The sequence below is a fragment of the Maribacter sp. 4U21 genome, assembly GCF_002742365.1.
In the GTDB taxonomy this organism is placed as follows: Bacteria; Bacteroidota; Bacteroidia; order Flavobacteriales; family Flavobacteriaceae; genus Maribacter.
In genome coordinates this window covers 1-44,497 of sequence record NZ_MDGN01000078.1, presented here as the reverse complement: position 1 = coordinate 44,497, position 44,497 = coordinate 1, and the positions used below count along the sequence as shown (strand labels likewise).

Below are 44,497 nucleotides of genomic sequence, written 5' to 3'. Positions count from 1 at the left end.
GTGCCTCCAGGAATCGAACCAGGGACACATGGATTTTCAGTCCATTGCTCTACCAACTGAGCTAAGGCACCATTATTATCAATATTTCAATTTTCTATTTAACTTCTTGGCTTTTGGTAAAACCAAGCACATGGATTTTTTGTCTCCCGATACTTCGGGACTCAACAACTGAGCTAAGGCACCATGTCGCTATAAGCGGCTGCAAATATAATTTCAATTTTACGATATACAAACAAAATCACGAAAAAAGCCTTGTGTTTTTTTGTTTTAAGCTCTTCCCATACTTCAAATTAAAAATTAACCTAGTGACGAAAAAGTTAATATACTGTTTGCATGACGAATAAGAGTTGATGCGAGCACAAATGTAACACCATTGTTTTTTCATAAAATCTTCTTAATAAAATCTAAATGCCCGAGGTGCTTATCTATTTAATTCGCTATTTTAGGGCGAGTCATTTAAAAAAGACACGGTATCCACTCTTTTTTGAATGCTGACTAGAACTAACGAACACGCCCTAGTCGCTTTAAGCTATGTTTTAAAAGGACAAGGGGACAATAACTTAATAACACTAGATGAAAAGAAGAGACTTTGTACAATTATCGGGAATGGGCGCAGCCTCACTCTTGGTGCCAGCTAGTTTGATGGGAAATAACATTCAGGCAGAAGCACTGCTGGAGCCAGGCATGGATGTTATAGTTAAGAAACGCATGGCAGATGTAGCACTCAATACCGCAAAATCGATGGGGGCCACCTATGCGGATGCTAGAATAGGTAGATACTTGAACCAATATGTCTTTACAAGAGAGGACAAGGTACAAAATGTGGTTAATACAGAATCCTTTGGAATCGGTATACGGGTCATCGCTAATGGGACTTGGGGTTTTGCCTCCACCAACAGTGTTACTGAGGATGGTATCAAAAAAGCGACACAACAGGCTGTAGCTATCGCGAAGGCAAATTCTAAGATTCAGACAGAGCCCGTTAAATTGGCTCCCGTGCAAGCGCATGGTGAGGTATCCTGGAAAACGCCTATTCAAAAAGATTTTAAAGAGGTTCCGGTTTCCGAGAAAGTAGATTTACTTTTAAATGCAAACGCGGCCGCTATGGATAATGGCGCCAATTTCGTAAACTCTGCATTGTTCATGGTGAACGAGCAAAAGTATTTTGCCTCAACGGACGGTTCTTATATAGACCAGGATGTACACCGTATATGGCCTACTTTCGGCGTTACTGCGGTCGATAGGGAAGCGGGTAAGTTCAAGACTAGACAGGCCATGAGTGCCCCGATGGGTATGGGTTATGAATATTTGGACGGTCTGGCTTCCGAAAAACTGGAAGGTCCGGCAGGTATCACTCTATATAGAAAGAGTTATGATATTGTGGAGGATGCGGTACAGGCCGCTAAACAGGCAACACAAATGCTCACGGCAAAATCAGTGGATCCCGGGAAATATGATTTGGTCTTAGAGCCTAACCATTTAGGGTTAACGATCCATGAATCTGTTGGGCATCCTTTGGAACTGGACAGGGTGCTCGGTTACGAAGCAAACTACGCGGGTACAAGTTTTGCAACGTTGGACAAGTGGAAATCCGGTGACTTTAACTACGGTAGCGATATTGTAAACCTTGTTGCCGATAAAACCATGGAGGGTAGTCTTGGTGCTGTCGGTTATGATGATGAAGGAGTAAAATGCAAACAGTGGGATTTGGTCAGGAACGGAACATTGGTAAATTACCAGGCCATTCGTGATCAAGTGAACATTATTGGCCAGAATGAATCCCATGGATGTTGTTATGCCCAAAGTTGGAACGATGTGCAATTCCAAAGAATGCCCAATGTATCATTAGAGCCGGGTAAAGAAAAATATTCCATTTCCGAAATGATAAAGGATGTTGAAAAAGGAATCTATATCGCGGGAAGAGGCTCTTACTCTATCGACCAACAACGGTATAACTTCCAGTTTGGAGGTACTGTTTTCTATGAAATTAAAGATGGTAAAATAGTGGGTATGCTAAATGACGTGGCATATCAGTCCAACACGCAAGAGTTCTGGAACTCCTGCGCAAAGATTTGTGATGAAAGCGATTACAGGATGTTCGGTTCCTTCTTTGACGGTAAAGGACAGCCATCACAGATAAGTGCGGTATCCCATGGTAGTTCTACCACTAGGTTTAACGATATCAACGTAATCAATACAGGTCGTAGCATCTAAGCAATTCACCCAACAAAAAATACTAAAATGGCAATATATACAGAAGAAGAAGCTAGAAAAATAATGGAGAAAGCATTGCGTTTTTCCACGGCTGATACTTGCGAAATAAACTTGAGCGGAAGTGAAAGTGGTAACATACGTTACGCCCGAAATTCCGTCTCCACCTCCGGGCACCGATCTAACCAAACCTTGGTGGTGCAATCCAGTTATGGTAAAAAGTCCGGGACGGCAACCATAGACGAATTTGATGATGTCTCCTTAGAAAAAGTAGTGAAACGGGCAGAGGAGTTAGCGAAATTATCTCCGGAGAATCCGGAATTCATGGAGCCTTTGGAGCAGCAAACCTATGATGAGGCAATAAATTATGTGGAGGCAACGGCAAATATTTCACCAGAATACAGAGCTACCGTTGCGAATGACAGTATACAACCGGCCATAGCCAACGATGTAACCGCAGCGGGATTTTTGGACGATTCTTACGGGTTTAGTGCCATGCTCAATTCTAAAGGTTTATTTGCCTATAACAAATATTCCAACGTAGATTTTACGGTGACCATGCGTAGTAATGATGGTACAGGGTCTGGATGGGTTTCTAGGGACTATAACGATATTGCCAAGTTCGATGCTTCGGAAGCCTCGAAAACAGCAATTGATAAGGCCGTACTTTCCAAAGAGGCCAAGGCCATAGAACCGGGAAAATATACTGTGATTTTGGAACCGGCGGCAGCGGAAAATCTAATCACTAATCTGGGTTATTCCATAGATGCCAGAACTGCCGACGAAGGTCGTAGTTTTATGTCTAAAGAAGGAGGCGGAACCAAGATAGGGGAGAAAATTGTGGACGAACGCGTGAATCTTTGGTCAGACCCCCTACATCCAGAAGTACCCACCGGTACTTGGAACGGTTCGGGACAAGCTTTAAAGAAAACTTCTTGGATAGAAAACGGAGTCGTAAAGAATTTGGCCTATAGTAGGTATTGGGCCCAGCAAAAAGGGGTAGACCCTATACCTTACCCGGATAATCTCATTATGGGCGGAGGAGACGCCTCTCTTGAGGATTTGATAAAAAGCACAAAAAAGGGAATTTTGGTAACGCGTTTATGGTACATCAGAACCGTAGACCCGCAAACCCTACTCTATACGGGATTAACAAGAGATGGGACTTTCTATATTGAAAACGGAGAAATCAAGTATCCTGTTAAGAACTTTAGATTTAATGAGAGTCCAATAATCATGTTGAACAACTTGGAGACACTTGGCAAACAGGTGCGCATCAACGGTAATCTTATACCATACATGAAAATAAGGGACTTCACTTTTACGAGTTTATCGGACGCGGTTTAACGTGAGATACGTAAATAAACTGGTTGTAGCTGATGTCTGTTGCAACCGGTTTTTTCGTTATAACAAAATTAGAATGGTACCCTCTTGAGCACAAATTTTTTCTTTACTAGGCTACAGTATGAATCCGGGGATTGGGATGTAGATCAACGAATGCCCTCCAATCTTTTGAATTCTTTGGTGGAGTACACCACTTTAAAGGTCAATACGGTAGAGAATATCGTGCCCTTGGCGAGCGATGCCATTTTTAAGTGTCCCTTCTGCTACCTGTCCGGTCACAAACTAGTGCAGTTCACAAAAAAGGAAAGAGAGAACTTTGAGAATTATGTGAACAACGGGGGCTTTGTTTTTGTTGATGATTGCAACCATGACATCGATGGACTTTTTGCCAAATCCTTTGAACGTCAGATGGAAGAAATATTTGGGAATAGCAGGTTAAAGAAATTACCCAATGACCATGAACTATATTCCATTTTTTTTGAATTTGAGGATGGCCCGCCAACCACGTCCCAAGAGCTGAACGGTTGGGGAGATGACCTTGTCCATGAGTATTTAAAGGCAATTGAGGTAAATGGTAGGGTCGGCGTACTCTACAGCAATAAGGATTATGGATGCGAATGGGATTATGATTTTAGAAACAAACGTTGGTATAAAATAGACAATACACGATTTGGAGTGAATATCGTGATGTATGCATTAACTTCTTAAAGTATTCGTATGGATAACAAACTGCTGAAAGCAGAACAAGAAATAAAGGAACTGACCGATAAACTTTCCTTGCTAAAAAAAGAGATTGCCAAGGTCATTGTGGGGCAGGAAGAGACGATTGAGCATTTGCTGATCACTTTTTTAGCAGGTGGCCACGCCTTATTGGAAGGAGTGCCAGGTCTTGCAAAAACTCTATTGATACGGACCCTTTCACAAGCCATAGATTTAAAATTCAATAGAATTCAGTTTACGCCAGACCTTATGCCTTCGGATATCATTGGTACGGAGATTTTAGAAGAGGACCATAGTTCCGGGAAGAAATTCTTCAAATTTAATAAGGGGCCAATTTTTGCGAATATCATCCTAGCGGATGAAATTAATAGAACTCCTCCAAAAACCCAGGCGGCATTGCTTGAGGCCATGCAGGAATTTGAAGTGACCTACTCTGGGGAAACCTATCCCATGGCTAGGCCATTTTTTATTTTAGCCACCCAGAACCCCATTGAACAATCGGGTACTTTTGCCTTACCGGAAGCCCAACAGGACCGTTTTTTGTTCTATATTAAAATAGGATACCCTACTGCCAAAGAAGAAGCTGCCATCTTAAAGAACACCACGGGTTCAAAGAAAGCGGTTATAGAAAAAGTGCTGGGAGGGGAAGATATCATAAAGCTGCAGCAATTGGTACGTGACGTTCCTATCAGTGACGATTTAATCGATTTTGTCAATAAAATTGTGAGGGCTACTAGACCAGAAACGACGACAGACGCCTTTGTCAAGGAATGGGTAAGTTGGGGTGCAGGACCCCGTGCCGGGCAGGCTATGATTTTAACGGCCAAAGCACGGGCATTACAGGATGGAAGACTAGCGGTAACGGAAGAGGATTTAAAGAAGGTCGCCTTTCCTGTGTTGCGCCATAGGGTTATTGTGAACTTTAGGGCAGAAGCAGAGGGGATAACTTCTGATAAGGTTACTGAAAAACTATTGGAACATTCGCGTTCATAATCGAAAAAGGTGAAACAGGATTATAGACAATTACTTCAACCAAAAATCATCAACAGTGTATCTGGCTTGTCACTTATAGCAAGGGTCATTGTAGAGGGATATTTATCGGGTGCGCATCAAAGCAAGCGGGTTGGTCCTGGGCTGGAATTCAGTCAATACCGGGGTTATCAGCCCGGGGACGATATGCGTTTGTTGGACTGGAAAATGTTGGCAAGGTCGGGTCGGTTTTATATCAAGGAATCCGAGATAGATACTCAGGTAGCTGTTAAATTCATTGTAGACGCAAGCGCATCCATGTTGCATGAGGAAGAAGGGCTGTCCAAAATGGACTACGTGAGGGTTTTGGTAGCTTCATTAGCACATCTTTCCTATAAACAAGGAGATGCCACAGGTCTTTTTTCACTGAACAATAGCCGTTTGCGAGCATTGCATCCCACATCCCACAAGCAACATTACAATCGCTTACTGCACGAGCTTATAAAGATTGAAGGGAGTGGCAATTGGCCATTGGACAGGAATTCCGTTACGGAGATTCATCACGGCGGTCAGAAGGAATTATTGTTCGTAATTACGGACATGTACGAGCAAAATGGGGAGTTGACCAAATGGATTCAATCGCTAAAGACTTCAAGAAACGAGGTGGTAGTACTTCAGGTTTTAGGAAAAAACGAATTGGAATTTAATTATACGGGAGCACTGGTATTTGAAGATTTGGAAACAGGAAAACGTGTAAAGGTGAATGCGAAAAACAGCAAAGCGCAATATCTAAAAGAGATGGAGGCCGCTTTGGTAAAGACTAAAAATTTCTTCTTAAGTAATACCATTGGTCATGAGGTTTTTCGTTTGGACAGTCCCATGGAGGAGGCTTTACAACTATTTCTTAAAAAACGAATGCGTTTAAATTAATTATGAGTTTTCTACACCCAACATATTTATGGGGACTGCTTGGTCTTTTAGTGCCTTTGATAGTTCATCTTTTGAACAAGGGAGAGGTGAAGACCATTAAAGTAGGAAGTATTCAATTTTTAGAGGCTCAAGAAACTACACAGACCAAAAAGCTGAAGCTCAACGAATACCTATTACTGCTGTTGCGAACGCTATTGCTGGGTTTACTGGTATTGGCCATTTCAGGGCCCACTATGCAGTCTCCAATGCCTAGAGAGGCATTAACCTATTTTATTGAGCCTTCCCTGCTACAGAATAATAGGATGAAATCCCTTTTGGAAAGCAAACCCCAGGCATCATTTCGATTGTTTTCTACCGATTTTCCTTCCCTGGATACCGATGAAATACCGAATACCCGACCTAACTATTGGCAGCTTGTACAATCTTTGAACGACTTTCCATCGGACAGTATAGTGATATTCTCGGAGTCCCGAATTTCTGGGATACGAGGAATACGGCCCAAGATGTCCCCCACAATCAATTGGGTGGTGATGAACCAAGAATCGACCTTAGATACGATTATTGGAGCCTATAAAACAGAAGAGGATGTGGACTTGGTTCGTTTGTTGGGTGATAATAGCTATACGGAAATTCAAAAAATTTCCCTATCAGCAAATAAAAATAGGTCTGCTCAATTATTGGGCGATAGCCTTAAACTGGAGGAGAATGGTAAGAGCAGTACGGTAGAACTATGGAGAAAAGACACCTTGGGCATAGGGTTGTTTTATGATTCCGATTTTTCGCGTGATGCGCAATATATGATGGCAGCCTTGGAGGCTGTTTCAACCTATGCGAAACACCCCATGACTATTAAAGCCTTTAAAGACGAAGCCGAATCCTCCGTATCTGACTTTGATTTTTTGATTTGGCTGAAAAGTGATTTCCCTCCAAAAACAGATAATAACTATATCATGTTTAAGCAGGATAGTCTTTCAGGTCAGTTAATTTCAAAGGGTAATAAAGCCAGGAGTTACTTTTTAACGGATAGACTGTCTATTGCCAATACCCTTGAGGGTAAATTGACAGAAAGCTTACTGGAAATTATTTCTCCAAGTCCTGAGTTAACAGAAAAGATTGCCTCCTTGGATAAGCGGGTTTTGGCCAGCGAGGAATTGGTGCCATTGGCTTCGGAACGTTTAATGAGCGACATTGAGGTAAAAAAAAGCGCTCTAGAACCATGGTTTTGGTTGCTGGCCATAATGGTTTTAGTAGTAGAACGGGTACTTTCTAAATCAAGGAGGCAATGATGGAAGCACAGGACATACTAAAAAAAATACTGCTGAAATGGCGGGTATATCGCTTCATGGAAATAGCCTTTCTTGCTTTAAGTTTTGCGATGATTGCCTATTTATTATCGGTTTCTTTGGTAATAGCACTTTCGGCCTTTGTAGTGGCAGGACTTATTGGAGCATTATACTGCCAACCATGGAATTATAGTTTAACCGATATCTGTAGTCATTTGGATGCTAGTTTGAGGGTGTTAGAAAATAGCGCCTCATTACTGTTACAACCTGAAGAAGAATTGACCCTTCTGGCCAAAATTCAACAATCCAAAATAGCCCAAACCCTAAAATCCAATAAAAAATCCATTTATATTAAAAATAGGGTTGGACTAGGTGCATTAATTACCTTGTGTTGTTCTGGATTAGTAATGTTCTGCTATTTTAATGGGGCATTGGAAAACCCCAAAACTCAAATACCGCAGACCACGCAAAAAGATGACATAGTGATTACAGCTTTGGATACCGCAACCGTAGCGATTGTTCCGCCCAAAATCAATAAGCAAGTTATCATCATAGATTACCCTGAATACACCAACAAAAAACGGCTGGTTACTTCGGATATGAATATTAAGGCTTTGGAAGGGTCGACCGTAAAATGGCGTATAGATTACAATCAAAAAATAAAGGCGTCCTGGTTGCAATTTGGCACCGATAACGTTTCCATGTCAAAAAAAAATATGTCCTACGTTGCCCTTAGGAATGCTGAAAATTCTAGTTTTTATAATCTTAAGTTTTTAGACACTTTGAAAAATAGGTACATATCGGATTTGTACGCTCTTGAAGTGTATAAGGATGAAGCGCCATCAATTAACATCAGAGGGTTACAACCGTTTACATCTTTTGATTTTGCCGAACCGCAGCTATTGGAGTTTACGGCTCATGTAAAAGATGATTTTGGTCTTACTGAGGTAGCGATTATAGCAACGGTGAGTAAGGGTACTGGGGAGTCCGTTAAGTTTAGGGAAGAGCGGCTGTCATTTGACAACTTCTTTAAAAAAGCTTCAACCTCTTCTTTACTGAAGAAAAAACTGGATTTGAGAACACTGAAAATGGAGCCGGGAGATGAGCTTTATTTCTATGTTGAAGCTACGGATATCAAAAGCCCAAAACCAAATAGCACAAGAACTGAAACTTTTTTTTCCGTAATAAGGGATACGGTTAAGGATGGTTTTGAGGTGGAAGGAACCATGGGTGCGGACTTGATGCCAGATTATTTTAGAAGTCAACGTCAATTGATTATCGATACGGAAAAACTAATAGCTGATGAAAGCAAGCTAGAAAAAAAGGAATATAATTTTAAGAGTAATGAGTTGGGTTTTGACCAAAAAGCCCTTCGGTTAAAGTATGGTAAATTTATGGGTGATGAAACCGAAGAACCTGTAGCTCCCACGACCAATACTATGGCGGATACAGATTTCGAAGACCCTCTGGCCTCCTATTCCCACAAGCACGATTCGGATAATGAACACAATTTAGTGGCGGAAGAAGAACACGATCATGAGCATGATCACGAAGAAAGTCAAGATCAGGAAGAAGATCCCCTGGAGGCTTATGTTCATAATCATGAAGACCCGGAAGCATCTACCTTGTTCGCACAGTCGTTGAAAAGTAAATTGAAACAGGCCATGGCTGAAATGTGGGATGCTGAGTTGTACCTACGCTTGTTTGAGCCAGAGAAATCGCTACCCTACCAATACAAAGCACTAAAACTGATTCAAGAAATAAAGAACAGCGCCCGTATCTATGTGCATCGCATCGGTTTTGACCCTCCGCCGATCAAGGAAAGTAAGCGCTTGTCCGGCGAATTAGGTGAAGTTAAGAGTTCTAGCAAACAGGCGGACTTGGAAAAGGAATTTCCCTATATTTTTATGAATAGGGCCATTGAAAGACTGGAGCTTTTACGGACCACAAAAGTTTCGCTTCAGCCAACGGATAGGGAAATTTTTCAAAAGGCCGGCGAGGAGTTGGCTCTTTTGGCGATAAAAGAGCCAAGTAAGTATTTAAACACATTACAAGGGTTAAAGTTGCTTTCCGAAGCCCAGAACAGCAATGAAGAAGATTTAAAGGCAATTCAAAAAGGCTTGGTGCAAGCCTTGCCCAATTTGTCAGCGGAGCCTGTTAAAGGTGATAGTTACAGCAGTAGGCTGAATGAATTAATGTTAGATGCTCTGGAGAACAATGAATAGCGCTATTCAATTTATAAACGAAAAATGGCTGTGGCTCTCCCTTCTAGTGATGTTTGTTCTAGTACTACTCTTTATTTGGAAAGAATGGAAAGGACGCTTTAATCGTATTTTTTTCATCAATAGTATCGTGGCTTTGATAGGGCTGGTGGCGCTACTGTTCATGTTTCTTAACCCAACATGGGCAGAGGAAGTTCAAGGGAAAGCGGTATTGCTTACGGAAGAATTTCGTCAAACTCGATTAGATAGTCTAAAAAATCAGGAACAGTTCATAAAAGAAATCAACTACGTTGCAGGGAAAAATCTAAAGGAGGCACTAGCTTCGGTGAACGAATTATTTATTTTGGGGCACGGTGTGGCCGCATTCGATTATTGGCAACTTGAGGAAATTTCCGTAAACTATCTAGAGGGCCAGTTTCCCAGCGGCATTATAAAATTAAACTATCCCAAGGAAAGTAGCGTTGGAACGGAATTGATTGTGAAGGGGATGTATAACGAGCCAAATTCAGGCACTAAGTTGCTGTTACAGGGTGCCGCAGGAGAAAGCCTTGATTCCACTGTTTTAAAAAGCGACAGCAGACAGGGATTCACCTTAAAAGCGAAGTTGAAGACCGAAGGAAAATTTGTGTATCAGCTTGTAGAAACGGATAGTGTTGGTAGCTTGATTAATACGGATTCATTGCCAGTTGTAGTAGCGGGTAAAGAGGTGTTAAAAGTACTTATCGTAAATGAGTTTCCATCTTTTGAGACAAAATACCTAAAAAACTATCTATCCGAAGAGGGTCACGAATTGGTGGTAAGAAGTAAGATTACTAGTGGCAAGTACAAGTTTGAGTATTTCAACACAAAACGCGAACCAATCTATGGGTTTACCGAAAAGTCATTGGCTTCCTTTGATGTTTTAATCCTGGATACGGAGACTTTTTTGGGATTAACCCGAAGTGCTGAAAGAATTGTGGCTAATAGCATGTCACAGGAAGGTTTAGGGGTTTTTGTGCAGCCAAACAATGGCTTGTTCAAGGCAAGGAATACTTTGGTAGATTTTAGTGCCACGCTAGATGGAAAGGAAAAGCTTTCGCTGCCCGGATGGTCTAAAGTTCCAATCGAAAAACATCCATACCGGTTCCATATTGCAAGTTTAAGAGAATCGCTCATTGGAAATTATGCAAAACGTATCGTAATGGGAAAAGGTGTTATAGGAACAAGCTTAATAAAAAATTCCTATGAATTGGTCTTGAGGGGAAAAAGCGATATGTATCAAGAAATTTGGTCATCTATCTTAAACGGAATTTCCAAAAAAACGGAACCAGCGGCAATTTTCGATGTCTCGGATGAGATGGTTTTTGTAAATAGACCTTTTGAATTCGGCGTGAGAACTAAGAAGGACAGGCCTCAAGTGCAACATAGTACTGGTTATGCTATTCCCTTGATAAAGCATTTTAATCTTGATGATAAGTGGCGAGGAACTCTTTATCCACAACAGAAAGGTTGGGATAGCTTAAATCTTCAGTTGGATACTACTATAGCAATGAACTATTTCGTAATGGATACTTCGAAGTGGAGCGCATTGGCCTCGGCGAACTCTATAGCTGAGAACAAACGTTTTTTTAATCAAGGAGAAAAGAAGACGTTAAAAAAGGAAATCTATCTATCGGTTTCAAGGCTTTGGTATCTTCTTGTTTTCATTTGTTGTATGGGTTATCTATGGCTTACACCAAAATTATGGAATTGAAATTATGTGATTGTACATTGTTCTTTTCCCTTTATACCTTTGTAAAATGAATTTGATAATAGATCAGGGAAATACATTTGTAAAATTTGCGGTTTTTAATAAAGGAAAACTACTATTTGATGAATCCTTTACATACGACCGATTCGTTGACAAGGTGAAGGAAATTTTTAAATCCTACCCTAAGATTAACCGGGCTATTATTTCCACGGTGGGAGAATTGGATAAAAAAGATCTTGCTGTCCTCTCCTTGTTTGCGAAAGTGCACGTTCTATCACATAAGTCTAAGGTTCCTTTTAAAAATAGTTACGCAGCACCGCATACCTTGGGTATTGATCGCATTGCTCTTATAACTGCAGCATATTATCATAATCCACATCGCAATACGCTTGTCATCGATGCGGGCACTTGCGTTACGTATGATATTATCAATGATTTTGATGAATACTTGGGAGGGGCTATTTCACCCGGTTTACAGATGCGCTATAAGGCAATGCACGAGCAAACTGCAAATCTTCCTTTATTAGAAAAAGAGGAGATTATAGACTTTATCGGCAACGCTACCAACAGCAGTATGCACAGTGGGGTTGTTAATGGGCTTACCCAGGAAATTAGTGGTGTTGTCCATCAATATGGTTCCCGTTTTAAAGATTTAACAGTTATTTTAACAGGGGGTGATGCCCAATTTTTGTCTAAACGACTAAAAAATACCATCTTTGCGGATTCCAAATTCCTCTTGAAAGGACTTAATTATTTGCTGGAATACAACAAGCATTAGATGATCAAAAAAATTGTAATTGCAATTGTGTGCTTCGCCACGGCTGGTTTGTACGCTCAAGATGGTACGGTTTCTCCCTATTCGGTTTTCGGTATCGGTGATTTAAGAACTACAAGTACGGTAGAGAATCAAATGATGGGTGGTATGGGTGTCTTTACGGATAGCATTCATATAAATCTACAAAATCCTGCAGCATACGGGGAATTAGGTCTAGAACAGAATAACAAGGTAGGACTGGTGAATTATACCGTAGGTATTTCTAACAGGCAGCTAAGACTTAAAAGTTTCACGGAAGAGCAAAGTAGTTCTGTGACCAATGTAGATTATTTGGCACTTGGTTTTAGTCTAGGTAAAGGATTGGGTATGGGTTTTGGAATTATGCCCTATTCTTCCGTAGGTTACAATTTGGTCGATGAAAGACAAAGTGGTTCCCAGCCGCTTACCAACGTTTTTAGTGGTGAGGGCGGACTTAATAGGGTTTTCTATTCTATTGGATATCAATTCATCAAGGATTTTAGTATTGGGGTTACCGCCAATTTTAATTATGGAACTTTGGAAAGTGAACGTCTACAACAAATAGAAGATGTTCAATTTGGCACGTTTGACCGGCGAACGTCCCGGGTAAATGGTTTTGATTTTAATTATGCGATCAACTATACACCAACGATAAAGGATAAATATACCCTCCACGCATCTGCGAGAATAAATACGCAAGGAAACCTAGTCGCCAAGAACGATAGGCGTATCGGTTCTTTTTCTGTTGCGACTGGTGGTAATATTGAGGAGGTAAACGTTAACCTAGATGCGCTGAACCTCAGAAATACAGAATTAAAAATACCGACCACCACAACTCTTGGATTGGGATACGGTGAGGACTTAAAGTGGTTTTTGGGGGCAGAATATAGCTTTCAGGGTTTAAGCTCTTTTGAAAATTCATTCTTGGGAATAGGTAATATCGATTATAAAGATGCAAGTTCTTTTGCTTTTGGAGGATTTTACACACCGGACCGTAGTTCTTTTTCAAGCTACTTAAAAAGAATTACATACCGCGCCGGGCTGCGTTTGGACAAGACCGGAATGGTGGTGAACGACGTGGATATAAATAACTTTGGCATAACTTTTGGATTAGGACTACCACTGGGACAAAGTTACTCTAACCTTAACATCGGTTTTGAAGCCGGAAGAAGGGGGACAACAAGAGCAAATCTAATAGAAGAAAGCTACTTTAAAATTAATGTAGGACTTTCCTTAAACGATTTTTGGTTCCGTAAACGAAAAATAAATTGATAAAAATTTAGTACATTAACCACTTTAAAATAAGCAAGATGAAAATGAAACTTTACTTCACGGCAATTATGTTCTTAGGAATGATGGGGGTAAGTAATGCACAGGCTCAAAATCCTGAATGTATGACTAATCTGTCCATATTTTCGGAACACGCAAAAGTCAAAAACTACGATGCGGCATATGAACCTTTTAAAAAGGTCTATGAAACATGTCCACAGCTCAATAACGCTATATATGTTTATGGAGAACGTATCTTAAAGCATAAAATCGATAAAGCTTCAGGAGCTGAAAAAGATGGTTTTATCAAAGATTTAATGGGTCTTTACGACGATAAAATGAAATATTTTTCCAGTAAGACCAATATGGCGGAAACAGAAATTGACAAGGTCTTGTTGCAGTATGATAATAAGATGATGGATGATGCTGGGGTATATGCAGGTCTGAGTAAGCCTTTTACGGAGGATAAAGCAAACTTTAAGAACCCTAAAGCACTTTATCTTTATTTCTCTAGTCTGGTTGACTTGCACAATGCCGGTCAAAAAGAATTGCAGGAAGTTTTTGATGTGTATGATGAGGTAACGAGTAAGATTGATGAAGAAAATGACAAACTCACGGACAGAATTGCTACCCTGTTGCCAAAGGAAGAGGCCGGTACGTTGACTTCAAAGGAGAAAAGGAGATTAAAATCTTACAATTCTTATTCCGAAAACTATGGTAAGATTGCTGGGAGTATAGATTCTAAATTAGGTAAACTTGCGGATTGCGAGAACTTAATTCCACTATATCAGAAGAATTTTGAGTCTAGAAAGAATGATGTGAAATGGGTAAAGAGTGCCGTGGGAAGAATGTTCAGCAAAGAATGTACGGACGATCCTTTATTTAAAACCATGGTGGAGGTGCAGGCAGAGTTAGACCCATCCGCGGACGTGTATGTTTACTTAGGTTCGTTAAAATCTAAGAGTGGAGATACAAGCGGAGCAGTTGCTGATTTCAACAAAGCTTTGGAGTTAGAGACCGATGCTAAGAAAAGATCCAATATTGCTTATAAAGTAGCTACAATTTATAGAAGGGGAAGTAAATCTACAGCTAGAAGCTATGCTCAAAAAGCGATAGATGCAAATGGAGCTAACGGTAAAGCATACCTATTAATTGCTAGTCTGTATGCGGGTAGTGCCAATGCCTGTGGAAGTACACCTTTTGAGAAAAGAGCTATTTACTGGAAAGCAGCGGATATGGCGAACAGGGCCGGTCGTGTAGATCCTTCGTTACGAGGTAGAGCTAGTCAAGCAGCTGCAAGTTATAATGCGAAGGCACCAAGTAAAGAAATGATATTCAGTTCTGGAATGGCCGGTAAAACGGTAACATTTTCCTGCTGGGTAGGAGGAAGCATAAAAGTTCCTAATTTGTAAATGATAAGATATATCATAGATATGGTCAAGGGCATTGCCGTGGTTTCCATGGCAATGCTTTTTTTGTGCTGTCAGGATAATTACAGGCGTGTAGGAGAGGAAGCGAAAAAAGAGATTTATCCCCAAGGGATAGCCAAGAATTTTGTCCTCACTTATACAGAAATTCCAGAGAAGATAGGTGCCGAGGATAATGGTTCTTCCGAGGTTTTGGCCGTCCTTTCAGGGCCGGTTAGAAATGATTTCGAAAATTTGATTTTTCCCTATCAAACTTTTCCTGAAGGTCTGCTTGTGGAGATTTTCAACGAAAAAAACGAAAAGACCACTATTGAGGCCGATTATGGAATATATTATGGGGCAACTACCATAGTAGATTTACAGGGCAATGTTATGATCAAGGGGCATGACGGTAAAGAATTGGAAACTCCCCAACTCTATTACGATAGAGGTAACGAGTGGGCTTTTACACAGGAAAAGTTTAAGTTTACCAATCCTGAAGATGGAACGGTGATGGACGGCGAAGGAATGGATATTAAAAAGGACCTAAGCTTTTTAAACGCACACAAAACGTACGGGCTAATGCTCATTAAAGAAAGTGAAGATGATTAAAATTTTAAGATACACGGAATATTTATACCTCATTGTGGCCGTATTTTCTGCTTACCGTATTTTTACCGATTGGAACAGTGATAGGTCAATGGCTTATATATTCCTATTCTTTGCCGTTATTTCTACGGCGATGTTTTTCTTTAGAAGAACCTATCGCAAAAAGTTTGAAAAAAGACAGAACGATTCTAAAAACTAATAGTGGATAGCTCCGTACTGATCATTATAGTCTCGCTACTATTTTCCGCCTTTTTTTCAGGTATGGAAATCGCCTTTTTTTCGGCCAACAAAATACATATTGAAATCGAGAAAAAGCAAGAAGGTTTTTTGGCCAAGGTATTGACAAGGCTCACAAAAAAACCCTCTAAGTTCATTGCTACAATGCTTATTGGCAATAACGTAGCCTTGGTGGTGTATGGGCTTTTTATGGGCGAGTTGCTTATGGAGTGGTTTGCCGGTATTCCTACTTCAAATACAGTTATAAAGACCCTGGTAACCGATTTTAGTCTTCTGACACAAACGGTTGTTTCCACATTCGTCATCTTGATAACAGCAGAATTTCTACCTAAGGTCTTATTTCAGATTTATGCCAATAGCCTTTTAAAACTACTTGCGATTCCCGCGTACATATTTTATATCTTTTTTTCCTTGATTTCGGATTTCGTGATTGCGGTTTCGGACTCCATTTTAAAATATGTCTTTAGGACTCCGGGAGATGAGGTGCAGCTGGCGTTCAGTAAGATTGAGCTTGGCGACTATATCACGGAACAAATGGAAACGGTAAAGGAAGAAGACGAGGTGGATTCCGAAATTCAGATATTCCAGAATGCATTGGAGTTCTCTGCCGTAAAAGCCAGGGAGGTAATGGTTCCAAGAACCGAAATAATGGCCGTGGAGATGCACGAAACTCCTAAGAATTTGGCAAAGATTTTTACGGAAACAGGTTTTTCTAAAATTTTAGTGTACAAGGAAACCGTGGACGATATCATCGGGTATATACATTCGTACGAGTTGTTCAAAAAGCCAAAAACAATAAAGAGTATTTTGCTGCCGGTAGAGTTTGTTCCGGAAACCATGCTTATTCAAGATATATTGAATACACTTATTAAGAAGCGGAAAAGTATGGCCGTGGTTTTGGACGAATACGGCGGAACTAGTGGTTTAATGACCGTGGAGGATATTGTTGAGGAGCTCTTTGGGGAAATTGAGGACGAACATGACAGTACTGATTTAAGAGAGGAACAGATAGACGAGACACACTTCCTGTTCTCAGCAAGATTAGAAGTAGATGCTATCAATGAAAATTATAAGCTTAACTTGCCTAACCTTGACGAATATGAGACGCTGGGCGGGCTTATTGTGCATCAAGTAGGGGAAATCCCAGAAAAGGATGTAGAGATTTTAATAGAGAATTTCAAGTTTACCATATTGGAAGTTTCTAATACCAAAATAGATTTGGTTTCCATGGAAATTCTCGAGGAAGTTTAATGCGCTTATCACAATCATTGCAAGTGTTTTAGTTTTTATTATTTCAATTAAAAATGGTAATTTCGCCAACTGATTTTAATTTTTCGATAGAATGGCAGTTTTAGAAAATATAAGAAAACGAACTACGGTTTTAATACTCATTATCGGTCTTGCACTCTTTGCATTCGTTATTTCTGGAGTATTTACAAGTAGTAATTTTGGAGGAGGAGAAAAAGTAGGTTCTTCCGTGGCGGAAATAAACGGGAATGAAATTTCCATAGATGATTTTAGACAAAAGGTAGAGTCCGCCTCAAGAAGAGTAGGTCCTACAACGACTTCGCTGCAGGTAATGAATCAGGTTTGGGATAGGGAAGTTCGTGCCAGTATCCTTAGTGAGCAGTTTGAGGATTTAGGAATAGGCATTGAGCAGGATCAAATAGTTGACTTTTTAAGAACTACCGGATACGCCCAGAATCCTGAATTTCAAAATGAGAACGGAATATTTGACCCAAATAGGTTCAAACAAACTGTAATGGACTGGAAAGTGAATAATCCTGCACAGTACGAGGTATGGTTGCAAACGGAGCAGGAGATTATTCAGATGGCGAAGGAGCAAAAATATTTCAATTTGGTTAAAGCAGGTGTAGGTGCTACCTTAAAAGAAGGTGAATTAGATTACAGATTGGCCAACGAGAAAATTGACTTAAAATACGTGCGTGTCCCTTATACTTCAATTCCCGATAGCACAATAAATGTCACTAAAAGTGAAATCTCCGCCTACATTAGTGAACACAAAGAAGATTTTAAGCAGGATGCGGCAAGGGATATTCAATTCGTGTATTTTGAAGAAAAACCTTCAGATGCGGATGATGCGGCGGTAAAAGCGGATTTAATGAAGTTGTTGGACGACTCCGTTGAGTACAATTCAGCAACGGATAGGAACGACACGATAAGAGGATTTAGAAATACTACGGATATGGCCGCTTTTCTAGATCGCTATTCCGATACGAAGTTTGATACGGTATACAGGGCGAAAAAGAATCTTCCTTCCAGTGTTGCCGACACACTGATGACCCTGAAGGTTGGAGAGATTTACGGTCCCTATAAAGAGCGTGGGTCCTATCAGATTTCTAAGATGATGGGCAGAAGAGCTAACGGTTCCGTTAAGGCCAGTCATATATTATTGACCTACGAAGGGGCTACGAGAGCTAATCCAGAAATTAAAAGAACAAAGGAAGAGGCGGAGAAAAAAGCAAAAGAGCTTTTAATCGAAGCTAAAAAATCGGGTGTTGTCTTCTCGGAATTGGCCAGAGATAATTCTGATGGACCATCGGCACCAAACGGAGGAGATTTGGGATACTTTCAAGAGGGGACTATGGTTCCTAAATTCAATGATTTTGCCTTCAATAATGCTGTTGGCACTATTGGCCTAGTGGAAACGGACTTTGGGTTTCATGTAATCCGTATAGACGATAAGGAAGATATTGTTCAACTGGCAACCTTATCAAGAGAGATAGTTGCTTCGGAAGAGACTATCAATACCTTATTTACCGACGCTACCAAATTTGAAATGGAAACAATAGCGGATGAAAGTAGTTTTTCCAAAATAGCAAAGGATAGCGAGTATCTGGTAAGACCCGTTAACAAAATAAAGCAATTGGATGAGAACCTTCCAGGTTTGGGGTCGCAAAGGAATATTGTGCAATGGGCCTTTAATAATGAAACGGAGGTTGGTGATATTAAACGTTTCAATATCAATAATGGATATGCCGTAGTACAATTGACAGGAAGCTATAAAGAAGGCCTAATGGCTGCAGAGGACGCTTCTGCAACGGTACTGCCCATTATTAGAAAAGAGCGTAAGGCGGCACAGATTATGGCTGCAAATGCAGGCAAAGCAATGGAGGCTATCGCGAAGGATAATAACGTTACGGTATCCACAGCATCTGCACTAAGTGTAAAAACACCTACAATACCAGGAGCAGGTGGTGAACCTGCAGTAGTAGGTACGGCATATGGTATGGCACAAGGGGAAACTTCCGAACTACTGGAAGGAAATTCAGGAATCTTTATGGTAGAGGTAACAAAAAGAACGGAAGCTCCAAAATTGGAGAACTACAGTACCTATGCCAATACACTAAAGAACAATGCGGCCTCAAGAGTGAATACCGCAGTATATACTGCTTTAAAAGAAGCTGCTGAAATTGAGGATAAAAGAGCTACATTCTACTAGGAAAATGTAGTTTTACCATTTTGAAAAGTCTCCCAAGTGGAGACTTTTTTTATAGTATCATTTTGGAAAAGGGCAACACAACAGAATACCCTTTTGATTTAAAGTACTCAGGTGTTTCCTCGTTTCCTGTTGCCAATATAAAATCACCTCCCCAAGCTCCTAAACTCTTAATACTTCCATGATAGTCTTTAAACAGTTTTTCCTTTATGGGGGTAGTTTGTAATACCCGTGAAAGCCTTCTTTCGTGCGTGTTTAGCAATTCTTCAAAGTCCCTAAGGTTTTGTGATGAAATCATTTTTCTAGTAAGTTCACTTATATTTTGGGTCAATTTCGCTTTATCGATTTTTAAATTCCGGTAGGCAGCTATGGCCTCCCTGCTGTTCTTTTTCTGGTTCAGATAAATGAAAAAAAGTGCTTCTGTAAAGGGTGGGGTGGTATCTATGTTGGTAATGATCGGTACTTTATCTTTTAATTGAAAAATAATGGGTCCATCATTTTGCGCACAGGCAATATCGTATGCGCTTCCACCAAACGTTTTTGATAGTAATGCATATGGGTCAACCTTGGCCCATGAGCTTAGGTTCGCTATCAATGTTGATGAGGTGCCTAAACCCCAAACCCTCGGAAAAGTGAGCTCAGTCTGGACTTTACAACCTTCGATATTAGTAAGGAAATTTGGTTCTAGCTTGCGTATTTCATTGAGTATATGAATAAGGTTTTTAGAAATTTCTTCGTTGGTAGAAGCAATTTCCTTAAAATCTTTTAGGGTGTACGACCCCGTGAACCAAACCGTACCGTCCGCATCAATGCTACGCCATGAAAGTGTTTTGGTATTGGTTTCGTTAACCTTTAGGTGCTGACCATATTTAGTTGGAATTGCCCAACCCTCTGCGCCATCTAAAATGGCGTATTCGCCGGACAATAATAGTTTCCCGTTACTGTAGAATTCCTTGGTCATGACTGGTTTCTTAGACCGGTTAAGAAATCAATAACACTACGATGCGTTATGGTATGGGTTTTAAAATGTTCGATGGAAGCAGTTTTTTCAGGTTCCGTTGCATTCTGTTGGTTCAGAATATTCATCAAGTGCATTTTCATGTGCCCTTTTTGAATTCCGGTAGTGACCAAAGAGCTTACAGCGGCAAAATTTTGTGCTAAACCAGCAACCGCCATGATTTGCATCAGTTCTTCTGCGGATGGGTCGTTAAGCAGCTGAAGGTTTAATTTAACCATAGGATGAAGTTTGGTTAATCCGCCTACGGTGCCCAGCGCTAAAGGTAATTCAATCCAAAATCTAAAAATACCGTCTTCAACGCTGGCATGGGTAAGACTACTATAGCTTCCGTCCTTAGCGGCATAGGCATGTACACCTGCCTCTACTGCCCTAAAATCGTTCCCGGTGGCCAACACGACGGCATCGATACCGTTCATGATTCCTTTATTGTGGGTAACTGCCCTATAGGGCTCCGCTTTTGCAATCTGTACCGCCCTGACCATTTTTTCCGCAAAATGTTCAGGTGATATTTCTTTGGAAAGGTTCAACTCGGAAACGGGGCAGCTTACTTCGGCTTTTACCAAACAATTGGGTACGTAATTGGAGAGTATGCTCATGACCACTTCTAGCTGTTTTTCCTCTTCGGAGAACAAACTATAGTCCAAAGCCTCACTTTTTAAAGTACTTGCAAACTGTTCCAAACAACTATTGATAAAGTTCGCTCCCATGGCATCTTTGGTCTCAAAAGTGCAATGTAATTGGTAATAGTTGGCTAGATCTCCTGTTTTGTCCCTTAATTCTATATTAGAAATACCACCACCACGTTGGGCCATACTGGCGGTTAAATTTTCGGTAGCCGTATAAAATTTTGATTTTATTTTTTTAAAGAACAGTTCCAATTTGGTAGTATCGCCTTTAAATACAAAATGTACTTGCCCTACCTTTTCCGTTCCTAATACTTCGGTTTTGAATCCTCCTTTGGAAAGCCAAAATTTAGCCGCTTTACTGGCGGCGGCAACGACAGAACTTTCCTCAATGGCCATTGGAATGGCCAGAAGATTATCATTGATTAAAAAGTTGGGTGCAATTCCTAACGGAACATATAAGTTGGTAATGGTATTTTCAATGAACTCATCATGCAGTTGTTGTAATTTTTCGTCCGTATTCCAATAACTACGGATAATCTGTTCGGCTTCATGGGGGTTTTGAGTGTAATTGGATACGATCCAATCTATTTTTTCTTGTTTGGAAAGTTTGGAGAAACCAGCTATTGGTTTTGGCATGGATATATGGTTTGTATTTCGTGTTACTTCTTTAAAAGCTTCAACTAAATTATAGGTTATTTGCTCCGTATTTAGAGGTAAAGATAAGCATATTGGTCAGAACTAAATTGGAGCTAAACCTGCGTTAAAATTGGGTTCTTTTTTAAACAATTTGCTGTTTTTAGCGGAAATAGTAGTAAACTTGAAAGATTTAACAAATTTCAACTTCTTATGCATAAATTATACGTTGTAGCCCTCTTTTTTTTTAGTTTTCAGATGAGCATCCTGTCTCAGGAAAAGCAAATTTCTATCGAGGCAATTTATAGCAATGAATTTAAAACCGAAGGATTAGATGTTTTACGTTCTTTAAATAACGGAGAACAATATACCGTGTTGAATGTTGATGCCGTGACCGGAAATACGAGCATTGATAAATACGATTACAAAACCTTGAAAAAGGTGGAGACCTTAGTTTCTTCTGCCTCTTTAGAGGGGATTCAAAAATTTTCCTCCTATCAATTTAGTGATGATGAGTCTAAAATACTCTTGGCCACTGAGGTAGAATCTATTTTTAGGAGATCTACCTTGGGTGTTTTTTACATTTATGATAGCAATACAAAAATTTTAACGAAGATAAGCGATGCCAAAATTCAGGAGCCAACTTTGTCCCCTGACGGAAAACATGTGGCTTATGTGTTGAACAACAATCTTTTTTTAATGGATTTACAGTCCGGTACAACAAAGCAGGTTACTACGGATGGCGTAAAAAATAAAATTATCAATGGGGTGACTGATTGGGTTTATGAAGAAGAATTTTCTTTTGTGAGAGCTTTTGAATGGAATGCCAATAGTTCTAAGATTGCATTTCTACGGTTTGATGAAACCGATGTCCCTCAATTTTCCATGGATGTTTACGGAACGGAGAAATATCCAAGGCAACACGTATTTAAATACCCAAAAGCAGGGGAGGACAATGCAAAGGTAAGTTTACATATGTATGATGTGGTCAGTAATGAAATCTCGGACATTAACTTAGGTGATGCTTACTACGTGCCACGAATTAAATGGATGAACGACGCCAACTCCTTAAGCGTTCAGACTATTAATAGACATCAAAATCATTTGAAATTACATTTGGTGGATACGCGTGCCAATACGGTCTCTAATTTGTTAGAGGAGAAAGATAAGGCCTATGTGGACATTCACGATAACCTTACTTTTTTGGCAGATGATAGTTTTATCTGGACGAGCGAAAAGGATGGGTGGAATCATATTTACCTCTATAATTCGGAAGGCGAACTAATGAATCAAGTAACAAGCGGAAACTGGGAAGTAACCCGATATTACGGTTATGACCAAAACGAGGATAAAATCTACTATCAATCCACGGAGAACGGTTCCATTAACCGCGGTATTTATAGTGTAGAAAGTAATGGGAAGGGCAAAAAAGAGCTGGCAACGGAGAGCGGAAGCAACTCGGCCTCATTTAGTGCGGACTTCACCTATTTCATAAATAAGTATTCCAGCGCCACTACACCACCGATATATACGCTACACAAAGCGTTGACCGGTAAAAAAATAAAGGACATCAAGGATAATACCGCACTTTTAAAGAAGTTAAGTGCCTATGCCATTAGTCCAAAAGAGTTCGGCACAATTTCTATCAATGGAAATGACCTGAACATGTACATGATCAAACCAAAGGATTTTGACCCGTCAAAAAAATATCCGTTGTTCATGTATCAATATAGCGGCCCGGGCTCTCAGAATGTATCCAATAGCTGGATGAAGGCAAACGATTATTGGCATCAAAAATTGGTATCCGAAGGGTATATCATTGCATGTGTAGATGGAAGAGGAACAGGATTTAAGGGAAGTGATTTTAAAAAGGTCACCTATCTGAACCTTGTGAAGTATGAAACTGAAGACCAAATAGCCGCAGCAAAAAAGTTGAGCGAGTTAGATTATATCGACGAGAACCGAACAGGGATTTGGGGGTGGAGTTTTGGAGGGCACATGGCCACCAATTGTATTTTAAAGGGTAACGATACTTTTGAAATGGCTATTGCCGTAGCACCCGTAACTTCTTGGCGTTTTTATGATACCATATATACAGAGCGTTTTATGAGAACCCCAGCGGAAAACCCAAGCGGTTACGATGACAATTCTCCTTTTAATTATCCTGAACTATTAAAAGGGAAGTACTTGCTCATTCATGGTTCCGGGGATGATAATGTACACGTGCAAAATACGATGCGTATGGTAGAGGCCTTGATACAGGCGAACAAACAATTTGAGTGGGGTATCTATCCAGATAAAAACCACGGTATCTACGGAGGTAACACCCGTATACATCTGTTCAATAAGATGACTAATTTTTTGAAATCAAATCTTTAAACAAAAAATACGATAACTAAACCAACCCAATTATGACAAGTACAAAACCGGCACATCAAAGAGAACTTTTTGGACATCCCGTAGGATTATATGTTCTCTTTTTTACAGAAATGTGGGAGCGTTTTTCCTATTATGGCATGCGCGCATTGCTTACGCTATATATGACCGCGCAAACTTTGGAGAATGACCCGCAGAGTGGTTTGGGCTGGACAACGACAGAGGCCCTTGCCCTATATGGTTGGTATACCATGTTGGTTTATTTGATGAGTATCCCAGGTGGTTTTATTGCAGATAGATTAATAGGACAAAAAAAAGCCGTGACCATTGGCGCGATTCTTTTAACAGCTGGTCATGGTGTATTGGCTATAGATGCGATATGGGCTTACTATACAGGTCTAGGCTTAGTTATTTTAGGTGTTGGAATGTTGAAACCCAATATCTCCACTATGGTAGGCGGTTTGTACAAACAGAATGACATTAGAAGGGATAAAGGGTTTAGTATATTTTATGTTGGCATCAATTTAGGTTCATTTACAGCGTCACTTTCCGTAGGGTTAGTGGCTGCCTTATATGGATGGCACTATGGTTTTGGCCTAGCAGGTATTGGAATGTTGCTTGGCCTGGTAGTTTATCTGTATGGACAGCGTTTCTTGACCCATGTGGGCAACGAACCAACGGTCGAAGAAAAATCATCAGATATTAGTCTTGCTACACTTTTTTCTCAATTATCGAAGTCGCCCTTACAATTAGGAATTGTAGTGGTGTTATTGGCCTTGTCCATCTATGCCGGATTTACATTCGAAGGACCGGACCATTGGGGTTACGGAGCCTTGTTTATTGTATTGACGCTAGTAACGGGATTAATGATGATGATCTATAAGAATTTGAACGGACAAGTGGAAAAGGATAGGTATTTGGTATTGTTGATATCCCTGTTGATGGTGGTCGTTTTTTGGGGGTCATTTGAGCAAATGGGCGGATTAATGAATTTATACGCTGAAGAAAAGACAAATAGAATGCTTATGGGATGGGAAGTGCCTGCAGCCTGGTTTCAAGGGGCAAATGCTGGATTTATAATTCTCTTTGCGGTACTGGTAGCTAATTTTTGGGTTAAAAGAAAACTTAAGGGTAAAGAGGCTTCTTCTATATTTAAGATGGCGGTCGGCGTTATTATTATGGGTGTGGGTTTTGTGTATATGGTATTTGCGTCTATGCAGTACGAGGCCAATGGCAGTTCGGCCATGTATTGGTTAGTATTGGCGTATCTGTTTCACACCTTGGGCGAGTTGTGCCTGTCCCCTGTTTCTTTATCCTTCTTTACCAAGTTGGCACCGGCAAGGTATATGGCCCTAATGATGGGTGTTTATTGGGCGGCCACAGGATTGGGCAACAAAGTGGCGGGAGTCATTGGCGAAAGCTCTGTACAGGCAGGTGAATTTAAAGTATTTGGAGGATTATTCGTGTTTGCAGTCCTTTTTGGACTTTTAGTGATAGTACTATTGAAACCTCTAAAACGACTTACACATGGAGCGGAGGATAAGGAAACCGTTATTCATGACGATGAAACCGAAGGTTTTGAGCTATCTGACCATTAATAGGGTTCGGAAATAAAAGAATAAGCTCCCATTTCACCCGTATAGTGAAATGGGAGTTTTGCTTTTTTACAGGTATTTTTCCAACGGGCTACGTAACTCTTGTAATTGCTACCGTCCGCCAATATCAGTTTTGGTCGTGTATCCCGAATCAGACGTTCCAAATTAATTTTTGGCGAATCGGTCAATAGTATAATATTTTTGTCTTTAGCTGCAGGAAATATGCCTAAGCTATCGATTATTAAGAAAGACTGGTTCTCCGCAAGATAGGCTTGGCGCAGTGTATCGTGCGTTGTACTGTAGATGCGTTCCTGTACCTCGAAATTAGGGAGGATGTTCTTTGATTTCAGGGGGTCCTTACTCCACACCTTCAAATAGCGACCATTTCTGTGGAGAACAACTGTGTTTCTAGTTTGATGCAATAATAGAATGTCCTTTTGTTTGCTGGCATTGTAATCAGCATACGTTGTCCAAAGTTGAAAGCCTAGAATACCGAATAAAAAGAATGCCAATCTTTTAAAAGTAACCTTGGACAACAGACCTATCATAAGTAGAATAACGATGTAGCCAATAACGAGTTGTATATGATCAAAGGGAATGGACTTGAAGATAAAGGCCTCCTGTTGCGCGACCAAATCAACTACCGTATTCATCCATAGGATAAGTTTATTAAATAGCCACACCAACCAATCCGGCAGCGCGTTAGTAAGCGAGAGTAAAATCACTAAGATACCGATAGCCAGTATTGCTCCGAGCACGGGAACGATAAGTAGGTTGGAAATAAAGAATAAACCCGGGAACTGATGAAAATAGTAAAGACTGATTGGCAGCACACCTAACTGTGCGGCTAAACTCACCGAGAGTAATTGCCAAAAATAACGGACTATTTTATGTTTGGGAAACCATAGTTTTTGTAACAATGGATATATCCAAACAATGGCAAAAACGGCCGCGTAGCTCATTTGAAATCCGACATGGAACAGTAGGTTGGGGTTTATGAATAGTAGTATAAAGAACAAAGAGAGCGAAAGAATATTAGAGGTGTTACTAGGTCTGTTCAAAGAGAGGGCGTAGGCGATAAAGCTGAACATGGTACATGCTCTTATAATTGAAGCGGAAAGTCCGGCCAGAAACGCAAATCCCCAAAGGAGCAGAACGGAAAGGATGAGGATAACGATATTACCTTTCGGCAAGGTTCTTAAGGGACTAAGCAAAAATTGAATCAACAATAACAATATCCCAATATGTAATCCCGAAACAGCAAGGATATGTACAGCACCGGCTTTCTTATAATTATCATAAGTTTCTTCAGATAAATCAGAACGTTGTCCAAGTAATAATGCTTGGATAACACCAAGTTCATCGGCTCCAAAATCCTGCTCTTTTAATTTCTCAACAATACGTAATCTTGCATTGGCCGCCAGACCATAAACAGTACTAGTGTGGGACTTGCTTTTTATATAATTTGTTGTATTTAAGTTCAACTGGTGGTAGATGCCCATTTGTTCCAAATACCGCTTATAATCAAATTGATGCGGATTTAATGGAGGTCCAATGGCAATTGGTTGGGTGTACACCCAAACCTCATCATCAACATGGAGCGTAAGCGCGGTAGTGTCCATTTTTTTATTGAGCAATATTTTCCCCGAGACCAGATTACGGTCCAAGCTGATGACCGTGGCAATATATCGTTGAGAGAAAGAAGAGGGTTTCAGCACCTCCTTTATTTTAAGTTGCCACGAGCCATTGTTTTCAAAAGCAGCTTTGCTGTAGTGTGCGCTATTATTTATGGGTTGTGCCTGTTGGTAGGTAAGTGTTCCTAATGCAATCGTGGTAGCTGCGGCAATACTGCCGAATAGGGTAGGAGTTGGTTGTTTGGTGAAAGTATAATAGAGACTTAGTGTAATGATGAGGGCTAAGGTACGGCCAAGAGTCCAACCGATGTCAAACGTAAAATACCGACCAATAAGTATTCCGATAATGAGAAGTAGCGTTAATTTTACGGGAACGAACGCGAATAACTTCATCCTAGAGTATTCGAGTAGCTTTTACAAAAGCTTGGTTCCAGAAACCTTCCCTTAAGGAAGAAACGGTTACTCCTCTAGAGGAAGAAGCATGTATGAATTTAATTTCATTGTTCTCAACGGCTACGACCATGCCAACATGATTAATTCTTTTAGCTCGCCGTTTGGTCTTAAAGAACAGTAAATCTCCTTTTTCCACATCCCGGACCCTGATTTTTTTACCTTCTTCTGCCATGTGTATGGAAGTTCTTGGAAGTTGTATGTCGTGCTTCCCAAAGGAAACATAGAGCAAGCCGGAACAATCCATTCCTTTTTGGGTGGTACCTCCGAACTTGTACCGCACTCCGGAAAAAGTTAGAGCAGTATTGATGACCTTGTCCGCTTTGGACAAACTGTTGCTATTCGTTACTTCTACAGCTTTACGGGGTTTAGGGGAATAGGCGTTTCCGCGCCGCGCATTATCCGCCGCAGCAACAGAAATTTTGCGCTTCTGTGCGGTAGTTTTGCTGTTTTTGCCACTTCCGCAACTGGCTAAACATAGCACTAAAAAAATACAGATAAATGGTCGCATAAGATTCAAGTGTGCTCTAGTACTTGAGCATCAAAATTATAGAATTATTTTGTAAGCGCTTAAATACGGAGGGTAATAGTTTAAATCACCCTTCTCGTTTTGCGTTGGAAATGATTAATGAAGCCGCCTTTTTACTGGCTCCGGGCCCTCCTAATTTTTGACTTAATAGCTGGTAGGCGTTAATCTGTTTTTCTCTTTTAGGTCCGGACAGGATGAGATTCAATTCATTTTTTAAGTTCACTTTGGTAAGCTTGTCCTGTATCAATTCTTTTACGATTTCCGCTCCCATGATAAGGTTTACCAAAGAAATGTACTCTAGTGTAATGATTCGTTTTGCGATTTGATAAGATATCCAATTGGCTTTGTAGCACACCACTTGGGGAACATTGAACAAGGCGGTTTCTAAGGTTGCCGTACCACTCGTAACAAGCGCTGCATGGGCTAACGACAACAAATCGTAGGTTTTGCTCTGTACGTACTTCACGTTCTCGTCAGCTAAGAAAGAGGTGTAGAAGGTTCTGTCCAAACTAGGTGCGCCGGCAATGACAAATTCATAGTCTTTGAAATCATCGGAAAGCGATAGCATCACCTGCAGCATTTTTTGCACCTCTTGTTTACGGCTACCCGGTAGTAGCGCTACAATGGGTTTGTTGGGATGTAACTGATGTTCTTGTCTAAAACGTGCTTCATCGAGTATTGGCCTATTGGCAATGGCATCCAATAACGGGTGGCCTACAAAATTCACTGGAAAATTATGTTTGTTTTCGTAGAAATCCTTCTCAAAGGGTAAAATCACGTGCATGGCATCAATATCCCTTTTTATATTTTCTATGCGTCCTTCTCTTGAAGCCCAAATTTGGGGAGAAATATAATAATTGGTTTTGAGTCCGTTTTCTTTCGCCCATTTAGCGATTCTAAGATTAAATCCGGAATAATCGATGAAGACTAGGATATCGGGACTAAAATTAATAATATCTTCCTTGCAGGATGTAATGTTCTTAAAAATTGAATTTAGGTTCAATAGTACTTCCATGAAGCCCATAAAGGCCATTTCCTTGTAATGTTTGACCAAGGTTCCACCGGCATTCTGCATCAAATCACCTCCCCAGCAGCGTATGTTCGCATCCTTATCTTGGAGCCTCAATTCTTTAATAAGATTAGCACCATGAAGGTCACCCGATGCTTCCCCAGCAATAATATAATACTTCATTAGAAAATCTTATAATAGAGAATCAATAACGCCGTAAGCAGCGTCGCGATCAATACACCTTTAGCGCGTTGGTCTCTTTTAATCCTTAAGAATCCAAAGAATGCCACTAGGTTCAAAATAGCGCCCAATGCAAGCAGGCTGCCCACATGTCCTTGAGCTATTGCCGCATTATAGGTTTCTGTGATGCTCAGATCAGAAAACAGGAGTATATACAACAGTGTTCCAATCGTATTGGCTATAAGTCCTACGGCAAAGCCTATGAGCAGTTCTTTCTTAGTGTTCATTTTAAATTCCAGTTGTTTATAGCTTGTATGGCGTGGTGAGCGGTGAGGTCAAATTGTGTAGGAACTAAAGAGACGTAACCGTTGGCTAAGGCCCACTCGTCCGTGTCCTCCCCTTTGTCCAATAATTCAAACTCCCCTGTGAGCCAATAATAATCCCTGCCCATGGGGTTGGTTCTTTTATCGAATTTTTCTTTCCAATTTGCTTTGGCCTGTCTACATATTTTAACGCCTTTAATTTTCTCTGTTTTTAACCGGGGAATATTTACGTTGAGCACTACGTCTTTTGGTATGCCGTGGTCAAGAGCTTCTTTTACGATGTTTGTAATAAATGCTTTGCCTTGTGAGAAATCTGCGTCCCAACTGTAATCGCATAGCGAAAAACCAATGGCCGGTACTCCTTCGATACCTGCCTCGATAGCAGCGCTCATAGTTCCGGAATATATCACGTTTATGGAGGAGTTGGCTCCATGGTTTATGCCACTTACACAGATGTCAGGTTTTCTTTCCAAGAGCTCCTGCAGTGCTAGTTTTACGCAGTCTGCGGGTGTGCCGCTACAACTATATTCCTCAACTCCTGACGCTCCAAAATCGGAACTCATCTTCGTGGCATAAAGCGTACTGTCCAACGTAATTGCATGTCCCATTCCAGATTGCGGACTGTCGGGCGCAACCACTACAACATCCCCAATTTCTTTCATAAGCAAGACCAATGACCTAAGGCCAGGAGCGGTTATTCCATCATCGTTCGTAACCAGTATCAAAGGTTTTTTCATGAAACATACTTTATGACGTAAAAATACGTTTTTAAATAAGATTGTTCGATTTAGTCGTTTAACAAAAAATTAATCCCATGTCCCATAATTGGCATGGTTTTTTCTTTATCTTAGGGAATTCTGACGCGTTCTAACGCTTTAATTTCAAGATTTTGAAAAGGAATAAAAAAGATAGTTTTATGAAAAGAAATTTAGCCTACGTTTTAGTAGTAATGCTCATAGCGGTTGCTTCTTGCAGCTTTACCAATAAAACTTTTGAGAATGACGATAAGGATAAACTATTGTTAGACCTTATAACCTACGTCTTAGAGAAAGGGCACTACGAGCCAAAAAGTATCAACGATGATTTTTCGGCTAATGTCTTTGAGGATTTTATAGATGTCATCGACCCTACAAAACGTTATTTTCTAGCGACGGATATTAAGGAATTTGAGCAATACAAGTTTCAAATAGACGATCAAATCAAAAATACGGATATTACTTTCTTCAACATGGTCTACGATAGATTGCTTGAACGTATGGACGATGCAAAGGAAATCTATAAAGAAGTGCTAAAGACCCCTTTTGATTACAACCAGGACGAAAGTATCAGTATTAAATATGAAAACGAAGACTTTGTCGCCAATAAAGCCGAATTAAAAGAACGATGGAGAAAACAGTTGAAGTATGCCACTTTGGGAACTTATGATTCTAAAGTTGCACATGCTGAGAAAGATAATGCCGACGGTGCTTTTGACGATCATGATCACAAAGCCCATTCTCCAGAAGAAGCAGAAAAAGAATCACGGGAATCTACAGAGTCTACTTTAGACGAGTTTTTCGATTTTATTGCAGATTTGGATCGTAAAGATTGGTTTGTACAGTACATCAATACTATCGTGGACGAATTTGACCCGCATACGCTTTACTTTGCCCCTGAGGATAAGGAGCGATTTGATATGGGCATATCCGGCAAGTTCGAAGGTATTGGAGCCAGACTTCAAAAAAAACCGGAAGGAGCTAAGATTGTAGAAATTATTTCTGGAGGTCCGGTGTGGCGAGATGCCAGATTAGAAGTAGGTGATCAGATATTAAAAGTGGGTCAGAACGGAGAAGAGCCGATCAATATTGTTGGAATGCGTTTGGATGATGCCATTAAACTAATAAAAGGTGCGCAGGGAACGATTGTTGATCTTACGGTGAGAAAGGTAGACGGTTCTTTGGAAGAGGTTTCGTTGACCAGAGATGTGGTAGAGTTAGAGGAATCTTACGCGAAATCGGCTAATATTATTAGAGGTGATGAAAAATTTGGACTAATTAATCTACCCAAATTTTATGTAGATTTTGAAGACTATAGTGAGAGAAACGCGGCTACGGACGTTGCCAAAGAGGTAGAGCGTTTAAAGCAAGAAGGTGCAGAAGGTCTTATCCTGGACTTACGGGATAATGGGGGAGGTTCTTTAAAAACTGTAGTTGAAATGGCCGGCTTGTTCATTAAATCGGGTCCGGTGGTCCAGGTAAGATCAAGTAGTAAGGAAAAAGATGTCTACGTGGATAAAGATGAAAGGATTCAGTGGGATGGACCACTTGTAATACTCGTTAATGAATTATCCGCCTCAGCTTCTGAAATATTGGCAGCAGCAATGCAAGATTACAAGCGCGCAGTGGTTATAGGAAGCAAACAAACTTTTGGTAAAGGTACCGTACAGAACGTTATTGCTTTGGATAATATCGTACGTAGTAACGAGCATGGAGATTTAGGAGCCATTAAATTAACTACGCAAAAGTTTTATCGTATTAACGGAGGTTCAACACAGCTAGAAGGCGTTAAGAGTGATGTCGTGGTTCCGGACAAGTACAGTTATATAGATTTGGGAGAAAGAGACCAGTCAAATCCTTTAAAATGGGATAAGATTACACCTGCGGAATATGAAATATGGGACGGCTATATCGATTATGACCAGACCATAGCGAATAGCAAAAAGCGAATGGCTGCAAATGCCCAGATTAAACTTATAGAGGAAAATGCGCAATGGCTTAAGGCGGAGCAGGAAGAAACGGAGATTTCTCTGAACTATGAAACCTATAGGGAAGAGAAATCTAAAGACAAGGAAAAATCAAATTACTTCAAGAGTCTTTCCGAGTACGATTCTAAACTTACCTTTAAATCACTGAAGTATGAAGAAGCTTTGTTTACAAAAGATTCTGTTCTCAGGGAAAAGAGAAACCGTTGGCATAAGAACCTAGCAAAGGATGTTTATGTAGAGGAAGCCGTAAATGTATTGCAAGATTTAAAAATGAACAATATAAAGAACATACAAAACGGAAAATTAGCTAGTGTAAAGGGCTAGTGCAATGCTACAACGTATAAAAAAAAGCCGCTCCATGAGCGGCTTTTTTCGTTACTCCTTCAACTTGTCCGCATGTAGCTTTCGTAGCTTAGAAAGCTTAGGGTTAATGACTACTTGGCAATAGCCCTGGGATGTATTGTTTCTATAGTAGTTCTGATGGGCTTCTTCCGCATCATAAAAAATACCTAAAGGACTTACCTCGGTTACTATAGAATTATCATAATAAGGGTTTAGTTCTTTAATTACCGCATTGGCCGTTTCCTTTTGTCTGTCGTTTTTATAGTAAATTACCGAACGATACTGCGTTCCGGCATCCGCTCCTTGTCTATTGAGCGTAGTAGGATCGTGCGTGGTCATGAATATGATGAGGATATCCGAAAGTGATATTACGGAGGCATCAAAGCTTACTTGTACAACCTCTGCATGCCCTGTTAAACCGGAACAGATTTCTCTGTACGTTGGTTTCCCGGGAGCGTTTCCACCCGTATAACCAGATACTACCTTTTCAACACCTTTTACTTCTTGAAAAACCGCCTCGGTGCACCAAAAACATCCACCACCTACGGTTATAACTTCTATATTGCTTTTCATTTAGCTTCTTTCGTAATTTTTAGGGATTCAGAATTTATACAATAGCGGAGTCCACTTGGTTCCGGTCCATCTGGAAAAACGTGGCCAAGATGGGCATCACAAGTATTGCAAAGTACCTCTACCCGTATCATTCCAAAACTAACATCCTTTATATATTTTATGGAGTTGGCTTTTATTGGTTGCGTAAAACTGGGCCATCCCGTCCCGGATTCGAACTTTATGGTAGAATCAAAAAGTGGCGTATTACAGCAGATACATTCGTATTTGCCTGCGTCATGTACGCTACAAAGTGCTCCGGTATGCGGTGCTTCCGTACCTTTTTTTCGGGTAATCCTAAATTGCTCGGGAGTTAAGATCTGTTTCCATTCACTCTCGGTTTTCTCAACTCTCTTATCAGGAACAGGGTTTCCGTTCACTGAGAAATGAATAACATCTTTCCATGTTAAAGTCATAATTTTCCTTCCTTTCTTTAAAATTGTTCTATAGTTTCTTAGTCGTTTTAGTACATTGCTTCTTACAAAATTAAGCTATATTCGGACGATGAGATTTGATACTAAAAATAGAACTATTTACTCAATTTTAATCCTTGTTTGTGTTGTAGGTTTTTGGCTTTTTGAAAACTTTTATACACCCGGCACCTATTCTACGAGCAGAGAAGCTCTCAAAGAAGCAAATTTTCCTGAAAACCTGTTGCCTAGCTCTACAACAGATGAAATAGTGCACCATTCTTATTTTTCCTTGTCCTATAACGAGCCTTTTGAACAGTCAGAATGGGTAGCTTATGTCTTGAACAAAGAACATTTGACGTATGACGATAGAAAAAGACCTTATTTTATTGAAGATCCTTGGGTAAAATCGAAATCAGCCGATTGGAAAAACTACAAAGGCTCCGGTTATGATCGTGGGCATTTGGTTCCTGCCGGTGACCGTAGGTTTTCAGAACAAGCTTACAACGAGACCTTCTATACCAGCAACATAAGTCCGCAGGACAGGGATTTCAACGCAGGTGTTTGGAATAGATTAGAAATGAAGACGAGGTCTTGGGCAAAAAGATACGGGAAATTATATGTAATAACTGGAGGTGTGTTGGAGGATGGCTTGGATGAAATTGGTGATGAAGACGTAGCGGTTCCGAGGTATTTTTATAAGATTGTGGCGAAGGGAAGCCCGGATCAATTAGAAGTTATCGGGTTTATCTTACCGAATGAAGAGCAAACCACACCCCTATCTAATTTTGTGGTTACCATTGATGCTATAGAAATGAGAACTGGAATTGATTTCTTTAGAGAACTACCGGTTGAGCAGCAGGCCGTGATGGAATCTAGAGTACGCTTGAAAAACTGGAAGTTTTAAAAGCTTTCCTTTAATCTATTGGTGTCTAGCTTAAGAAATATGAACAATAGAATGGTAAAGAATAATAATCCAGACCCACCGTAACTGAAAAAGGGCAAAGGAATTCCAATGGTAGGCAGCACACCTATGACCATTCCAATATTTATAAAATAGTGGATAAGAAGCACTGAAATGACACCATATCCGTACATTCTAGAGAAATCGTTTTTTTGTCGCTCCGCCAAGGAAATCAATCTTAAAAATAAAATGGAGAAAAGTATGATTACCGTGGCCGTGCCAATGAAGCCCCATTCTTCCCCAACGGTACTAAAGATATAATCGGTATGTTGCTCGGGTACAAAGTCTCCTTTAGTTCTTGTTCCTTCTAGAAATCCCTTGCCAAAGAAGCCTCCAGACTCGATGGCTTTTTCTGACTGGTAGGTGTTGTAGCCAATTGTTTTACGAATTTGTTCTAGTTTAGCCGGGTCTTTTTCTAGTCGCAGCCAGAGGCTAAAACGATCGCGGTGACGTTGTTCGAATACATTGTTGAAAACAAAATTGACGGAGAGCGAAAACAGTATTGTGATTGTGGTCACGATGACCAAAGGAAAAATAGGAACTTTAAAGCTCTTTCGTTTTAATGCGAACAGAAGTACCAGGAGCAAGGCTAGCCCAATGGTAACCCAAATGGTTCCGAACATGAGCGTGGTTACAAAAATAAGAATGGCGAAAAAACCGATACCCAGATAAAATAACGGTAGTCCTTCTCTAAATATAACAAAGACCAGGGCAAAGAATACGAGCGCGCTTCCCGGGTCCGGTTGCGGAATGATGAGCAACGCCGGGATAAGTATAATTAATAGGGCATAGAGTTGGTCCTTTCTTCGTTTAATATCCGTTTGGATATCGCTTAAATACTTAGCGAGAGCAAGAGCGGTCGTAATCTTCGCTAGCTCTGAGGGTTGAAAATTCATAAACCCCAAACTGTACCAAGAGGTAGCTCCGGCGATGGTCTTTCCAAAGACGAAGAGTCCTAAAAGTGAGACTATGGAAAATAGATAGAAAACACTGGAAAAACGTTCGTAGAAATTCACTTCCAAGGCCATGATTACCAAAATGGCCACTAAGCTTACGCCAATAAAAAAAAGCTGTTTTCCATGTAAGGTGCTAAAATCAAAAAGTGTGTCCTGCGTTTCGGTAAAGGTGCTAGAGTAAATGTTGGACCAGCCTATAAGTACCAATGAAAAGTAGATAAATACCGTAAGCCAATCTATTCGTTTAAGGATACTTCTACCAGACATACTCGTTTATCTTGAACTCTTCACCGCTGTAGGGCTTAGCGTATTCATGTTCTAAAGTTTTGTCTAGCATTTTCTTTTCCAAGTCGGTTCTCGTAATGGTTCCCTTGATATACTTTTCAATCATTAAGGAGGCGATGTGTCCTGCATAACGCGAGCCGTAATACCCATTTTCTATATACACTGCAATAGCTATCTTAGGATTTTCGACTGGAGCAAAAGCCACGAACACCGAATGATCCGTAAGTTGGGTCCGTACGCCGTCTATTTTTGTAAAATTCTCTGCCGTACCCGTTTTCCCCGCAATATTAATGCCTGGTACTTGTACCCATCTGGCCGTTCCTTTTTTGTAAACATCGGCCATTCCCTGAATGATCGGGTCAAAATGTTTTCGATCTATAGTTGTCCTTTTAGGTTCTGTGTATTTGGGATCGCTAATATCCTTTCCTTGTATTTTTTTAAGGATATGCGGCGTAAAATAATGGCCTTTATTTGCGATGGCCGCAGTCATATTGGCCAGTTGTACCGGAGTAGCCAAGATTTCTCCTTGCCCTATGGAATTTGATATGATGAAAGAAGAGCTCCATCGATTATCTCCGTACCATTTATCATAATACTCTTTGCTAGGGATTCTTCCTTTCTGCCCAAAAGGAAGGTCATAGCCAAGGTAATTGCCCAAACCGAAACTCTTCATATGCTTTTCCCATACGTCCATTCCTTCGTCGGTGGTATCGAACTTTTCAAAAATCTTCCTAAAGGTACCTGCGAAATAAGCATTGCAAGATTGATAGATTCCACTGTTCATATTACGAAGACCTCCGCCGCAATGACAACCTCTTTTCTTTTTTCCGACATAAAACCCGTTGTAACAGCGAATGGTAGAGGACTCGTCCATAACACCTTCTTGTAACGCAATAAGTGCGTTAAGCGTCTTGAATGGAGACCCAGGGGGTTGTTGGGCATGAATTGATCGGTCCCAAGTAGGGTTCGCTATAGTGTCGTTATAGAGTTTGGTATAGTTTTTAGAGCGTTGCCGGCCGACCAAAAGTGCAGGGTCATAGGTAGGGCCGGATATCATGGAAAGTATCTCGCCGGTGGCGGGTTCAATGGCTACAATGCCACCTCTTTTACCGTTCATTAGACGCTCTCCGTACTCTTGAAGCTTTTTGTCAAGTGTAATGCTAATTTGTTTGCCCTGCTCTGGAAGTGTGTCCAATGCTCCATTTTTATAGGGGCCAATATCTCTATTGAATCTATCTTTTTGAATGTACTGCACACCTTTTCTTCCCCGCAATAAGTCCTCATAATAACGTTCTACACCGGTTCTCCCCTTTAGTTCTCCTTGAACGTAGTATTTGTTTTTTGCCAAATCCCCTTCGTTGACTTCACTAATATAACCCAGTACATTGGCAGCACTAGGCGTATCATAATAACGTAAGGACCTTTTTTGGATGTAGAATCCTTTGTACTTACGCATCTTTTCTTGAAGTCTAGCGTAATCTTCTTTTGATAATTGTGGAACCAAGACCGATGGCAGTCTCGGGGAATATACTCTAGCTTTTCTAAGTTTTTCCTTGAATTTTTCCTTATCAACCCCTATTAATCCGCAAAATTCTAGCGTATCAAGAGCTTTGACCTCTCTGGGTATGACCATGACGTCATAAGCTGGGTCGTTACCGACCAAAAGCTCCCCATTTCTGTCGTAAATATAACCGCGTTCGGGGTAGTCGTATATTGCCTTGATGGCAGGGTCTTCTAATACTTGATCTGGTGAAAAACTGAAAATTTGAAGGTAGGAAAGTCTGCTAAGGAAGGTAATTCCTATGATGACGATAATTGATGATAAAAGTATTTTCCTCATTCTTTCTTAGTGCTAAACAAGGTGCTGAACAATAGACCCAATATCAAAGAAGCAAGGCCTATAGCAAACGTTTTTTGTATGATTAAGAGACTATTGGCAAAACTAAAAATTTCTAAAGTAAAGAATACAACATGATGTATTACAATTAATAACGCCAAAAAAGTAAATTGTTGTGCCTTGGTACTGTTGTTTAATTTAAAACTTTGAAATTCATAGTTTACACCGAATACGAACCGCATAATTGTAGGTCTTAAATAGGCTATGGTAATTGTGGCAGCTGCATTAATGGCCAAGGTATCGGAAAAGATATCTATCAGAAAACCAAGGATAAAACTTATGATTAAAAAAGTGGTCCTGTTTTCCTTTATCGGATACCAATAGATGAACAGAATATAAATCATGGGGTTGATGAAGCCAAAGAAATTTAATCTGTTGAATACGAGCACCTGTACCAAAATCAGCAAGATGAACCTTAGAATATTTATAAAAAAGGAACTACTGATCATTGGTTGTTCGTGTTTCTGTTTCCAGTTCTAAAACTTCTTTCCTATTCAAATTTTGAATAACGTATACCTGTTTCAAATTGGTCATGTCGTTAAATAAGGCCACATCAATAAAATAGAAACTCTTTGACGTGTCCAAATCAAATTTCTTTATCGTGCCAATGGGAATGTTTTCAGGAAAGATACTACTCATGGCACCGGTTACTATAGTATCCCCAATCGTTAACTGAACCAGTCTGGGAATATCTATCAACTGAACGGTATTATAGTCTTTGGTATTCCAGACCAACGAACCAAAATGGTTGGAATTTTTAATCTTAGCGTTAATATTCGATTTTTCGTTCAATATACTCTGCACGGTGGCATAGTTCTTAGATGTATTTTCTATGATCCCCAGAATACCCTTGTCCGTAATTACGCCCATATCTTGTTTTACACTATCTAAGCGACCTTTGTTTATGGTGATATAGTTTCTTTGGTCGGAAAAGCTGTTCTTTACTATGGTACCCTGTACTACGGTATAGCTATTCAGTAAGGAATCTGTTATTGGGGTGATGCCCTCTTGCTTGTTATAAAGTTGAAATCTTAGTAATTCATTTTCCCTTACGAGATTACGGTTCTCTTCGCGAAGGTTAAAATAAGCGGTGATATTATTGGAAGTCTCATAAATACTGCCCGAAAAATAGTTAGCGGAATTTAGAAATTTAGACTGGTGATAGGAATGCGATTGAAAAGTGAAAATCAAGGAAATAAAGAGCAGAAAGGCATAAAGTAAGAACGTTTTATACCGAATCAGAAAATTTATAATCTGCTGCATTCACTTTTACGTTTTCAAATTGAAGTACTCAAAAATTACTTGATCAAGATACTCTTGTATCGCTCTAGGTTTTTCAATGCTATTCCTGTACCACGAACTACGGCTCTTAAAGGATCTTCTGCAATGTATACGGGCAGGTCCGTTTTTTGAGATAACCTTCTGTCCAGGCCACGTAGCATAGAACCACCCCCGGCCAAATAAATTCCTGTATTGTAGATATCCGCTGCCAATTCTGGTGGAGTTTGCGATAGGGTTTCCATTACCGCGTCCTCCACGCGCAAAATGGATTTGTCCAGTGCTTTTGCGATTTCCCGATAAGAAATCTGTACTTGTTTGGGTTTGCCCGTTAGTAAATCTCGTCCTTGAACCGACTTTTCGTCCGGAGGAGTCTGTAAATCTTCCGTCGCCGAACCAATTTCAATTTTAATCGCCTCCGCAGTACTTTCACCTACATACAGGTTATGCTGCGTACGCATGTAGTAGATAATATCATTGGTAAAAACGTCACCTGCAATCTTGACCGACTTATCACAAACAATACCCCCTAAGGCAATTACTGCAATTTCCGTAGTACCACCACCTATATCTACGATCATATTTCCTTTGGGCTGCATAATATCAAGACCAATACCAATGGCGGCGGCCATGGGCTCGTGAATAAGATATACTTCTTTGCCGTTTACCCGTTCAGCAGATTCCTTTACCGCACGCATTTCTACTTCCGTTATACCAGATGGGATACAGATGACCATGCGCAAGGCAGGCGGGAACCATTTTTTCTTTAATGCCGGGATATTTTTAATGAACATGTTAATCATCTTTTCAGATGCATCAAAATCGGCAATTACCCCATCCTTTAAAGGACGAATGGTCTTTATATTTTCATGGGTTTTTCCTTGCATCATATTGGCTTCCTTGCCAACTGCGATAATTTTACCCGTAATTCTATCACGAGCAACGATAGAAGGACTATCTACTACGACCTTGTCATTATGGATGATAAGCGTGTTCGCCGTTCCTAAATCTATGGCTATCTCTTCAGTCAAGAAATCAAAAAATCCCATATAAATTTGTTTGGTTATGGATTAAGGGGTGCATTTCATCGACAAAAGTAGTAAAATTAATGCTTAAAATGACGGGTGCCCGTCATCACCATTGAAATTCCGTTCGCATTACAATAATCCACACTCAACTGGTCCTTGATAGAGCCCCCCGGTTGTATAACACTTGTAATTCCTGCTTGGCCTGCAATCTCAACACAATCAGGGAATGGGAAGAATGCATCACTGGCCATTACGGCACCGTTTAGGTCAAATTTAAAGGATTGCGCTTTGTGTATGGCTTGGTTCAGGGCATCTACTCGCGAAGTTTGTCCCGTACCACTAGCACACAGTTGCTTGTTCTTTGTCAGCACAATGGTGTTAGACTTTGTATGCTTACATAATTTTGAAGCGAACAGTAAATCATCAAGTTCTTGCTCGCTTGGCTTGGTGTCCGTTGCATAGCTTAAATCTGCAATAGCATCTGTCTTATGGTCTTTCTCCTGAAGCAACATGCCGTTTAAACAAGTTCTTACCAGCATTTCCGGCATAGTGGTTTCGTTCTGAACTAGTATAATCCTGTTCTTCTTGCCTTTAAGTATTTCCAGGGCGTCCGCTGCATAGCTTGGTGCAATAACAACTTCGCAAAATAATTTATGGATTTCCTCCGCCGTGGCTTTATCAATCTCTTTATTGCTTATCAAGACTCCACCAAAGGCAGAGACCGGGTCGCCGGCCAGAGCATCCACGTAAGCCTGGTGAAGTGTGCTGCGTTGCGCTAATCCACATGCGTTATTATGTTTTAAAATGGCGAAGGTTGGGGCGTCATTTTTAAATTCTCCCATAAGGTTTACAGCGGCATCAACATCCAACAAGTTATTATAAGAGAGTTCTTTGCCGTGAAGTTTGGAGAACATGGCATCAAAATCTCCAAAGAAAAATCCTTTCTGATGCGGATTTTCTCCATAACGCAACACTTTTCCGTTGGTCTCACTGACCTTAAGTGCGGCGATATCATGGTGCTGGTTAAAATAATTGAATATAGCCGTATCATAGTGCGAGGAAAGGTTGAAGGATTTTGCGGCAAAACGCTTTCTATCTTCCAGCGTGGTATTTCCGTTATCCTTAGAAATGACCTCGAGGAATTCTGAATAATCTTCCATAGAAGATACGCACATGACGTCTTTAAAGTTTTTTGCGGCAGCACGTATCAGAGAAATACCTCCAATGTCTATTTTTTCTATGATGTCCTGTTCCGGGGCACCACTTGCAACGGTTTTCTCAAAAGGGTATAAATCTACGATTACGATATCCAATTGTGGAATATCGAATTCTGCTAATTGCGCAACATCACCATCATTGTCCTGTCGATTGAGAATACCGCCAAATACCTTTGGGTGTAAGGTTTTAACGCGACCGCCTAAAATGGAGGGATAACTTGTGACATCTTCTACAGGAACAACGTCTATGCCCAGGTCCTTAATGAATTTCTCCGTGCCACCGGTAGAATAGATGGTAATGCCAAGTTCCTTGAATTTTTTTACTATGGGTTCCAATCCGTCTTTATGAAAAACGGAAATTAAGGCAGAAGTCGCTTTTTTAACAGTGCTCATGGGTAGTGCTTGTGATTAGTAATTTAAGCACACAAAAGTAATTTTTTTAAGAGAAGTACAACAGCGAGGTTATCAACAAATAGGCTAAAGTTTTGAACGGTTAAGAGGTTGTATCCTATTTACGTAGGCGTATGCGTTTAAATTACCATACTAGTGTTCCATAATCTTCGCCAATTCTTCATTTACGAATTCTAAGAATCGTTCGTCCTCCTTTGTAAACGGGTCGGGCGTATTGGAATCAATATCTATCTGACCAATATTTTCACCGTTTACGAAGAGCGGAACAACGATTTCTGATTTTACGGTAAGACTACAGGCAATATAGTTGTCTTGCGCTTGCACATCAGGCACAACAAAATTTTCGTTACTGACCGCCACTTGTCCGCAGATTCCTTTCCCGAACGGTATAATCGTGTGGTCCGTTGGTTCTCCCGTATAGGGACCTAACTTTAATTCTTCTTTGTCACCGTTCCTAAAATAAAACCCTACCCAGTCATAATGAGGAACACTTTCTTGAAGGAGATTACAGATCTCTTGGAGCTTGGTATCTTTTTCTTGGTTGGAGTGGATAATGCTCTTTATTTTGGGTCTCAGGGAATCTAACATGGTCTCTTATTTTCAATAATCTAAATCAAAAGTCGATTTTTAAAAGGAAACTAACAATAAGAACAGCCTTAAAAATTCGTTAAGTACTATCAACCAAAATTCTAAAATAGTATCTTTGTATGATGAAAAGTGTAGCACATCAAATATGGTCCGTGGTCATGGCGGTGTTAGTATTGTTTTCAACAGTCTCATGGACTATTGAAAAGCACACGTGTATGGGTCGTGTAATGGATGTTGCTTTATTCTCAAAGGCTCAGGATTGTGGTATGGAAGCAGCGATGCTGATGATGGAAGAAGACTCCGATGAAAACCACTGTTGTGGTGAGGAAACCCTGACGATTCAAGGTCAAGATGATCTAAAAATTTCTTTTAACGATATTACTTTAGACCAGCAGGTCTTTATCGCAGTTTTTGCGAAGGCCTACGTTGCGTTGTTCTCTAGTAGTGAACAGCAAACGAATATAAACGAGTATTACCCACCACCACTTCTGGTCAGGGACATACAGTTACTTGACGAAACTTTTTTAATTTGATGTGATTCCTCGCTAGAGGATATTTTGGATTTACCCTGCTAGGCCAGCCTAGGATGGAAATAAACAAAAGCAACCCATGATTTGGGTTAACATCAAATTAAACATTCATGAAATATAAACTTAGGTTAGTAGCCTTATCCATACTGTCCGCAGTATTCTCAGCAGCTCAGGGTCCGCCAATAACCGCTGATAAACCAATTATGCTCGGGGCGGGCAGTTTTACCGCTAGAACATTAACGGAATTACGAAACACGGAGCGAGGTTCATTTGTTTATGTACCGCTAATGATGCGTTACCTGCCAACATCGAACTCCTCAATAGGTGTAGATATTCCTTATTTGAATTATGATATCGATAACAAGGCAAGTGGCAGTGCTCTGGCCGATATCAAAATAATAGGGAAATATCAATTTTTTCGAAAAGATGCCACGGGTAAGACTTTTAGGATATCAGCCAAGACGGTACAGACTTTGCCCACGGGAGAAGAGCTTGATTTAATGGAATTAAGTACGGGTAAGTATGCCGGGTATTACGGTATCGTCGCGGGATATGAAACCCTAAAATACGGCATATCCAATGAGTTAGGCTACAATGCAGTGCCCGATGGTACTTTGGACGAGTTCCGCTATAAATTAGGATTTGGACTACCTCTTTTAAAACCACAGTATCCCAACAAGCAAGTGAACCTCTTTTTTGAATATACCAATTCCTGGCTAGTAGAAAGAGATTGGTATCAGTTGTTATATGCGCAAGGCATACAATATGCAAGAAAGGCGACTACGTTTGAGCTGGCGATTCAAGTTCCTTTGGTGAGTGATTTTGAAGTGGGCAGGAACCTGCGGTACAGCATATTTTTTGGAGGTCGATTTACATTTTAAACCGAATATCCCTCCTATCAAGGAGGGAAAAGGGAGGTGTTAAATCTATTGAATTATAAATAAGTTGATAATATAATTTTTTTTAGAATATAATAATGAAGAAAACAATAATAGTAACATTGGTCGTCGGGATGATGACCGTGTTTGGAGCAAATGCTCAAAAAGCGATGGATAAATTTATGGTGCAGGTAGACGGCCTTGGTTGCCCTTTTTGCGCTTACGGACTAGAGAAAAAGTTCAAGGAGTTCAAGGGTATTAAACAGGTAAAGATTGATATTGAGACTGGAGATTTCAGTTTTGCTTATCCAGCGGAAAAAGAACTGACCTTGGTTGCCGTTCATCAACAGGTAGAAAAAGCGGGGTATACCCCAATAACTACCAAAATAGAGCGAGCAGATGGTACGATTGAAGCGTCGGAAAAACAGTCGCTCTCCGCTAAAACGGAAGGGACTGTGACCAAAAAACTCATGGTCGCGGGTAATTGCGGTATGTGCGAGGCACGGATTACCGAGGCTGCCAAAGGTGTAGCCGGAGTATCTGATATTTCTTGGGACAAGGATACCAAAATGATGGAGGTGTCCTTTGACGCGGGTGCAACTACACTTTCAGAAATAGAAAAGACGATTGCAAAAGCGGGCCACGATACTAAAAATTATAAGGCGGAAAAAGGAACATATGATCAGTTACCTGCTTGCTGTCATTATGATAGGATAGGCAAATAAGAAGATAAAGTTATCGGCGCGGTCAATACTGTCCAATTTCCTTTTTGATTGCGCCGTAACTATTAAAAATTAAGTAATGAA

Annotated in this window: 38 protein-coding genes; 22 read left to right on the top strand and 16 right to left on the bottom strand. The window is 40.4% G+C overall.

Going from position 1 to position 44,497, the window contains the following annotated elements:
• Positions 1-573: 573 nt before the first annotated feature.
• The 15 genes from BFP77_RS16640 to BFP77_RS16570 all read left to right on the top strand — a co-directional run bounded on the left by BFP77_RS16640 (position 574) and on the right by BFP77_RS16570 (position 19,185).
• On the top strand, positions 574-2,214 hold the full coding sequence (locus tag BFP77_RS16640; RefSeq protein ID WP_099575180.1) for a TldD/PmbA family protein: 1,641 nt from the start codon (positions 574-576) through the stop codon (positions 2,212-2,214).
• A gap of 27 nt (positions 2,215-2,241) precedes the next feature.
• The gene (locus BFP77_RS16635) at positions 2,242-3,558 is read left to right on the top strand and encodes a TldD/PmbA family protein (RefSeq protein ID WP_099575179.1); all 1,317 of its coding nucleotides are present in this window, start codon (positions 2,242-2,244) and stop codon (positions 3,556-3,558) included.
• Positions 3,559-3,642: 84 nt separating this feature from the next.
• The gene (locus tag BFP77_RS16630; RefSeq protein WP_099575178.1) at positions 3,643-4,263 is read left to right on the top strand and encodes a DUF4159 domain-containing protein; all 621 of its coding nucleotides are present in this window, start codon (positions 3,643-3,645) and stop codon (positions 4,261-4,263) included.
• Between the two features lie 9 nt (positions 4,264-4,272).
• Complete coding sequence (locus BFP77_RS16625; RefSeq protein ID WP_099575177.1) at positions 4,273-5,268, top strand: AAA family ATPase; 996 nt, start codon at positions 4,273-4,275, stop codon at positions 5,266-5,268.
• Between the two features lie 9 nt (positions 5,269-5,277).
• A complete protein-coding gene (locus BFP77_RS16620) occupies positions 5,278-6,174 on the top strand; it encodes a DUF58 domain-containing protein (protein WP_099575176.1) in 897 nt (298 codons plus the stop codon).
• A gap of 2 nt (positions 6,175-6,176) precedes the next feature.
• The gene (locus BFP77_RS16615; RefSeq protein WP_099575175.1) at positions 6,177-7,460 is read left to right on the top strand and encodes a BatA domain-containing protein; all 1,284 of its coding nucleotides are present in this window, start codon (positions 6,177-6,179) and stop codon (positions 7,458-7,460) included.
• The gene (locus tag BFP77_RS16610; RefSeq protein ID WP_099575174.1) at positions 7,457-9,682 is read left to right on the top strand and encodes a tryptophan-rich sensory protein; all 2,226 of its coding nucleotides are present in this window, start codon (positions 7,457-7,459) and stop codon (positions 9,680-9,682) included. Before BFP77_RS16615 ends, BFP77_RS16610 begins: the two co-directional genes overlap by 4 nt.
• On the top strand, positions 9,660-11,411 hold the full coding sequence (locus BFP77_RS16605) for a hypothetical protein (protein WP_143751931.1): 1,752 nt from the start codon (positions 9,660-9,662) through the stop codon (positions 11,409-11,411). Before BFP77_RS16610 ends, BFP77_RS16605 begins: the two co-directional genes overlap by 23 nt.
• A gap of 46 nt (positions 11,412-11,457) precedes the next feature.
• A complete protein-coding gene (locus BFP77_RS16600) occupies positions 11,458-12,186 on the top strand; it encodes a type III pantothenate kinase (protein WP_099575172.1) in 729 nt (242 codons plus the stop codon).
• Positions 12,187-13,473, top strand: coding sequence for a hypothetical protein (locus BFP77_RS16595; protein WP_099575171.1), 1,287 nt, complete (start codon positions 12,187-12,189; stop codon positions 13,471-13,473).
• Positions 13,474-13,511: 38 nt separating this feature from the next.
• Positions 13,512-14,882, top strand: a complete 1,371-nt coding sequence (locus tag BFP77_RS16590; RefSeq protein ID WP_180272384.1) for a tetratricopeptide repeat protein — start codon at positions 13,512-13,514, stop codon at positions 14,880-14,882.
• The gene (lptC, locus tag BFP77_RS16585) at positions 14,883-15,488 is read left to right on the top strand and encodes an LPS export ABC transporter periplasmic protein LptC (RefSeq protein ID WP_099575170.1); all 606 of its coding nucleotides are present in this window, start codon (positions 14,883-14,885) and stop codon (positions 15,486-15,488) included.
• Positions 15,481-15,684 (top strand): hypothetical protein, encoded by a 204-nt coding sequence (locus tag BFP77_RS16580; protein WP_099575169.1) that lies wholly within the window; start codon positions 15,481-15,483, stop codon positions 15,682-15,684. Before lptC ends, BFP77_RS16580 begins: the two co-directional genes overlap by 8 nt.
• A 2-nt stretch (positions 15,685-15,686) precedes the next feature.
• Positions 15,687-16,973 (top strand): hemolysin family protein, encoded by a 1,287-nt coding sequence (locus BFP77_RS16575; RefSeq protein WP_099575168.1) that lies wholly within the window; start codon positions 15,687-15,689, stop codon positions 16,971-16,973.
• Between the two features lie 91 nt (positions 16,974-17,064).
• Positions 17,065-19,185, top strand: a complete 2,121-nt coding sequence (locus BFP77_RS16570; protein WP_099575167.1) for a peptidylprolyl isomerase — start codon at positions 17,065-17,067, stop codon at positions 19,183-19,185.
• A gap of 49 nt (positions 19,186-19,234) precedes the next feature.
• Here BFP77_RS16570 and BFP77_RS16565 read toward each other — a convergent pair whose 3' ends face one another.
• Both BFP77_RS16565 and BFP77_RS16560 read right to left on the bottom strand, forming a co-directional pair.
• Entirely contained in the window at positions 19,235-20,143 is a 909-nt protein-coding gene (locus BFP77_RS16565) for a GYDIA family GHMP kinase (protein WP_099575166.1), read from the bottom strand.
• Complete coding sequence (locus BFP77_RS16560) at positions 20,140-21,462, bottom strand: hydroxymethylglutaryl-CoA reductase, degradative (protein ID WP_099575165.1); 1,323 nt, start codon at positions 21,460-21,462, stop codon at positions 20,140-20,142. The genes BFP77_RS16565 and BFP77_RS16560 overlap by 4 nt, the downstream gene beginning before the upstream one ends.
• A gap of 210 nt (positions 21,463-21,672) precedes the next feature.
• Here BFP77_RS16560 and BFP77_RS16555 point away from each other — a divergent pair, with 210 nt between their 5' ends.
• Both BFP77_RS16555 and BFP77_RS16550 read left to right on the top strand, forming a co-directional pair.
• The gene (locus tag BFP77_RS16555; RefSeq protein ID WP_099575164.1) at positions 21,673-23,838 is read left to right on the top strand and encodes a S9 family peptidase; all 2,166 of its coding nucleotides are present in this window, start codon (positions 21,673-21,675) and stop codon (positions 23,836-23,838) included.
• A 32-nt stretch (positions 23,839-23,870) separates the two neighbouring features.
• Positions 23,871-25,433 carry a peptide MFS transporter gene (locus BFP77_RS16550; RefSeq protein WP_180272383.1) on the top strand — a complete coding sequence of 521 codons (1,563 nt, stop codon included), beginning with the start codon at positions 23,871-23,873 and terminating at the stop codon, positions 25,431-25,433.
• On the opposite strand, the gene BFP77_RS16545 is transcribed toward BFP77_RS16550, so the two are convergent.
• The 5 genes from BFP77_RS16545 to surE all read right to left on the bottom strand — a co-directional run bounded on the left by BFP77_RS16545 (position 25,430) and on the right by surE (position 30,292).
• A complete protein-coding gene (locus tag BFP77_RS16545) occupies positions 25,430-27,457 on the bottom strand; it encodes a ComEC/Rec2 family competence protein (RefSeq protein WP_099575162.1) in 2,028 nt (675 codons plus the stop codon). The genes BFP77_RS16550 and BFP77_RS16545 overlap by 4 nt on opposite strands.
• A gap of 1 nt (position 27,458) precedes the next feature.
• Positions 27,459-28,025: a C40 family peptidase gene (locus BFP77_RS16540; protein WP_099575161.1), complete on the bottom strand. Its 567-nt coding sequence runs from the start codon at positions 28,023-28,025 to the stop codon at positions 27,459-27,461.
• An 85-nt stretch (positions 28,026-28,110) separates the two neighbouring features.
• A complete protein-coding gene (gene lpxB, locus BFP77_RS16535; RefSeq protein WP_099575160.1) occupies positions 28,111-29,235 on the bottom strand; it encodes a lipid-A-disaccharide synthase in 1,125 nt (374 codons plus the stop codon).
• Complete coding sequence (locus tag BFP77_RS16530) at positions 29,235-29,519, bottom strand: hypothetical protein (protein ID WP_099575159.1); 285 nt, start codon at positions 29,517-29,519, stop codon at positions 29,235-29,237. The genes lpxB and BFP77_RS16530 overlap by 1 nt, the downstream gene beginning before the upstream one ends.
• Positions 29,516-30,292: a 5'/3'-nucleotidase SurE gene (gene surE / locus BFP77_RS16525; RefSeq protein ID WP_099575158.1), complete on the bottom strand. Its 777-nt coding sequence runs from the start codon at positions 30,290-30,292 to the stop codon at positions 29,516-29,518. Before surE ends, BFP77_RS16530 begins: the two co-directional genes overlap by 4 nt.
• 179 nt (positions 30,293-30,471) lie before the next feature.
• Here surE and BFP77_RS16520 point away from each other — a divergent pair, with 179 nt between their 5' ends.
• A complete protein-coding gene (locus tag BFP77_RS16520) occupies positions 30,472-32,622 on the top strand; it encodes a carboxy terminal-processing peptidase (protein WP_099575157.1) in 2,151 nt (716 codons plus the stop codon).
• Positions 32,623-32,673: 51 nt separating this feature from the next.
• Here the strand turns inward: BFP77_RS16520 and msrA are convergent, their stop codons facing one another.
• A complete protein-coding gene (msrA, locus tag BFP77_RS16515; protein WP_099575156.1) occupies positions 32,674-33,213 on the bottom strand; it encodes a peptide-methionine (S)-S-oxide reductase MsrA in 540 nt (179 codons plus the stop codon).
• Entirely contained in the window at positions 33,210-33,665 is a 456-nt protein-coding gene (gene msrB / locus BFP77_RS16510) for a peptide-methionine (R)-S-oxide reductase MsrB (protein WP_099575155.1), read from the bottom strand. The genes msrA and msrB overlap by 4 nt, the downstream gene beginning before the upstream one ends.
• Before the next feature lie 88 nt (positions 33,666-33,753).
• Between msrB and BFP77_RS16505 the strand changes: the two genes are divergently transcribed.
• The gene (locus BFP77_RS16505) at positions 33,754-34,566 is read left to right on the top strand and encodes a DNA/RNA non-specific endonuclease (protein WP_099575154.1); all 813 of its coding nucleotides are present in this window, start codon (positions 33,754-33,756) and stop codon (positions 34,564-34,566) included.
• On the opposite strand, the gene rodA is transcribed toward BFP77_RS16505, so the two are convergent.
• The 7 genes from rodA to BFP77_RS16470 all read right to left on the bottom strand — a co-directional run bounded on the left by rodA (position 34,563) and on the right by BFP77_RS16470 (position 42,283).
• Positions 34,563-35,846: a rod shape-determining protein RodA gene (rodA, locus tag BFP77_RS16500; protein WP_099575153.1), complete on the bottom strand. Its 1,284-nt coding sequence runs from the start codon at positions 35,844-35,846 to the stop codon at positions 34,563-34,565. The two genes, BFP77_RS16505 and rodA, sit on opposite strands and share 4 nt — an antisense overlap.
• Positions 35,836-37,704: a penicillin-binding protein 2 gene (mrdA, locus tag BFP77_RS16495; protein ID WP_099575152.1), complete on the bottom strand. Its 1,869-nt coding sequence runs from the start codon at positions 37,702-37,704 to the stop codon at positions 35,836-35,838. The genes rodA and mrdA overlap by 11 nt, the downstream gene beginning before the upstream one ends.
• On the bottom strand, positions 37,701-38,168 hold the full coding sequence (locus BFP77_RS16490) for a rod shape-determining protein MreD (RefSeq protein ID WP_306475435.1): 468 nt from the start codon (positions 38,166-38,168) through the stop codon (positions 37,701-37,703). The genes mrdA and BFP77_RS16490 overlap by 4 nt, the downstream gene beginning before the upstream one ends.
• A 31-nt stretch (positions 38,169-38,199) precedes the next feature.
• Positions 38,200-39,024, bottom strand: coding sequence for a rod shape-determining protein MreC (mreC, locus tag BFP77_RS16485; protein ID WP_099575150.1), 825 nt, complete (start codon positions 39,022-39,024; stop codon positions 38,200-38,202).
• Between the two features lie 35 nt (positions 39,025-39,059).
• Complete coding sequence (locus tag BFP77_RS16480; RefSeq protein WP_099575149.1) at positions 39,060-40,088, bottom strand: rod shape-determining protein; 1,029 nt, start codon at positions 40,086-40,088, stop codon at positions 39,060-39,062.
• Positions 40,089-40,144: 56 nt separating this feature from the next.
• Positions 40,145-41,677, bottom strand: coding sequence for a bifunctional phosphoribosylaminoimidazolecarboxamide formyltransferase/IMP cyclohydrolase (gene purH / locus BFP77_RS16475; RefSeq protein ID WP_099575148.1), 1,533 nt, complete (start codon positions 41,675-41,677; stop codon positions 40,145-40,147).
• 150 nt (positions 41,678-41,827) lie between these two features.
• The gene (locus BFP77_RS16470; RefSeq protein WP_099575147.1) at positions 41,828-42,283 is read right to left on the bottom strand and encodes a GAF domain-containing protein; all 456 of its coding nucleotides are present in this window, start codon (positions 42,281-42,283) and stop codon (positions 41,828-41,830) included.
• A 119-nt stretch (positions 42,284-42,402) separates the two neighbouring features.
• On the opposite strand from BFP77_RS16470, the gene BFP77_RS16465 reads away from it, so the two are divergent.
• The 3 genes from BFP77_RS16465 to BFP77_RS16455 all read left to right on the top strand — a co-directional run bounded on the left by BFP77_RS16465 (position 42,403) and on the right by BFP77_RS16455 (position 44,416).
• Complete coding sequence (locus tag BFP77_RS16465) at positions 42,403-42,816, top strand: HYC_CC_PP family protein (RefSeq protein WP_257213012.1); 414 nt, start codon at positions 42,403-42,405, stop codon at positions 42,814-42,816.
• A gap of 107 nt (positions 42,817-42,923) precedes the next feature.
• Positions 42,924-43,694: a hypothetical protein gene (locus tag BFP77_RS16460; RefSeq protein WP_099575146.1), complete on the top strand. Its 771-nt coding sequence runs from the start codon at positions 42,924-42,926 to the stop codon at positions 43,692-43,694.
• A gap of 95 nt (positions 43,695-43,789) precedes the next feature.
• Positions 43,790-44,416 carry a heavy-metal-associated domain-containing protein gene (locus tag BFP77_RS16455; RefSeq protein WP_099575145.1) on the top strand — a complete coding sequence of 209 codons (627 nt, stop codon included), beginning with the start codon at positions 43,790-43,792 and terminating at the stop codon, positions 44,414-44,416.
• Positions 44,417-44,497 lie beyond the last annotated feature (81 nt).

Bases quoted from the DNA above. Each gene is read 5' to 3' on its own strand.
- BFP77_RS16480 (WP_099575149.1), bottom strand. From the start codon at position 40,088: ATGGGATTTTTTGATTTCTTGACTGAAGAGATAGCCATAGATTTAGGA.
- rodA (WP_099575153.1), bottom strand. From the start codon at position 35,846: ATGTCTGGTAGAAGTATCCTTAAACGAATAGATTGGCTTACGGTATTT.
- BFP77_RS16540 (WP_099575161.1), bottom strand. From the start codon at position 28,025: ATGCGACCATTTATCTGTATTTTTTTAGTGCTATGTTTAGCCAGTTGC.
- purH (WP_099575148.1), bottom strand. From the start codon at position 41,677: ATGAGCACTGTTAAAAAAGCGACTTCTGCCTTAATTTCCGTTTTTCAT.
- msrB (WP_099575155.1), bottom strand. From the start codon at position 33,665: ATGACTTTAACATGGAAAGATGTTATTCATTTCTCAGTGAACGGAAAC.
- BFP77_RS16555 (WP_099575164.1), top strand. From the start codon at position 21,673: ATGCATAAATTATACGTTGTAGCCCTCTTTTTTTTTAGTTTTCAGATG.
- BFP77_RS16560 (WP_099575165.1), bottom strand. From the start codon at position 21,462: ATGCCAAAACCAATAGCTGGTTTCTCCAAACTTTCCAAACAAGAAAAA.
- BFP77_RS16520 (WP_099575157.1), top strand. From the start codon at position 30,472: ATGAAAAGAAATTTAGCCTACGTTTTAGTAGTAATGCTCATAGCGGTT.
- BFP77_RS16465 (WP_257213012.1), top strand. From the start codon at position 42,403: ATGATGAAAAGTGTAGCACATCAAATATGGTCCGTGGTCATGGCGGTG.
- msrA (WP_099575156.1), bottom strand. From the start codon at position 33,213: ATGAAAAGCAATATAGAAGTTATAACCGTAGGTGGTGGATGTTTTTGG.
- BFP77_RS16635 (WP_099575179.1), top strand. From the start codon at position 2,242: ATGGCAATATATACAGAAGAAGAAGCTAGAAAAATAATGGAGAAAGCA.
- mrdA (WP_099575152.1), bottom strand. From the start codon at position 37,704: ATGAGGAAAATACTTTTATCATCAATTATCGTCATCATAGGAATTACC.
- BFP77_RS16605 (WP_143751931.1), top strand. From the start codon at position 9,660: ATGCTCTGGAGAACAATGAATAGCGCTATTCAATTTATAAACGAAAAA.
- lpxB (WP_099575160.1), bottom strand. From the start codon at position 29,235: ATGAAGTATTATATTATTGCTGGGGAAGCATCGGGTGACCTTCATGGT.
- BFP77_RS16565 (WP_099575166.1), bottom strand. From the start codon at position 20,143: ATGACCAAGGAATTCTACAGTAACGGGAAACTATTATTGTCCGGCGAA.
- BFP77_RS16505 (WP_099575154.1), top strand. From the start codon at position 33,754: ATGAGATTTGATACTAAAAATAGAACTATTTACTCAATTTTAATCCTT.
- BFP77_RS16600 (WP_099575172.1), top strand. From the start codon at position 11,458: ATGAATTTGATAATAGATCAGGGAAATACATTTGTAAAATTTGCGGTT.
- BFP77_RS16615 (WP_099575175.1), top strand. From the start codon at position 6,177: ATGAGTTTTCTACACCCAACATATTTATGGGGACTGCTTGGTCTTTTA.
- BFP77_RS16590 (WP_180272384.1), top strand. From the start codon at position 13,512: ATGAAAATGAAACTTTACTTCACGGCAATTATGTTCTTAGGAATGATG.
- BFP77_RS16470 (WP_099575147.1), bottom strand. From the start codon at position 42,283: ATGTTAGATTCCCTGAGACCCAAAATAAAGAGCATTATCCACTCCAAC.
- BFP77_RS16530 (WP_099575159.1), bottom strand. From the start codon at position 29,519: ATGAACACTAAGAAAGAACTGCTCATAGGCTTTGCCGTAGGACTTATA.
- BFP77_RS16610 (WP_099575174.1), top strand. From the start codon at position 7,457: ATGATGGAAGCACAGGACATACTAAAAAAAATACTGCTGAAATGGCGG.
- BFP77_RS16640 (WP_099575180.1), top strand. From the start codon at position 574: ATGAAAAGAAGAGACTTTGTACAATTATCGGGAATGGGCGCAGCCTCA.
- surE (WP_099575158.1), bottom strand. From the start codon at position 30,292: ATGAAAAAACCTTTGATACTGGTTACGAACGATGATGGAATAACCGCT.
- BFP77_RS16455 (WP_099575145.1), top strand. From the start codon at position 43,790: ATGAAGAAAACAATAATAGTAACATTGGTCGTCGGGATGATGACCGTG.
- BFP77_RS16550 (WP_180272383.1), top strand. From the start codon at position 23,871: ATGACAAGTACAAAACCGGCACATCAAAGAGAACTTTTTGGACATCCC.
- lptC (WP_099575170.1), top strand. From the start codon at position 14,883: ATGATAAGATATATCATAGATATGGTCAAGGGCATTGCCGTGGTTTCC.
- BFP77_RS16580 (WP_099575169.1), top strand. From the start codon at position 15,481: ATGATTAAAATTTTAAGATACACGGAATATTTATACCTCATTGTGGCC.
- BFP77_RS16625 (WP_099575177.1), top strand. From the start codon at position 4,273: ATGGATAACAAACTGCTGAAAGCAGAACAAGAAATAAAGGAACTGACC.
- BFP77_RS16570 (WP_099575167.1), top strand. From the start codon at position 17,065: ATGGCAGTTTTAGAAAATATAAGAAAACGAACTACGGTTTTAATACTC.
- BFP77_RS16595 (WP_099575171.1), top strand. From the start codon at position 12,187: ATGATCAAAAAAATTGTAATTGCAATTGTGTGCTTCGCCACGGCTGGT.
- BFP77_RS16545 (WP_099575162.1), bottom strand. From the start codon at position 27,457: ATGAAGTTATTCGCGTTCGTTCCCGTAAAATTAACGCTACTTCTCATT.
- BFP77_RS16460 (WP_099575146.1), top strand. From the start codon at position 42,924: ATGAAATATAAACTTAGGTTAGTAGCCTTATCCATACTGTCCGCAGTA.
- mreC (WP_099575150.1), bottom strand. From the start codon at position 39,024: ATGCAGCAGATTATAAATTTTCTGATTCGGTATAAAACGTTCTTACTT.